The 57,671-nt window shown below is 68.5% G+C and carries 49 protein-coding genes (1 of these 49 cut by a window edge); 30 read left to right on the top strand and 19 right to left on the bottom strand.

Annotated elements, in window-relative coordinates; translation table 11 throughout:
* The 11 genes from CF68_RS15245 to CF68_RS15195 all read left to right on the top strand — a co-directional run.
* Positions 1-223 carry the 3' end of an ABC transporter ATP-binding protein gene (locus CF68_RS15245; RefSeq protein WP_035820140.1) on the top strand. It extends 791 nt beyond the left edge of the window, so 223 of the gene's 1,014 nt are visible here — the last part of the coding sequence; its start codon lies beyond the left edge, outside the window; the stop codon is at positions 221-223.
* A gap of 37 nt (positions 224-260) precedes the next feature.
* On the top strand, positions 261-1,451 hold the full coding sequence (locus tag CF68_RS15240) for an amidase (protein ID WP_035820138.1): 1,191 nt from the start codon (positions 261-263) through the stop codon (positions 1,449-1,451).
* A 156-nt stretch (positions 1,452-1,607) separates the two neighbouring features.
* Positions 1,608-4,367, top strand: a complete 2,760-nt coding sequence (locus CF68_RS15235; RefSeq protein WP_035820136.1) for a LuxR C-terminal-related transcriptional regulator — start codon at positions 1,608-1,610, stop codon at positions 4,365-4,367.
* Positions 4,368-4,478: 111 nt separating this feature from the next.
* Positions 4,479-5,618 (top strand): acyl-CoA dehydrogenase family protein, encoded by a 1,140-nt coding sequence (locus CF68_RS15230; protein WP_035820134.1) that lies wholly within the window; start codon positions 4,479-4,481, stop codon positions 5,616-5,618.
* Between the two features lie 34 nt (positions 5,619-5,652).
* Positions 5,653-6,840, top strand: coding sequence for a lipid-transfer protein (locus tag CF68_RS15225; protein ID WP_035820132.1), 1,188 nt, complete (start codon positions 5,653-5,655; stop codon positions 6,838-6,840).
* A 78-nt stretch (positions 6,841-6,918) separates the two neighbouring features.
* Positions 6,919-7,899 carry a tripartite tricarboxylate transporter substrate binding protein gene (locus tag CF68_RS15220; RefSeq protein WP_035820265.1) on the top strand — a complete coding sequence of 327 codons (981 nt, stop codon included), beginning with the start codon at positions 6,919-6,921 and terminating at the stop codon, positions 7,897-7,899.
* Between the two features lie 38 nt (positions 7,900-7,937).
* Positions 7,938-8,867: an SDR family oxidoreductase gene (locus CF68_RS15215; RefSeq protein WP_035820131.1), complete on the top strand. Its 930-nt coding sequence runs from the start codon at positions 7,938-7,940 to the stop codon at positions 8,865-8,867.
* A 22-nt stretch (positions 8,868-8,889) separates the two neighbouring features.
* Positions 8,890-10,443 (top strand): acyl-CoA synthetase, encoded by a 1,554-nt coding sequence (locus CF68_RS15210; RefSeq protein WP_035820130.1) that lies wholly within the window; start codon positions 8,890-8,892, stop codon positions 10,441-10,443.
* A 32-nt stretch (positions 10,444-10,475) separates the two neighbouring features.
* Positions 10,476-11,642, top strand: coding sequence for an acyl-CoA dehydrogenase family protein (locus CF68_RS15205; RefSeq protein ID WP_035820128.1), 1,167 nt, complete (start codon positions 10,476-10,478; stop codon positions 11,640-11,642).
* 26 nt (positions 11,643-11,668) lie between these two features.
* Positions 11,669-12,661: an acyl-CoA dehydrogenase family protein gene (locus CF68_RS15200; RefSeq protein WP_035820126.1), complete on the top strand. Its 993-nt coding sequence runs from the start codon at positions 11,669-11,671 to the stop codon at positions 12,659-12,661.
* A 14-nt stretch (positions 12,662-12,675) separates the two neighbouring features.
* Positions 12,676-13,695: a nitronate monooxygenase family protein gene (locus CF68_RS15195; protein WP_035820124.1), complete on the top strand. Its 1,020-nt coding sequence runs from the start codon at positions 12,676-12,678 to the stop codon at positions 13,693-13,695.
* A 13-nt stretch (positions 13,696-13,708) separates the two neighbouring features.
* Here the strand turns inward: CF68_RS15195 and CF68_RS15190 are convergent, their stop codons facing one another.
* Together CF68_RS15190 and CF68_RS15185 are read right to left on the bottom strand one after the other, a co-directional pair.
* Positions 13,709-16,822, bottom strand: coding sequence for an efflux RND transporter permease subunit (locus CF68_RS15190; RefSeq protein ID WP_035820122.1), 3,114 nt, complete (start codon positions 16,820-16,822; stop codon positions 13,709-13,711).
* Positions 16,823-16,826: 4 nt separating this feature from the next.
* Positions 16,827-18,041: an efflux RND transporter periplasmic adaptor subunit gene (locus CF68_RS15185; protein ID WP_035820120.1), complete on the bottom strand. Its 1,215-nt coding sequence runs from the start codon at positions 18,039-18,041 to the stop codon at positions 16,827-16,829.
* Between the two features lie 328 nt (positions 18,042-18,369).
* On the opposite strand from CF68_RS15185, the gene hpnD reads away from it, so the two are divergent.
* Complete coding sequence (gene hpnD / locus CF68_RS15180) at positions 18,370-19,206, top strand: presqualene diphosphate synthase HpnD (protein WP_035820118.1); 837 nt, start codon at positions 18,370-18,372, stop codon at positions 19,204-19,206.
* Between the two features lie 43 nt (positions 19,207-19,249).
* Positions 19,250-20,512, top strand: a complete 1,263-nt coding sequence (locus CF68_RS15175; RefSeq protein ID WP_035820117.1) for a Zn-dependent hydrolase — start codon at positions 19,250-19,252, stop codon at positions 20,510-20,512.
* Positions 20,513-20,558: 46 nt separating this feature from the next.
* Here CF68_RS15175 and CF68_RS15170 read toward each other — a convergent pair whose 3' ends face one another.
* Entirely contained in the window at positions 20,559-20,906 is a 348-nt protein-coding gene (locus CF68_RS15170) for a hypothetical protein (protein ID WP_035820116.1), read from the bottom strand.
* 315 nt (positions 20,907-21,221) lie between these two features.
* On the opposite strand from CF68_RS15170, the gene ompR reads away from it, so the two are divergent.
* The 5 genes from ompR (at position 21,222) to CF68_RS15145 (ending at position 25,571) form a co-directional block, all read left to right on the top strand.
* Positions 21,222-21,944, top strand: a complete 723-nt coding sequence (ompR, locus tag CF68_RS15165; protein WP_010810107.1) for a two-component system response regulator OmpR — start codon at positions 21,222-21,224, stop codon at positions 21,942-21,944.
* Positions 21,945-21,968: 24 nt separating this feature from the next.
* Entirely contained in the window at positions 21,969-23,318 is a 1,350-nt protein-coding gene (locus tag CF68_RS15160) for an ATP-binding protein (protein WP_035820114.1), read from the top strand.
* 317 nt (positions 23,319-23,635) lie between these two features.
* A complete protein-coding gene (locus tag CF68_RS15155; RefSeq protein WP_035820113.1) occupies positions 23,636-24,184 on the top strand; it encodes a peroxiredoxin in 549 nt (182 codons plus the stop codon).
* A 106-nt stretch (positions 24,185-24,290) separates the two neighbouring features.
* Positions 24,291-24,812: a carboxymuconolactone decarboxylase family protein gene (locus CF68_RS15150; RefSeq protein WP_035820111.1), complete on the top strand. Its 522-nt coding sequence runs from the start codon at positions 24,291-24,293 to the stop codon at positions 24,810-24,812.
* A gap of 183 nt (positions 24,813-24,995) precedes the next feature.
* Positions 24,996-25,571, top strand: coding sequence for a GNAT family N-acetyltransferase (locus CF68_RS15145; protein ID WP_035820110.1), 576 nt, complete (start codon positions 24,996-24,998; stop codon positions 25,569-25,571).
* On the opposite strand, the gene ispF is transcribed toward CF68_RS15145, so the two are convergent.
* Both ispF and ispD read right to left on the bottom strand, forming a co-directional pair.
* The gene (gene ispF, locus CF68_RS15140; protein WP_035820108.1) at positions 25,572-26,081 is read right to left on the bottom strand and encodes a 2-C-methyl-D-erythritol 2,4-cyclodiphosphate synthase; all 510 of its coding nucleotides are present in this window, start codon (positions 26,079-26,081) and stop codon (positions 25,572-25,574) included.
* A gap of 4 nt (positions 26,082-26,085) precedes the next feature.
* The gene (gene ispD, locus CF68_RS15135) at positions 26,086-26,898 is read right to left on the bottom strand and encodes a 2-C-methyl-D-erythritol 4-phosphate cytidylyltransferase (protein ID WP_152548497.1); all 813 of its coding nucleotides are present in this window, start codon (positions 26,896-26,898) and stop codon (positions 26,086-26,088) included.
* A 142-nt stretch (positions 26,899-27,040) separates the two neighbouring features.
* Here ispD and mfd point away from each other — a divergent pair, with 142 nt between their 5' ends.
* The 8 genes from mfd to CF68_RS15095 all read left to right on the top strand — a co-directional run bounded on the left by mfd (position 27,041) and on the right by CF68_RS15095 (position 37,071).
* Positions 27,041-30,490, top strand: a complete 3,450-nt coding sequence (gene mfd / locus CF68_RS15130; protein ID WP_035820106.1) for a transcription-repair coupling factor — start codon at positions 27,041-27,043, stop codon at positions 30,488-30,490.
* Between the two features lie 76 nt (positions 30,491-30,566).
* Positions 30,567-31,784: an acetylornithine deacetylase gene (gene argE / locus CF68_RS15125; RefSeq protein ID WP_035820105.1), complete on the top strand. Its 1,218-nt coding sequence runs from the start codon at positions 30,567-30,569 to the stop codon at positions 31,782-31,784.
* Between the two features lie 123 nt (positions 31,785-31,907).
* The gene (locus tag CF68_RS15120; RefSeq protein ID WP_035820103.1) at positions 31,908-33,299 is read left to right on the top strand and encodes an amidohydrolase; all 1,392 of its coding nucleotides are present in this window, start codon (positions 31,908-31,910) and stop codon (positions 33,297-33,299) included.
* A gap of 89 nt (positions 33,300-33,388) precedes the next feature.
* Positions 33,389-34,243 (top strand): phosphoserine phosphatase SerB, encoded by an 855-nt coding sequence (serB, locus tag CF68_RS15115; protein WP_035820101.1) that lies wholly within the window; start codon positions 33,389-33,391, stop codon positions 34,241-34,243.
* A gap of 211 nt (positions 34,244-34,454) precedes the next feature.
* Positions 34,455-34,742 carry a hypothetical protein gene (locus tag CF68_RS15110; RefSeq protein ID WP_035820099.1) on the top strand — a complete coding sequence of 96 codons (288 nt, stop codon included), beginning with the start codon at positions 34,455-34,457 and terminating at the stop codon, positions 34,740-34,742.
* Positions 34,739-35,050 carry a hypothetical protein gene (locus CF68_RS15105; RefSeq protein WP_035820097.1) on the top strand — a complete coding sequence of 104 codons (312 nt, stop codon included), beginning with the start codon at positions 34,739-34,741 and terminating at the stop codon, positions 35,048-35,050. The genes CF68_RS15110 and CF68_RS15105 overlap by 4 nt, the downstream gene beginning before the upstream one ends.
* Before the next feature lie 10 nt (positions 35,051-35,060).
* Positions 35,061-36,710, top strand: coding sequence for a PepSY domain-containing protein (locus CF68_RS15100; protein WP_035820095.1), 1,650 nt, complete (start codon positions 35,061-35,063; stop codon positions 36,708-36,710).
* 121 nt (positions 36,711-36,831) lie between these two features.
* The gene (locus CF68_RS15095) at positions 36,832-37,071 is read left to right on the top strand and encodes a DUF2789 domain-containing protein (RefSeq protein ID WP_010810122.1); all 240 of its coding nucleotides are present in this window, start codon (positions 36,832-36,834) and stop codon (positions 37,069-37,071) included.
* Between the two features lie 6 nt (positions 37,072-37,077).
* On the opposite strand, the gene CF68_RS15090 is transcribed toward CF68_RS15095, so the two are convergent.
* The 5 genes from CF68_RS15090 to CF68_RS15070 all read right to left on the bottom strand — a co-directional run bounded on the left by CF68_RS15090 (position 37,078) and on the right by CF68_RS15070 (position 42,873).
* Positions 37,078-38,301 (bottom strand): cystathionine beta-lyase, encoded by a 1,224-nt coding sequence (locus CF68_RS15090; protein ID WP_035820092.1) that lies wholly within the window; start codon positions 38,299-38,301, stop codon positions 37,078-37,080.
* A gap of 166 nt (positions 38,302-38,467) precedes the next feature.
* A complete protein-coding gene (locus tag CF68_RS15085; RefSeq protein WP_035820090.1) occupies positions 38,468-39,094 on the bottom strand; it encodes a hypothetical protein in 627 nt (208 codons plus the stop codon).
* A gap of 8 nt (positions 39,095-39,102) precedes the next feature.
* Positions 39,103-40,287 (bottom strand): beta-ketothiolase BktB, encoded by a 1,185-nt coding sequence (gene bktB, locus CF68_RS15080; protein WP_035820088.1) that lies wholly within the window; start codon positions 40,285-40,287, stop codon positions 39,103-39,105.
* 91 nt (positions 40,288-40,378) lie between these two features.
* The gene (gene rimO, locus CF68_RS15075) at positions 40,379-41,758 is read right to left on the bottom strand and encodes a 30S ribosomal protein S12 methylthiotransferase RimO (protein ID WP_035820084.1); all 1,380 of its coding nucleotides are present in this window, start codon (positions 41,756-41,758) and stop codon (positions 40,379-40,381) included.
* A gap of 146 nt (positions 41,759-41,904) precedes the next feature.
* Positions 41,905-42,873 carry a tRNA-dihydrouridine synthase gene (locus CF68_RS15070; RefSeq protein WP_084187245.1) on the bottom strand — a complete coding sequence of 323 codons (969 nt, stop codon included), beginning with the start codon at positions 42,871-42,873 and terminating at the stop codon, positions 41,905-41,907.
* A gap of 285 nt (positions 42,874-43,158) precedes the next feature.
* Between CF68_RS15070 and CF68_RS15065 the strand changes: the two genes are divergently transcribed.
* Positions 43,159-43,449, top strand: coding sequence for an addiction module antidote protein (locus CF68_RS15065; RefSeq protein ID WP_035820080.1), 291 nt, complete (start codon positions 43,159-43,161; stop codon positions 43,447-43,449).
* Positions 43,450-43,505: 56 nt separating this feature from the next.
* Here CF68_RS15065 and phaR read toward each other — a convergent pair whose 3' ends face one another.
* The 4 genes from phaR to phaC all read right to left on the bottom strand — a co-directional run bounded on the left by phaR (position 43,506) and on the right by phaC (position 48,345).
* Positions 43,506-44,057 carry a polyhydroxyalkanoate synthesis repressor PhaR gene (gene phaR, locus CF68_RS15060; RefSeq protein WP_010810130.1) on the bottom strand — a complete coding sequence of 184 codons (552 nt, stop codon included), beginning with the start codon at positions 44,055-44,057 and terminating at the stop codon, positions 43,506-43,508.
* A 436-nt stretch (positions 44,058-44,493) separates the two neighbouring features.
* On the bottom strand, positions 44,494-45,234 hold the full coding sequence (locus CF68_RS15055) for a 3-ketoacyl-ACP reductase (protein ID WP_013956453.1): 741 nt from the start codon (positions 45,232-45,234) through the stop codon (positions 44,494-44,496).
* Positions 45,235-45,310: 76 nt separating this feature from the next.
* Positions 45,311-46,492, bottom strand: coding sequence for an acetyl-CoA C-acetyltransferase (locus tag CF68_RS15050; RefSeq protein WP_035820078.1), 1,182 nt, complete (start codon positions 46,490-46,492; stop codon positions 45,311-45,313).
* A gap of 83 nt (positions 46,493-46,575) precedes the next feature.
* Positions 46,576-48,345, bottom strand: coding sequence for a class I poly(R)-hydroxyalkanoic acid synthase (phaC, locus tag CF68_RS15045; protein WP_035820075.1), 1,770 nt, complete (start codon positions 48,343-48,345; stop codon positions 46,576-46,578).
* Positions 48,346-48,789: 444 nt separating this feature from the next.
* On the opposite strand from phaC, the gene CF68_RS15040 reads away from it, so the two are divergent.
* Positions 48,790-48,993, top strand: a complete 204-nt coding sequence (locus CF68_RS15040; protein WP_035820073.1) for a hypothetical protein — start codon at positions 48,790-48,792, stop codon at positions 48,991-48,993.
* A gap of 13 nt (positions 48,994-49,006) precedes the next feature.
* On the opposite strand, the gene pgeF is transcribed toward CF68_RS15040, so the two are convergent.
* Positions 49,007-49,810, bottom strand: coding sequence for a peptidoglycan editing factor PgeF (gene pgeF, locus CF68_RS15035; protein ID WP_035820066.1), 804 nt, complete (start codon positions 49,808-49,810; stop codon positions 49,007-49,009).
* Positions 49,794-51,050 carry an RluA family pseudouridine synthase gene (locus CF68_RS15030; RefSeq protein ID WP_035820064.1) on the bottom strand — a complete coding sequence of 419 codons (1,257 nt, stop codon included), beginning with the start codon at positions 51,048-51,050 and terminating at the stop codon, positions 49,794-49,796. Before CF68_RS15030 ends, pgeF begins: the two co-directional genes overlap by 17 nt.
* A gap of 17 nt (positions 51,051-51,067) precedes the next feature.
* Between CF68_RS15030 and CF68_RS15025 the strand changes: the two genes are divergently transcribed.
* Positions 51,068-51,898 (top strand): outer membrane protein assembly factor BamD, encoded by an 831-nt coding sequence (locus tag CF68_RS15025; RefSeq protein WP_084187243.1) that lies wholly within the window; start codon positions 51,068-51,070, stop codon positions 51,896-51,898.
* Positions 51,899-51,978: 80 nt separating this feature from the next.
* Here the strand turns inward: CF68_RS15025 and CF68_RS15020 are convergent, their stop codons facing one another.
* From CF68_RS15020 to CF68_RS15010, 3 genes are all read right to left on the bottom strand, one after another.
* Positions 51,979-54,141, bottom strand: coding sequence for an ATP-dependent DNA helicase (locus CF68_RS15020; protein WP_035820060.1), 2,163 nt, complete (start codon positions 54,139-54,141; stop codon positions 51,979-51,981).
* A gap of 66 nt (positions 54,142-54,207) precedes the next feature.
* Complete coding sequence (locus CF68_RS15015; RefSeq protein WP_013956445.1) at positions 54,208-54,411, bottom strand: DUF465 domain-containing protein; 204 nt, start codon at positions 54,409-54,411, stop codon at positions 54,208-54,210.
* A 34-nt stretch (positions 54,412-54,445) separates the two neighbouring features.
* Complete coding sequence (locus tag CF68_RS15010; protein ID WP_035820058.1) at positions 54,446-55,237, bottom strand: hypothetical protein; 792 nt, start codon at positions 55,235-55,237, stop codon at positions 54,446-54,448.
* Positions 55,238-55,406: 169 nt separating this feature from the next.
* On the opposite strand from CF68_RS15010, the gene CF68_RS15005 reads away from it, so the two are divergent.
* Positions 55,407-57,671, top strand: a 2,265-nt coding sequence (locus CF68_RS15005; protein ID WP_035820056.1) for a Tex family protein, incomplete at its 3' end; no start/stop codon positions are given.

Raw genomic sequence — 57,671 nt, 5'->3', positions numbered from 1 at the left:
GCAGAGCCGCCAGCATGGCATGGACCGCGGCCAGCGGCTGCAGGCCATCGGCGGCGCCCCGCCCGACCTGGCCGCGCTGCCGCCGGGCTGCACCTTCGCGCCACGCTGCCCGCATGCGCGCCCGCAATGCCTGGCCGAGGTGCCGCGGGCGGTCACCGTCGGCACCGGCCACCGCGTCAGCTGCGTGCTGGCCACCGAACCCGCGGTCGCCACCGCGGCATGACCCCCATTCCAGAACCCCAACGTATTCCAGGCCCCCCATGACGCTTGCCACCCATCCTGCCCGTGCCTTCATGCCGTACCCTCAGATTGCGGTCCCACACGCCGCCAGCGGCCCGCTGCAGGGCCTGAGCTTTGCCGTGAAGGACCTGTTCGACGTTGCTGGCTATCCGACCGGCGGCGGCAATCCGCACGTGCTGGCGCGCTCGGGCATCAAGCCCGCGACCGCGCCGGCGGTGCAGCGGCTGCTGGATGCCGGCGCCGCCTTCGTCGGCAAGACCCATACCGACGAGCTGGCCTTCTCCATGAACGGCCAGAACGCCCACTACGGCCGCCCGGTCAACGGCGCGGCACCGGACCGCATCACCGGCGGCTCGTCGTCGGGCTCGGCCTCGGCGGTATCGAACAGTTTGTGCGACTTTGCGCTGGGTTCCGACACCGGTGGCTCGGTGCGCGCGCCCGCCAGCCATTGCGGCCTGTTCGGCATCCGCCCCACGCACGGGCGCATTTCGCTGGAGCGCTGCCTGCCGCTGTCGGAGAGCCTGGATACCTGTGGCTTTTTTGCGCGCGACATCGGCACCTTTGCACGCGTGGCCGAGGTGCTGTTCGGCGCGGACCCGGCGCCGCTGCCGGCCGCACCGCGGCTGCTGTCCGCGTCCGACCTGTTCGGCCAGCCGACCCCGGAAGCCCGCGACGCGCTGGCGCCGGCTGTCGCCCGGATCGAAGCCGCGCTGGGCCACGCCGCGCCAGTCACCGTAGCCGACCGGCCGCTGTCCGAGCTGTGGTGGGCGTTCCGCTACGTGCAGGGCTGGGAGGCATGGCACTGCGACGGCGAACTGATCGAGCAACACGGACTGGAGCTGGGTGCCGATGTCGCGGCACGCTTCGCCTTCTCGAAGGCCGTCACCCGCAGCCAGTTCGACGAAGCCAGCGCCGTGCGCCGCGACTTCACCGCGCACCTGGGCCGGCTGCTGGGGCAGGACGGCGTGCTGGTGCTGCCGACCATGCCCGATATCGCACCGTTGCGCGCAGAGCCGATCGAATCCCTGGAGACCTACCGCAACCTCGCCGCCCAGACGCTGTGCCTGACGCCGCTGAGCGGCTTCCCGCAGTTGAACCTGCCGCTGGCCGGCCGCGACGGCGCACCGCTCGGCATCTCGCTGCTGGGGCCGGCGGGCAGTGACCGCAGCCTGGTCGCTCTGGCGGAGCGGATCATGGCGCACCAGGCATGAACCAGTAACGCAAGGGCCACGCGGGTGGGCACACAGCGCCCCACCCGCATCAGGTGGCCCGCCACCCGAAGGCGCCGCCAGCCAGCCCGGCGCTCCTACAATGCCGTGATCGCATTGGTCCGCCGGCCCGCGCCGCACGGACAAGAGGAGCCCAGCATGTCCCCGGCCGGAGCCGCGCCAGCAGAATCCGCCCGCCAGTCCGCCACACCTGCCTTTGCGGTCACGCCGACCAAGCTGGTGCCGCCCCGCGGCGCCCGCCCGCTGATGCCGCGCGACACGCTGCTGGCGCGCCTGGCCGAGGCGCGGCGCCAGCGCTGCGTGGTGATCCAGGGACCGGCCGGCTGCGCCAAGACCAGCACGCTGGCGGCGTGGCGCCAGGCCCTGCTGACGCTGGACTTCGACGTCGCCTGGCTGTCGCTCGCCCCGGAAGACAACAGCGTCGCGGCCTTCTTCAACGGCGTGGTCGCCAGCCTGGCCACCGTGGATCCGGCCATCGTGCGCGATGCCTGGGTGCTGATGGGCCGCGACGGCCACCAGTCCGCGGTCGAGCACTGGGTGATCACGCTGGTGCGGGCCATCGGCGCACGCCGGCGCGAGCTGGTGCTGATGCTCGACGACGTCCATCACCTGGACGACCCCGGCGTGGTGCTGGCGCTGCGCTGGCTGCTCGACTACGCGCCACCGCAACTGCACGTGGTGCTGGCCTCGCGCACCGCGCCGCCGCTGTCGCTGGCGCGGCTGCGCACGCAGGGGCTGCTGTCGTCATTCGGGCTGGCCGACCTGCGCTTCTCGGCACAGGAATCCGCCCGCTTCCTGCAGGAACAACTGGGCCACGTCGACGCCCGCGATGCCGGCCGGCTGCATGAACTCACCGACGGCTGGGCCGCCGGCCTGCAGCTCTTTGCCATCGACCTGAAGGGCAAGCGCGGCGGATCGTACAACCCGGTCCAGGTGCGCGACGCACAGACCTTTGCCAGCTATTTCGAGCGCGAGGTGCTGGTGCGGCTGACGCCGGACGACCTCGGCCTGCTCACCCGCATGGCGCTGTGCCACCGCTTTTGCGGCGCGCTGTGCGCCACCCTGCTGGGCCGGCCCGAAGCCGCCGCCGAGATCACCGCGCGGCTCGCGCACCTGGCGCGCGACGACCTTTTCATCGCGCAGATCGGCAACGACAGCGATGGCGAAGCCTGGTACCGCCTGCACCCGCTGTTGCGCGAGGTGCTGCTTGGACGCCTGGGCGGGCTGCCGCACGGCACGCAGGCCGCGATGCACGCAGCGGCCTGGCAGTGGTTCAACACGCATGGCGACGTCGACGAGGCCGTGCGCCATGCGGTGCTGGCCGGCGACAGCGCGGCCGCCGCCGACATGGTGCACGGCCGCGCGCACGGCCTGCTCGCGCGCGGCGAACTCAGCCAGCTGGCCGCGCTGGTGCGGCAACTGCCGGCCGAGCAGATCCGGGCCCGCTTCGGCCTGCTGCTGGTCCAGGCTCACCTGCAGATGTATGCCGGCGATGCCGAGGGGCTTCAGGACAGCCTGCAGCGGATGCGGGCCCAGGCCGGGCGCCTGGGCCCGCGCGAGCACTATGCGCTGGCGATATTGCAAGGCAGCATGGCGCTGCTGCGCGATGACTCCGATGCCGTCGCCAACCTGCTGCCGACGCTGCAGCGCGTGCCCGCCGGCGCTGACGACTTCACCCTGACCGGGCGCGGCAACATCCTGTCGTGGATGCATATCTACCGCGGCGAATACGACCAGGCGCGGCGCGTGATCGAGGATGGCGCACCCTGCGACGGCGCGCCGCGCGGCACGCTGCTGGGCCGCTGCATGGGCGGCATGACGCACGCGGTCGAGGGCCAGGTGCTGGTGGCCGAACGCGTCCTGCATGACGTGCTGGCCGACGCCGAGCAGCGCGGCGCCGCCTGCGCCGGCGTGGCCTGCATGGCGGCCGCGCTGCTGGGCGAGACCCTGTACGAACTCAACGATGTCGAGGCTGCCGCCAGCCTGCTCGATGCCCGCATCGATGTGCTGGTGCGCATCTCGATCCCAGACACCGTGCTGCGCGCGCTGCTGGCGCTGTCCTGCAGCCGCTGGCACGCCGGCGACCACGCCGGTGCGCTGGCGTGCCTGGACCGGCTGGAGCGCTACGGGCAGCGCCACCGGGTCGACCGCCTGGTGGCCGGGGCCCTGTCGCTGCGCTCGCGCCGGCTGCTGGACGACGGCCATGTCGACGCCGCCGACGACGCCCTGCTGCGGCTGGAAACGCTGGCAGCCCGGCATGCCGGCGCGGTGCGCAGCACCGCCTGGGAAGTGCGGGTCCACGCCGACCTGGCCCGCATCGGCATGTGCCTGCACCACAACGATTTCGACGGCGCGCTGGCGCGCCGGGAGCCGCTGGCCGCGCTGTCCGAGGCCGGCGGGCGCTGGTCCCGCGTGGCCACCTTGCGCGTGCTGATGGCGCTGGCCCACCAGGGCCGCCGCGATCCCGCCGCCGCGCGCCGGCAGCTGGTCGACGCGCTGCGCATCGGCCACCGCCACGGGCTGGTGCGCAGCCTGCTCGACGCCTCGCCGCAGGTGCCGGCCATGCTGGCGGCGCTGGCCGGCGATGACAGCCTGGACCCGGTGCTGGCGTTCTACGCGCAGCGCCTGGCCGACGCCGCCGGTACGGGCGCGTCCGCCAGTCCCGCTCCCTCGCCGGCCGCCCAACTCGCGCGCCTGGCCACCCTCAGCGAGCGCGAGCAGGAGGTGCTGGGCCTGCTGGCGCAGGCCATGCCGAACAAGAAGATCGCGCGCATCCTCAACGTGTCGCTCGACACGGTCAAGTGGCACCTGCGCAATGTCTACGCCAAGCTGGAAGTCACCGGACGTGACGAAGCCGTGGCCCGGCTGCGCGACGCCGGTGCCCTGCCCACCCCCTGATCTACCCCACCTACACCACCGGTGTAGGGACTTCCCACCCGCCCCCGGCCACACTGGTTCCAACGAGGCAGCGACACCGCTGCCGTCCACCAGTCAGACCGGGAGCCATCGATGGAAATCATCCGCAACGTCTATCGCGAAGACCACGAGATGTTCAGGGAAACCGCGCGCCGCTTCTTCGAGCGCGAATGCCTGCCGCGCCAGGCCGCCTGGGACCAGGCCGGCTGCGTCGACCGCGAGACCTGGCTCAAGGCCGGCCGCGAAGGCCTGCTGTGCGTCACCGTGCCCGAGGAATACGGCGGCGGCGGCGGCGATTTCGGCCACTCCGCCGTGCTGGCCGAGGAATACCACCGTTCCGGCATCTCCGGCCCGAGCTTCTCGGTGCATTCGGACATCACCGCGCCCTACATCGTGCGCCTGGGCACCGAGGAACAGAAGCGCAAGTGGCTGCCCGCGATCTGCCGCGGCGAGAAGATCCTGGCCATCGCCATGACCGAGCCCGGCAGCGGCTCCGACCTGAAGTCGATCCGTACCAGCGCCGTGCGCGACGGCGACGAGTTCGTCATCAACGGCAGCAAGACCTTCATCTCCAACGGCCTGAACGCCGACATGATCGTGGTGGTCTGCAAGACCGATCCGGCGGCGGGCGCCAAGGGCGTGAGCCTGATCATGGTCGAGGCCGAGCGCGCGGGCTTCCGCCGCGGGCGCAAGCTGGAGAAGGTCGGCCAGCATGCCGCCGACACCGCCGAGCTGTTCTTCGACAACGTGCGCGTGCCGGTCACCAACCTGATCGGCAACGAGAACGGCGGCTTTATCCACCTGATGGAAGAACTGCCGCAGGAACGCCTGATCATCGCCGTCTACTGCGCCGCCAAGCTGGAGCGCCAGCTTGAGCTGACGCTGCAGTACGTGAAGGACCGCCGCGCCTTCAACCAGACCGTGTGGGACTTCCAGAACACCAAGTTCAAGCTGGCCGACGTCAAGGCCCAGGCCGTGGCGGTGCGCACCATGGTCGACTACTACATCGGCAAGCACATGGTGCAGAAGCTGTCGCTGCAGGAGGCGGCCATCGCCAAGCTGTACGCCACCGAGACCCTGTGGAAGTGCATCGACGACATGGTGCAGCTGCACGGCGGCTACGGCTACATGCTCGAGTACCCGATCGCGCGCGCCTTTGTCGACATGCGCGTGACCCGCATCTTCGGCGGCACCAGCGAAGTGCTGCGCGACCTGATCGCGCGCAAGCTCTGAGCCCCTTTTTCGAAACCTCCTTCAGGAATCCATCATGAGCGAGAAAGTCCTGGTTGCCGGCGTCGGCATGATCCCCTTCGCCAAGCCCGGCGCAAGCCTGAGCTACACCGAAATGGGCGCCGAGGCCACGCGCCGCGCACTGGCGGACGCCGGCATCGGCTACGAGCAGGTGCAGCAGGCCTTTGCCGGCTATGTCTACGGCGACTCCACCTGCGGCCAGACCGCGCTGTATGAAGTCGGCATGACCGGCATCCCCATCATCAACGTCAACAACAACTGCTCGACCGGCTCGACCGCGCTCTACCTGGCGCGCAAGGCGATCGAGAGCGGCGATGCCGACTGCGTGCTGGCGCTGGGCTTCGAGCAGATGCAGGCCGGCGCGCTGAAGTCGCACTGGGATGACCGCCCCGTCACCCGCGCCCGCTTCCAGCCGATCATGCACGGGCTGACCGCCGACATGGCGCACCTGCCGCAGGCCCTGCGCACCTTCGGCGGCGCCGGCCGCGAGCATATGCAGCGCTACGGCACCCGCATGGAAACCTTTGCCGCGGTGCGCGCCAAGGCCAGCCGCCATGCCGCCAACAACCCGCTGGCGCTGTTCCGCAAGGTCGTCACCACCGAAGACGTGATGAACGACGTGGAACTGCTGCCGGGCGTGATGACGCGCCTGATGGCCTGCCCCCCGACCTGCGGCGGCGCAGCGGCGATCCTGGTGTCCGAGCGCTTTGCCCGCCAGCACGGCCTGCGCACCGGCGTGCAGATCGTGGCGCAGGCGCTCACCACCGATCCGCCCGCCTCGTTCGACCCGCCGTCCATGCTGAACTACGTCGGCACCCACATGACGCGCGCGGCGGCCAACAAGGTCTACGAGCACGCCGGCATCGGCCCCGAGGACGTCGACGTGTGCGAGCTGCACGACTGCTTCGCGCACAACGAGGTGATCTCGTACGAAGCCCTGGGCTTCTGCCCCGAAGGCGGCGCCGAGAAGTTCGTCATGGACGGCGACAACACCTACGGCGGCAAGGTGGTGGTCAACCCGTCGGGCGGCCTGCTGTCCAAGGGGCACCCGCTGGGCGCCACCGGCCTGGCCCAGTGCTACGAACTGACGCACCAGCTGCGTGGCACCGCCGAGCATCGGCAGGTGGCAGGCGCAAAGCTGGCACTGCAGCACAACCTCGGCCTCGGCGGCGCCTGCGTGGTGACGCTGTATGGCAAGTACTGAGCCCCGGACCGCACCAAAGCAATGACGTGGCGCGCCGGCAGCATCGTGCTGCCGGCAGTGCCCCGCAAGGAGACCGCCATGAAACGTTCCACGCTTTCCCGCCTGCTGGGCCTTGGCCTGGCCTGCGCGATGCTGCTGCCGGCACTGCCGGCAAGCGCCGCCGACAGCTTCCCCTCGCGTCCGCTGCGCTTTATCGTGCCCCTGACGCAGGGCAGCGGCTCGGACACCGTCACCCGCTTCGTCGCCGATCTGGTGGGCAAGGACCTGGGCCAGCCGGCCGTGGTCGAGAACCGCCCCGGCGCCGACACCATCATCGCAGTGCAGAGCCTGCTCAACGCCCCGGCCGACGGCTACAGCATCCTGATGATCTCGCCCAGCGCCATGGTCATCAACCCGCTGGTCAACGACAAGCTGCCCTACGACCCGCGCGACATCCGCCCGCTGGCTGCCGCGATCCGCGCTTCGGCGGTGCTGGTCACGGGCGCCAATTCGCCCTACAAGAGCTTTGCCGACGTCCTCGCCGCCGCGCGCAGGAAGCCGCATACGGTCAGCCTGGCCAACTACAGCTACCACTATCGCCTGGGCGGGCTGCAGCTGCAGCAGATGGCGGGCATCGACCTGAACCACATTCCCTACAAGGGCGCGGCGCAGGTGCAGACCGACCTGATGGGCGGCGCGGTGGACCTGGCCCTGCTGGATGTCGGCGGCGCCCTGCCGCTGCTGCGCGCCGGCAAGCTGCGCCCGCTGGCCGTGACCACCCGCGCGCGCCATCCCGAACTGCCCGACGTGCCGACCGTGCGTGAAAGCGGCGTGGCCAACTATGAGCTGTCGGTGTGGATCGGCTTTGGCGTCAGCAGCAAGACGCCCGAGCCGATCGCGCAGAAGCTCGAGGCGTCGCTGCTGAAGGCGCTGGGCACGCCGGAGTTCCGCAATTTCGCCGCGCGCACGGCCTATGCCGAAGTGCTGGCCGAGCCGGGCAGGCAGATGCGCGCCATGATCGCCTCGGAGCGGGTGCGCTACGGGGAACTGGTCAAGAAGTACGACGTCAGCGCGCGCTGAAGGCGCCGCCCTGCACAACCCAGAGAACAGGATTCACCATGTCACAGCTTTGCAAGGATCGCGTGGTCGTCATCACCGGCGCCGGCCGCGGCATCGGGCGCGAATATGCGCTGGAGTTCGCCCGCCAGGGCGCGAAAGTGGTCGTCAACGATCTCGGCGGGCGCGGCGAAGGCGGCGGCGCCGCCAGCGGCCCGGCCCAGGAAGTGGTGGCCGAGATCCGCGCCGCCGGCGGCGAGGCCATCGCCAGCTTCGACGACGTGGCCGACTGGGCCGGCGCCGAGCGCATGATTCGCGCCGCCATCGACACCTTCGGCGGCCTCGACGTACTGGTCAACAATGCCGGCATCCTGCGCGACCGCACCCTGGTCAACATGACCGAGGAAGACTGGGATTCAGTGATCCGCGTGCATATGCGCGGCACCTTTGCGCCGTCGCGGCACGCAGCCGCCTACTGGCGCGAGGAATCGAAGGCGGGGCGCCAGCGCGCCGCGCGCCTGATCAACACCAGCTCGTCGTCTGGCCTGTACTGCAACGCCGGCCAGTCCAACTACGGCGCGGCCAAGGCCGGCATCGCCGCGATGTCGGTGATCGCCGCGCGCGAGCTCGATCGCTACGGCGTCACCGTCAACGCGATCTACCCGACCGCGATGAGCCGGCTGACCGAAGACATCTTCGCCAGGCGCCGCGCCGAGTTCACCGCCGGCGCCGCGCCGGGCTTCGATCCGCTCGATGCCGGCAACGTGGCGCCGCTGGTGGCGTGGCTGGGCAGCGTCGAGTCCGGCGACGTCACCGGGCGCGTGTTCGGCGTGCGCGGCGGGCGCATCACGGTGGCCGAAGGCTGGCACGCCGGCCCGCGCATCGAGAAGTCAGGCCGCTGGGACGCCGCCGAGCTTGGCCAGCTGATTCCCGCGCTGGTCCGCCAGGCCGCGGCCAATGCCGACACCTCGGGCGAGATCCCCGCCGCCTGATCACCGCACTGAGCACCGCACCATGAACCCGACCCCCAAGTACCTGGGCGATCACGCCGCCCTGAACCCCGAGAAGCCTGCCGCCATCAACGGCACCACCGGCGAGGTCCTGAGCTACGGCGAGCTGGACCAGCGCTCGAACCGCTTTGCCCAGTACCTGTACGCGCTTGGCCTGCGCCGCGGCGACCATATCGCGATGGTGCTCGAAAACAATATGCGCTGCTTCGAGCTGTGCTGGGCAGCGCTGCGTTCCGGGCTGCTGATCACCCCCGTCAACCGCTTCCTGACCGCGCCCGAGGCCGGCTACCTGATCGAGGACAGCCAGGCGCAGGTGGTGGTGACCTCCTACGCGATGCGCGAGCTGGCCGCCCAGCTGACTGACCTGATGCCGACCTGCCGCAGCCGGCTGATGGTGGACGGCACCATTCCCGGCTGGGACAGCTACGAAGCCGCCATCGCCGCGCACCCGGCCGGGCGCCTGGCCGAAGAATGGATGGGCGCGACCATGATCTACAGCTCCGGCACCACCGGCCGGCCCAAGGGCATCGTGCGCGCGCAGCCGCAGGGCCATGTGACCGAAGGCTCGGGCTCGCCGCGCCGGGCCCAGTTCGTTCGCTATGGCTTCGATGCCGATACCATCTACCTGTCGCCCGCGCCGCTGTACCACACCGCACCGCTCGGCTACGGGCTGGAGACCCAGTTCGGCGGCGGCACCGTGGTCTTCATGGAGAAGTTCGACGCGGTCGAGGCGCTGCGCATGCTCGAGCGCTACCGCGTCACCCACAGCCAGTGGGTGCCGACCATGTTCATCCGCATGCTCAAGCTGGAGCCGGCGCAGCGCGAGGCCTTCGACCTGTCCAGCCACCGCGTGGCGATCCACGCGGCCGCGCCCTGCCCGCAGGAAATCAAGCGCGAGATGATCGCCTGGTGGGGACCGATCGTGCACGAGTACTACGCCGCCACCGAAGGCAACGGCGTGGCCACGCTGAACACGGCGGAATGGCTGGCGCACCCGGGCTCGGTCGGCAAGGCGCTGGTGGGCGTGTTGCATATCTGCGACGAGGACGGCAACGAACTGCCCTGCGGCGAAAGCGGGCTGGTGTACTTCGAGCGCGAAGTCCTGCCGTTCCACTACCACAACGATCCGGAGAAGACCCGCGCCGCGCAGCACCCGCGCCACCCCACCTGGACCTCGGTGGGCGACATCGGCCGGATGGATGAAGACGGCTACCTGTACCTGACCGACCGCAAGGCGTTCATGATCATCTCCGGCGGCGTCAACATCTACCCGCAGGCGATCGAGGACGCGCTGGTGGTCCATCCCAGCGTCGGCGACGCCGCCGTGATCGGCGTGCCCAACGCGGAGATGGGCGAAGAGGTCAAGGCCATCGTCGAACCGGCCGCGGGCATCGCGCCGTCCCCCGAGCTGGCCGAGGCCCTGCTCGAATACCTGCGCGGCAAGGTGGCGCGCTACATGGTGCCGCGCTCGATCGACTTCACCGACGCCATGCCGCGGCTGCCCACCGGCAAGCTGTACAAGCAGGCCCTGCGCGACCGTTACTGGAAAGCCCAATGACCGTGGCGGCTGCCGCCACCTAGGAGTACGACGTGAGCCAATTGCTGGACGCCTTCCGCCTGACCGCGCTGCCGCCCGCGGCGGAAGCCTTGCGCGCCGAAGTCAGGCGCTTCCTGGCCGAGCACCTGCCAGCCGCCAGCGCCGATATCCGCGCGCGCTCGTGGATGGGTTTCGATGCCGGTTTCAGCCGCCGGCTGGCGCAACGCGGCTGGGTTGGCGTGACGCTGCCGGCCAGCTATGGCGGCGCCGGCATGGATGCGTTCCACCGCTTCGTGCTGGTGGAAGAGCTGCTGGCCGTTGGCGCCCCGGTGGCCGCGCACTGGGTCGCCGACCGCCAGAGCGGCCCGCTGATCCTGAAGTACGGCACGCCGGCGCAGAAGGACTTCTACCTGCCGCGCATCTGCAATGGCAGCGCCTTCTTCTGCATCGGCATGAGCGAGCCCGACTCCGGCTCGGACCTGGCCAGCGTGCGCACCCGCGCCACGCGTTGCGATGGCGGCTGGCGCCTGAGCGGGCGCAAGATCTGGACCACCAACGCGCACCATTGCCACTACATGATTGCGCTGGTGCGCTCGTCGGGGGTGCCGGAAGACCGCCAGAAGGGGCTGTCGCAGTTCATCATCGACCTGGCCGCGCCCGGCGTCACGGTGCGCCCGATCGTCGACCTGACCGGCGACGCGCATTTCTCCGAGGTCACCTTCGACGACGTGTTCCTGCCCGGTGACGCGCTGGTCGGCGCGGAAGGCGGCGGCTGGGAGCAGGTCACGGCGGAACTGGCGTTCGAGCGCAGCGGCCCGGAGCGGCTCTATTCCAGCATCGTGCTGGTGGACCGCTGGGTGCAGGCGCTGCGCGCCGGCGAGCCCTCGGACGCCGATGCCGCCAATGCCGCACTGCTCGGCAGCTTCGTGACCCAGCTGGCCACGCTGCGCAGCCTGTCGGTGGCCGTGACCGCGCGGCTGGCGCGCGGCGAAAGCCCGGTGGTGGAAGCGGCGCTGGTCAAGGACCTGGGCACGGAATTCGAGCAGTCCATCCCCGCCCTGCTCGAAGCCGTGACCAGCGCCGACCCCGGCGCCGCGCCGGACCCGGAGCTGTACCGCACGGTGGCTTTCCTGAGCCAGATCTCACCCACCTTCTCGCTGCGCGGCGGCACCCGCGAAGTGCTGCGCGGCATGATCGCCCGCGGCCTCGGCCTGCGCTGAGCCAACCAGACTTCCAGAGGGACGACATGTTTACCGAAGCCATCGAAGACATCCTGCGCGACCAAGCCACCCACGCCGCGCTGCGCGCCATCGAGGGCGGTGCGACACCCGCGCCGCTGTGGGCGGCTCTGGCCGATGCCGGCTTCCTGGAGCTGATGGCGCCGGAATCCGCGGGCGGCGCGGCCCTGCCGCTGCAGGCGGTCGGACCGGTCTTCACCCTCTTCGGCAGCCACGCGCTGCCGCTGCCGGCGGCGCAGGCCATCGCTGCCCGCGCGCTGCTGGCGCCCACGGGCAAGGCGGCGCCGGCAGGCATGATCACGCTGGCCGGCCAGTGCGCGCGTGGCGCCGACGGCACCATCACCGCACCGCTGCTGCCCTATGGCGCGATCGCGGACTGGGTGCTGGCCAACGTGGAAGGCGGCATGCTGCTGCTCGATGCGTCGCAGGCATCGCGCCAGCCGTCCGGCGTGCACGGCAGCCTGGCGGCCACGCTGACATGGGCCGCGCGGGACCTGCCGGGGCCGGTCGGCGACCATGGCGAGCGCGTGCGCGACTTCAGCGCCTCCATCCACGCGGCCGCGATGGCGGGCGCGATGGGACGCGTCTTCGACATGACGCTGCAGTACTGCAACGACCGCTCCCAGTTCGGCAAGTCGATCGGCAAGTTCCAGGCCGTGCAGCACCAGCTCAGCGTGATGGCGCAGCATGTGGCGGCGGCGGGGATCGCTGCGGAGCTCGCCTTTGCCGGCGACGGCCCCTTTCCCGCCCGCATGCCGGTGGCAATCGCCAAGGCCCGCACCAGCATGGCGGTGCCACTGGTCGCCGCCAGCGCGCACGCCCTGCACGGCGCCATCGGCGTGACCGAGGAATACGACCTGCAGCTCTACACCCGGCGCCTGCACGAGTGGCGCATGGCGGATGGCTCCGAGGCGTACTGGAACCGCCTCGCCGGCCAGGCCCTGCTGGCGCAGCCGCAGGCAACCATTACCGACTTCGTGCGCGAGACGCTCGCGGCCTGACCCCCTGCCTCCCCATGCAAGCCACGTTCCGTACCCGCATCACCGAGCTGCTGTCGATCCGCCACCCGATCCTGCTGGGCGGCATGCATCACCTGGGGGAATCGCGCATGGTCGCGGCCATGGTCAATGCCGGCGCGATGGGGTTCATCACCGCGCGCTCGTTCGACTCGCTGGCCGCGCTGCGCGACGACCTGCGCCGCTGCCGCGACCTGGCCGGCGGCCAGCCATTCGGGGTCAACCTGACGCTGGCGCGCCGGCCGGAGCAGAACCGCAACGTCCAGGCGTGGATCGATGTGGCGCTCACCGAAGGCGTGCGCTGCTTCGAGACCGCCGGCGGCCCGCCCGAGGGCCTGGTCGATCCGATCCACCAGGGCGGCGGCATCGTGATCCACAAATGTCCCAGCGTGCGCCACGCGCTGAGCGCCGAACGCATGGGCGTGGATGCGGTGACGCTGGTCGGCATGGAAGAAGGCGGGCATCCGGGCGCGAACCAGCTGCCCACCTTCGTCAACGGCGCCTTTGCGCTGCCGCAGCTAAGCGTGCCGCTGCTGCTGGGCGGCGGCATCGGCAATGGCCGCCAGATCGCGGCCGCGCTGGCCATGGGGGCAGACGGCGTGGTGATGGGCAGCCGCTTCATGGTCGCGGCCGAGATCCGCGCGCATGCGGCGCTCAAGCAGCGCATCGTCGACTCCGACCAGCACTGCTCCACCGCCATCCTCGGCTCGCTGGGCGACACCTGGCGGGTGCTGGCCAACGAAACCGCGCGCGAAGTGCAGCGCCTGGAGGCTGCCGGGGCGCGCAGCCATACGGAGTTCGGCGACCTGATCCTGTCGTCGCGCACGCGCCAGCGTGTCTATGCCGATGGCGAGGTCGATGCCGGCATCGTCTCGCTGGGACCGGCCGGCGGCTTCTGCGACGCCATCGAGCCGGCCGCGCAGATCGTGGCCGGGCTGATGGCGGAGGCGTCGCGGGCAGCCTCCGCCTTTACACAAACCTTTGAGCGAGCCCTCTCCGCAAACAGCCGCGCAGCGTGAACCGCGCGGCGCTTCAGCTTGCCAGCGCCGACACCCCGCCCTCCGGCCGCTTGACGCGGAACCACGCCGCGTACAGCGCCGGCAGGAACAGCAGCGTCAGCACGGTAGCAATGATCAGCCCGCCCATGATCGCCACCGCCATCGGCCCCCAGAACATCGAGCGCGACAGCGGGATCATCGCCAGCACCGCCGCGGCGGCGGTCAGGATGATCGGCCGGAAGCGGCGCACCGCGGCTTCGACGATGGCGGTCCACTGCGGCACACCGGCGCTGACGTCCTGCTCGATCTGGTCGACCAGGATCACCGAGTTGCGGATGATCATGCCCAGCAGCGCGGTGATGCCCAGCTGCGCCACAAACCCCATCGGCGCGCGCAGCAGCAACAGCGTGGCGGCGGCGCCGATCAGGCCCAGCGGGCCGGTCAGGAACACCATGGTCGCGCGCGAGAAGCTGTGCAGCTGCAGCATCAGCAGCGTGAAGATGATGAAGATGCACAGCGGCAGCTGCGCCGCGATGGAGGCGCCGGCCTTGCCGCTCTCTTCTTCCGCGCCGGCCACGGTGATGCGGTAGCCCGGCGGCAGCTGCGCGCGCAGCTTGTCGAGTTTCGGGTTGATCTGCGCGGTCACCGTCGGGCCCTGGATGCCGTCGACCACATCGGACTGCACGGTCACGCCGAAGTCGCGGTTCTCGCGCCACACCACGCCCGGCTCAGAGCGCAGCGTCACGCGCGCCACCTGCGTCAGCGGCACCATGCGCCCGGTGTTGGTCGGCACCAGCATGTTGTTCAGGTCCGAGATCGCATCGCGCTCATTGCGCGGGGTGCGCATCAGGATGTCGATCAGCTTGTCGCCGTCGCGGTACTGGCCCACCGGCACGCCGCTCAGCACGGTCTGCGTGACGCGGGCAATGGCATTGGTGGTCACGCCCAGTGCGCGCGCCTTGTCCTGGTCGATCTCCAGGCGCAGCATCTTGACGTTCTCATTCCAGTTGTCGTTGACCCCGACGGTGTTGGGGTTGGCGCGCATCTCGGCCTTGATCTGGTCAGCCAGCTGGCGCACCCCGGCGGCGTCCGGCCCGATCACGCGGAACTGCACCGGATAGGCCACCGGCGGCCCGTTGGGCAGCAGCTTGACGCGGCCCCGCAGGTACGGGAACTCGGCATCCATCAGCTTGATGATGCGGCGGCGCAGCGCGTCGCGCACCTCGGTGCTGACCGGCATCACGATCACCTGCGCCACATTGGTCTGCGGGAAGATCTGGTCCAGCGGCAGGTAGAAGCGCGGCGCGCCGGTGCCGACGAAGGTGGTCAGGCTCTCAACTTCCTTGTCCTTGCCGACCAGCTGCTCAAAGCGCTTGGCCTCGGTTTCCATCTGGGCAAAGCTGGTGCCCTCGGGCATCCACAGCTCCACCATCAGCTCTGGACGGCTGGAATCCGGGAAGAACTGCTTCTCGACAAACTTGAAGGCGTAGATGCCCAGCGCAAAGGCCACCAGCGTGATCGCGATCACCACCTTGCGCCAGCTCACGCACCAGTCCACCAGCCGGCGGAAGCGCGCATAGAACGGCGTGTCGAAGACCTCGTGGGCCTCGCCCGCACCCGGGCCGCGGGTCTTGAGCAGCAGGTAGCCCAGGTAGGGCGTGAAATAGACCGCCGCCAGCCACGACAGCACCAGTGCCAGCGCCGTCACCGCAAAGATCGCGAAGGTATATTCGCCCACCGTCGAGCGCGCCAGGCCCACCGGCAGGAAGCCGGCCGCGGTGATCAGCGTGCCGGTCAGCATCGGCATCGCGGTGGAGGTATAGGCGAAGGTGGCCGCCTCCATCTTGGAGAAGCCCTCTTCCAGCTTGCGCACCATCATCTCGACCGCAATGATGGCGTCATCCACCAGCAGCCCCAGCGCCACGATCAGCGCCCCCAGCGAGATCTTGTGCAGGCCAATGCCGAAGATATGCATGAACAGGAAGGTCACGGCCAGCACCAGCGGGATCGTCAGCGCCACCACCAGCCCGGGACGCACATCCAGCCGCAACGGCCGCGTATGCAGACCCAGCGCGATGAAGCTGACCGCCAGCACGATCACCACCGCCTCGATCAGCACGCGCACGAACTCGCCGACCGAGCGCTTGACGGCTTGCGGCTGGTCCTGCACCTGGTCCATCTCGATGCCCACCGGCAGCTGGCCGCGCAACTGGTCAAAGGCCGTGCGCAGGTTCTTGCCCAGCTCGATGATGTCGCCGCCCTTCTGCATCGAAATGCCCAGCCCGATCACGTCCTTGCCGTTGAAGCGCATGCGCGTCTGGGTCGGGTCGACATAGCCGCGGTAGACGTGCGCGATGTCGCCCAGGCGGATGTTGGCGATGCCGTTGGGCCCGCGCAGCACCAGGTTCTCCAGGTCTTCCACGCTGGCGAACTGGCCCGACAGGCGCACCTGCAGGTTGTCGGACGGGGTGACCAGCACGCCGCTGCCGGTCAGGTTGTTCTGCTGCGAGATCTGGTCGGCGATGGCATTGATATCCAGCCCCAGCTGGGCAAAGCGCGCCTGGTTGAACTCGATGAAGACCTTCTCGTCCTGCAGGCCGATCAGCGACACCTTGGCCACCGACGGCACGCGCAGCAGTTCCTGGCGCACCAGGTCGGCGTACTCGCGCAGCTCCTTGTAGTTGAAGCCGTCGGCCGAGAGCGCGTAGATGGTGCCGTACACGTCGCCAAACTCATCATTGAAGAACGGCCCGCGCACGCCCGCGGGCAGCGTCTGCTGGATATCGCCGATCTTCTTGCGCACGGTGTACCAGACCTGCGCGGTCTCCTTCGCCGGCGATGTGTCCTTGAGCTGGAAGATCACCGTGGTCTCGCCCGGCTTGGAGAAGCTGCGGATCTTGTCCGCATAGGGCACTTCCTGCAGCTGGCGCTCGATCTTGTCCGTCACCTGGACGGCGATCTGCTCGGCGGTGGCGCCGGGCCAGAAGGCCTGCACCACCATCACGCGGAAGGTGAAGGGCGGATCCTCGTCCTGGCCCAGCTGGAAGAACGCCAGCATGCCGCCAAGCAGCAGCACCACCAGCAGGTAGCGGGTCAGCGGCTGGTGCTCGAGCGCCCAGCGCGACAGGTTGAAGCGGGAATGATCCATCCGCTCACCCCTGCTTCGGGGTGGCGGCCGGTGCCGATGCCGGGGCCGATGCAGGCCCTGCCGCAGGCGCGACCGTCTGCAGCGGGCGCACCTTCTGGTCCGCGCGCAGCAGGTGCACCCCGGCGGTGACGATGGTCTGGCCCGGGGCCAGGCCCTGGCGCACCTCGACCTCGTTGCCGATGGCCTCGCCTAGCGTCACCGGCACCGGCTTGACCGTGCCGGCGGCGGCGTCATAGATCCAGACCTGGTTGCGGCCCCCCTCCTGCAGCAGCGCGGTCAGCGGCACCCGGATCGCCGGGGTGGCGCCAGTGCGCATGAAGGTCACCACTGCGGTCATGCCAAGCTTGAGGTCGGCGGGCGGGTTCGGCACCGTCACGCGGGTGGCATAGGTGCGGGTGACCGGGTCGGCCGCCGCGGCAATCTCGCGCACGCGGCCAGGCAGCGTGCGCTGCGGCTCGGCCCAGGTATGGATGGTCACGTCGGTAATGCCGCGCAGCAGGTCGACCTGGTCTTCGGGCAGGCCGATGGCGACTTCCTTCTCTGCCGTCTGCGCCACGCGCACCACCGGCTGGCCGGGCGTCACCACCTGGCCCACCTCGGCATCGATCGCCGTGACCACGCCGTCGGCGTCGGCATGCAGGACCGAGTAGCCGGTCTGGTTGGACTGGCTGCGCAGCCCGGCCTGGGCCTGGCGCAGCCGCGATTCGGCGGCGTCGTAGTTGGCCTGGCGCCGGTGCTGCTCGGCAGCGCTGATAAAGCCCTTGGCGAACAGGTCGTTGTAGCGCTTCAGGTCGGCGGCGGCCAGGTCGCGGTCGGTCTTCGCGGCCTCGAACTGGGCGCGCGAGCCGGCCTCGGCCAGCGACAGGTCGGTGGGATCGAGGCGCGCCAGCGGCTGGCCCTTGCTGACCACCGCGCCCACATCCACCAGCCTGGCGGCGATCTTGCCCCCCACGCGGAAGCCCAGCCGCGACTCCACGCGCGGGCGCACGTCGCCGGAGAACTCGAAGGCGGTCTTGCCGTTGTGCGGGCTCAGCTGCATCAGGCGCACCGGACGGACCTCCGGCGCCGGCTCGGCCTTCTTGCCGCAGCCGGCCAGGGCCAGCAGGCTGGCCGTCAAAAGTGCGGCCACGGTCACGCCTCGACCGAGGCGGTGCGGCGGCATCGTAACGACAGGGGTTTCTGCAGCCGCAACTTCCGGCACTTGGCAAAGCACTGGCATCGGTAGGCAACGAGTCGGATGGGAACAACTGACAAGACTGGCCGGTGACCGCAATCCCCTGCGCCCGGGATGTCGTCGGGGCGGGCGGAATCGCCGCGGGCAGCCGGCATTGGCAATAAATAACTTGCCGGTCAGTAATATAGCGACGACCCCCGGGTGCGTCAAACGGCAGGCGACGAAACCGCTGGAATGAAGACTCAGCTGCCGTTCCGGGCCGGTGAACTGCGTTGACAGGCTGCGGCATGCGCGACCATACCCTGCTCGGCGCGATGCTACAATCCGCCGCGCCGCTGGCGCTTCCCCCCCACATCTTCGACCCGAGACCGGCGTGACGCCCGATCAGTATTGCCAAGAGAAAGTCGCCCAGAGCGGCTCGAGCTTCTATTACAGCTTCCTGTTCCTGCCGGCCGAGCGCCGCCGCGCCATCACCGCGCTATACGCCTGGTGCCGCGAAGTCGACGACGTGGTCGACGACAGCCATGACGCGGGCCTGGCCCACCAGCAGCTGGACTGGTGGCGCGCCGAGCTGCGCCGCCTGTTCGAGGGCAAGCCGACCCATCCGACCACCAAGGCCCTGCAGCCGCATGTGCGCAGCGCCGGCCTGCCCCAGGGCGAGATGTCCGAAGTGCTGGAAGGCATGGAAATGGACCTGACCCAGACCCGCTACCTGGACGAGCCCGGCCTGGCCCGCTACTGCCATTGCGTGGCCGGCGTGGTCGGCACGCTCAGCGCGCGGCTGTTCGGCTATACCGACCCGCAGACGCTGGTATTTGCCGAGAAGCTTGGCCAGTCGCTGCAACTGGTCAATATCCTGCGCGACGTCGGCGAGGACGCGCGGCGCGGTCGCATCTACCTGCCGGTCAATACCCTGCAGCAGTTCCAGGTGCCCGCTTCCGAGATCCTGAAGGGCCAGCATTCCGAGCGCTTTGTCGCGCTGATGCAGTACCACGCCGGCCGGGCCCGCGCGCTGTACCATGAGGCACTGGCGCTGCTGCCGAAGCAGGACCGCCGCGCCCAGCGTGCCGGCCTGCTGATGGGCGCGATCTACCACGCGCTGCTCGACGAACTGGAAGCCAGCCAGTTCCAGGTGCTGAACCAGCGCATCGCGCTGACCCCGCTGCGCAAGCTGTGGATTGCCTGGAAGACCTGGGTGCGCAACAGCTAGCGTCCTGCTCTCTTTCCTATCCGACCCGCCAAGCCGTACCGCCATGACGCAGACATCCGCCTCCCTCGGCGACACCATCCTTGCCCACGCCGACCAGCTCGCCAGTTTCTCCGACATGGAAGGCGGCCTCACCTGCGCCTACCTGACCCCGGCCCACCGCGCCGCGCAGGCCCGGCTTGCGCAGTGGATGGAGGCGGCCGGCATGCAGGTGCGGATCGACGCCATCGGCAACGTCATCGGCCGTTATGCGGCCGACCCGGCCGTGCCCGACGCGCGCGTGCTGATGACCGGCTCGCACTTCGACACCGTGCGCAATGGCGGGCGCTATGACGGCCGGCTAGGCATCCTGCTGCCGATCGCCGTGGTCGGCGCGCTCAACCAGGCCGGCATCCGCCTGCCCTATCACTTCGAGGTGGTGGGGTTCGCCGAAGAGGAAGGCCTGCGCTTCAAGACCAGCTTCCTGGCCAGCAGCGTGCTGGCGGGCCGCTTCGATCCCGCCCTGCTGGAGCGCCAGGACGCGGACGGCATCACGCTGCGCGAGGCGCTGGCGGCATCGGACCTGCCCGGCGCGGGCGATCTGCAGGCCCTGCGCGCCGCCGCGGTCGATCCGGCGTCGCTGCTGGGTTTTGTCGAGGTGCATATCGAGCAGGGCCCGGTGCTGCTGCACCACGGCCTGCCGCTGGGCGTGGTCACGCAGATCGCGGGCAGCAGCCGCTTTGCGGTGCGGGTCGAAGGCCTGGCCAGCCACGCCGGCACCACGCCGATGGGCATGCGCCGCGACGCCGCCGCGGGCGCCGCCGAGATGATCCTGCTGGTGGAGCAGCGCTGCGCGGCGGCGCCGACGCTGGTCGGTACGGTGGGTCAGCTGCAGGTGCCCAACGGGTCGAGCAATGTCATCCCGGCGGCCTGCACCTTCTCGATGGATATTCGCGCCGGCGAAGATGGCATCCGCGAGGCCGCCATCGCCGACATCGTGGCCGGCATCGGCCAGATTGCGGAACGGCGCGGGCTGGCCGCCCAGGTGGAGCGCGTGCCGCCGGTCAACAACGCGCCGTGCGCGCGCTGGCTGATGGACCAGTTCGGGGCGGTGCTGAAGAAGCGCGGACTGCGGGCCTTCGAGCTGCCCTCCGGCGCCGGCCATGACGCCATGATGATGCAGCGCATCACCGACGTCGCCATGCTGTTCGTGCGTTGCGGCAACGGCGGCATTAGCCACAACCCGCTGGAAACCATCACGGCGGAGGACGCCCAGCTGGCGGCGGAGGTCTTCGTGGATTTCCTGCGGCACTTCCAGCCGCGCGGCTAGGCGCCACAGTGGCGTACCATGGGGGGCGCGGCACGATAAGAACGGATCAGCCGCCCTGGTAGATATCGCGCCCGAAGTCGTAGAGGTTCTTGCGCAGCTTGCGGCGCTCGTCCGGCGACAGGCGCGAGCTGCCGCGTTCGTCCCCGCGCCGGCGCTCGGCGTCGCGCTGCTCGGCGCGATGGCGCTCGGCACGGGCCCGCGCCTCGCGCTGGCTGTTGCCGGGATCGCTGGCCTGGGTCGACTGATGGGGCTTGAGCAGGTTGGCCATGCCGGCCGATTGCGCCTGCACCGTCCCGGCCGGAATGCACAGCGCCAGCACGGCCAGCGCCAGCGCTAGGCAGGCGCCGGCGATACCATGCTGCGGATGCCCGTGCCGGGTTCGGTTCACTTTCATTGATAATGGCGATCTTGGCTTCGGGAAATAGCAGTCTTTGGACCGACTGGTTGGACTGCCCTGAAGCCGGGAATTCCGGTACCCCGTCCGGCGCCGCACCCTCTGCAAGCATCGCGCCAGCGCGGGCAAGACAGGCTGGGCGAGGCAGTGGTTCGTCTGGTGCAAATGCGTGGAAACCTGCCGCGCATGGCGCCCAAAAAGACGGATTGCGCAGTGTAATCGCACGATTGGTGCACACTGCCATACCACGGGGTAAAGTATGTAACGTTTTGTTAAGCCATTTTGAGCGAAAGCGATAGTCGCTAAGATACCGCCATGGAAAATACCAGCCACAAGATTCTTGTCGTCGACGATGACCCGCGTCTGCGCGATTTGCTGCGCCGCTATCTGGGCGAACAGGGTTTCACCGTGCTGGTGGCGGAAAACGCCACCGCGATGAACAAGCTCTGGCTGCGCGAGCGTTTCGACCTGCTGGTGCTGGACCTGATGATGCCGGGCGAAGACGGCCTGTCAATCTGCCGCCGGCTGCGCGGGGCCAATGACCAGACCCCGATCATCATGCTTACCGCCAAGGGCGAGGACGTGGACCGCATCGTCGGCCTGGAGATGGGCGCCGACGACTACCTGCCCAAGCCGTTCAACCCGCGCGAGCTGATTGCCCGCATCCACGCGGTGCTGCGCCGCAAGGGCCCGGCCGAAGTGCCCGGCGCCCCGTCGGAAACGCCCGAGACCTTCGCCTTCGGCGACTTCGTGCTGAACCTGGCCACGCGCACGCTGACCAAGAACGACGAGGAAATCACGCTGACCACCGGCGAGTTCTCCGTGCTCAAGGTATTCGCCCGCCATCCGCGCCAGCCGCTGTCGCGCGAGAAGCTGATGGAAATGGCGCGCGGCCGTGAATATGAAGTCTTCGACCGCAGCCTGGACGTGCAGATCTCGCGCCTGCGCAAGCTGATCGAGCCGGACCCCAGCAACCCCCGTTTTATCCAGACGGTGTGGGGCCTGGGCTACGTCTTCATCCCCGATGGCGTGAAATAACCGATCGCGGCCGCTGTTCCCATCGTGGCGACCGTTATCGGCAGAACCGCAACGCGGTTCTTTGGTTCGCTGTTCTGGCGAACCTTCATGCTTATCGCCCTGCTGCTGGCGATTTCGCTGGGCATCTGGTTCCAGAGCTACCGGCTGTTCGAGCGCGCCCCGCGCGCGCAGCAGATCGCCATGCAGGTGGTCAGCGTGGTCAAGCTCACGCGCGCCGCGCTGCTCTACTCCGACCCCGCGCGGCGGCGCTTCCTGCTGCTCGACCTGGTGCAGAACGAAGGCATCAAGGTCTATCCGCGCGAGAAGGACGATGACTTCGCCGCGCCCACCGCCAACCCGTTCCTGACCACCCTGGTGCAGCAGGAGATCCGCAGCCGCCTGGGCGAGGACACGGTGCTGGCCACCACCGTCAACGACATTCCCGGCGTGTGGGTCAGCTTCGAGATCGAGGGCGACGACTACTGGGTGGCGATCAGCCCCGAGCGCTTCGAGCGCGTGCCCGGCATCCAGTGGCTGTGGTGGAGTATTGCCGCGCTGCTGCTGTCGATCATCGGCGCGGCCTTTATCACCGCGCGCGTCAACTACCCGCTCAAGCGGCTGGCCAACGCCGCCCGCGCCATCGGCGCCGGCGGCGACCCGCCGCCGCTGCCCGAGCACGGCGCCAGCGAAGTGGCGCTGGCCAACCACAGCTTCAACCAGATGGTGCGCGACCTGCGCCAGCTCGACGACGACCGCGTGGTGATGCTGGCCGGCATCTCGCACGACCTGCGCACGCCGCTGACGCGGCTGCGGCTGGAAACCGAGATGTCGCCGATGGACACCCCCACGCGCGACGCAATGATCGCCGACATCGAGCAGATGGACGCCATCATCGGCCAGTTCCTCAACTACGCGCGCCCGCCGCTGGAAACCGTCGAGCCGGTCGACCTGTCGGCGCTGGTGCACGATGCCGTGGGCGTCTACGCCGCGCATGACGATGTGCGCGTGCACGTGCGCGCCAATGAGCCGGTGATGGCCGTGGCCAACCGCATGGAAGTGCAGCGCATCCTGGACAACCTGATCGAGAACGCGCGCCGTTATGCCAAGGACGAGCAAAGCGGCATGGCCGTGGTCGAGATCTCCACGCGCGTGGACGACAAGGAAGCCGTGCTGACCGTGGCCGACCACGGCAACGGCGTGCCCGACGGCCAGCTGTCGCTGCTGACCCGGCCCTTCTACCGGCTCGACGCCGCGCGCAGCGAGGCCAAGGGCGCCGGGCTGGGCATGTCCATCGTCAACCGCATCATGCAGCGCAACGGCGGCCGGCTGCTGCTGGCCAACCGCGCCGCCCCGGCCACCGGCCTGGTGGTCAGCGCCTGCTTCCGGCGCGCCTGAGCCTGTCATGCATCCGGCCTGGACATGGCGGGTTGAACTCGCCGCAATCGTCACCAACTTGCCATAAGCGGGCCCATCGCGCATGGCATACTTGCCCTTCCGCATCGAAGCCGCCTGGCTGATGCCGCGGCTGCCCATGCCGGGATTCGCTCCAGGCGTCACATGCCTTGCCTATCGGGCTCTTTGAGAATATCAATTAGCCCGGCACCTGGTGATGACGCATAATCACGTTTTGTCGCGGTAAGCCACGTAGCCGGCCCACGCCAGCCACGCGGCCGCAGCACCGCTCTCATTGCAACCGTATCAGGAGATAGTCTATGAAGACCGTTGGTGACAAGCTCGAAGCCTTCCACGTCGTCGGTGTCAAGCCGGGTTTCAACAATCACGAAGAGAACGGCCAGTCGGCTTTCGAAGACATCACCGAAAAGTCGTTCGAAGGCAAGTGGAAGATCATCTACTTCTACCCGAAGGACTTCACCTTCGTCTGCCCGACCGAAATCGTTGCCTTCGCCAAGCTGAACGGCGACTTCGCCGATCGCGACGCGATCGTGCTGGGCGGCTCGACCGACAATGAATTCGTCAAGCTGGCATGGCGCCGCGAACACAAGGACCTGAACAAGCTGAACCAGTGGCAATTCGCCGACGTGACCGGTTCGCTGATCGACCAGCTGGGCGTGCGTGACCGCGCTGCCGGCGTTGCCCTGCGCGCGACCTTCATCGTCGACCCGGACAACGTGATCCAGCACGTGTCGGTGAACAACCTGAACGTGGGCCGCAACCCGGAAGAAGTCCTGCGCATCCTGGACGGTCTGCAAACGGACGAGCTGTGCCCGTGCAACCGTGCCGTTGGTGGCGCCACGCTGTAATTTGCTGTCAGTCGCCAGACACCGTGGCGATTCGCGGAGGGCCCTGCCCTCCGCATCAAAACCCGCTTGCGCGGGTTTTTTGAGCCCCGATCGATAGGAGAAATAAATGGAATTCCTCAGCACGATTAAGAATCTCATCCCCGATTACGCCAAGGACATCCGCCTGAACGTGGACGGCACCATCGCGCGCTCCTCGCTGGAAGGCAACGATGCGGTGGGCGTGGCGCTGGCGGCGGCATTCGCGGCGCAGAGCAAGGTGCTGGTGGATGCCATCCGCAATGCCGGCGTGCTGTCGCCCGAGGAAACCAACGCCGCGCTGACCGCGGCCGCGCTGATGGGCATGAACAACACCTGGTACCCGTACGTCGAGATGGCCGACGATCCGGACCTGGCCAGCCAGCCGGCCGGCCTGCGCATGAACGCCTATGCCACCCATGGCGGCGTGGACAAGCGCCGTTTCGAGATGTACGCGCTGGCCGCCTCGATCGTGGGCAAGTGCCACTTCTGCGTGAAGTCGCACTACCAGCTGCTGAAGAATGAACAGGGCATGACCGCGCAGCAACTGCGCGATGTCGGCCGCATCGCCGCCGTGATCGTGGCCGCCGCCAACGTGATCGCCGCGCAGTAAGCCCGGACACAGCGCGCCCCCGCGCCCTTTGCGGCACCCTGCCACGGGCGCCGTAGCACAGCAGCCGGCAGCTTCCCATCAGGAATTGCCGGCTGTTCCCATCCTGCAACCGCGCCGCGCCAGGGCTGCACACGTGCGGCGATCGGCCTACAATCCAGGCAGGACACGCACTTTCAGGCTGCCATGACCCTGCCTTCGCCGAATTCCCCCCGCTTCCACTACCGCCTCGCGGCGGTGCATGACTGGGGCGACATCGCCGCCGTCACGCAACAAGCCTACGGGCAATATGAGCTGGCCATCATGGAAGACTGCCGCGCCTCGTTCCAGCGCGGCATGCAGGCGGTGCTGGCGACCAGCCATCCGGATATGGAATGGTGGGTGGCGGAGACCGATCACGGCATCATGGGCGCCGTGCTGTTCTGCCATCCGGGCGCCACGCTGCCGGCACTGGACGGCAGCACCATCACCCTGACCCAGCCGGAAGCGCGGCTGCTGTCGGTCAGCCCGCAGGCGCGCGGCCTGGGCCTGGGCCGCACGCTGATGCAGATCTGCATCCAGCGCGCGCGCGATATCGGCGCGCCCACGCTGGTGGTGCGCACCATGCCGGAAATGGCATCGGCCATCCGGCTGTGCCAGCAGATGGGCTTCACCAAGCGCACCGAAGCCGGTGCGCGCACCGGTGCAATGGCCCGCCTGATCGACTACACCTACGCCATCCCGCCGGAAAACGCCGCGGCACCTGACGCCGCGCGGCCCTGATCAGTCCTGCGCGTCGCCCACCGAGGCGCGCCAGAGCAGCACCGCGGCCTGCGCCACGATGCCTTCCTGGCGCCCTTCGAAGCCCAGCTTCTCGTTGGTCTTGGCCTTGACGTTGCAACGCCCGCGCGCAATCCCCAGGTCTTCCGCCAGGTTCGCCACCATCGCCCCGATATGCGGCGCCAGCTTGGGCGCCTGCGCGATCACGGTGGCATCCACATTGCCGATTTCATAGCCCGCCGCGCGCACGCGGCGCGCGGCCTCGCGCAGCAGCGCGCGGCTGTCGGCGCCGGCGAACTGCGCGTCGGTGTCGGGGAAATGGCGGCCGATATCGCCCAGCGCGGCCGCGCCGAAGAGCGCATCGGTGACCGCGTGCAGCAGTGCATCCGCATCGGAATGGCCCAGCAGGCCGCGGTCGTGCGGAATCTCGACCCCGCCCAGGATCAGCTTGCGGCCGGGCACCAGCGCGTGGACGTCATAGCCCTGTCCCACCCGGATATCGAAAGGCATCATGCGGTCAGGCTCCTTTGCCGTCGTTGCCCAGCAGCACTTCGGCCAGTGCGAAGTCCTCCGGGTAGGTCACCTTGAAATTGCGCAGCGAGCCGTTGACCAGCCGCGGATGCAGCCCCAGGCGCTCGATCGCGCTGGCCTCGTCGGTTACCACCGCGCCGGCCGCCATGGTGTCCTGCAGCGCCTGGCGCAGCACGCCCAGGCGGAACATCTGCGGCGTCTGCGCCTGCCACAGCCCCTCGCGCGGCACCGTGGCGCCGATGCGGGCGTCGTCCTGGGCGCGCTTGAGCGTGTCGGGCACCGGCACCGCCAGGATGCCGCCGATGGCGGCGTCAGGGTCGTCGTCGCCATCGCTTTCCACCGCGCGCACCAGCGCATGGATCATCGCCGGAGTCAGGCCCGGGCGCGCGGCATCGTGCACCAGCACCCAGTCGCTGTCGGTCGCGCCCAGCTGCGCCAGGTGGTGCAGCCCGGCCAGCACCGAGGCATGGCGGCTATCGCCGCCGACAAAGGCGGTGTCGAAGCGCAACCCGGCAAAGGCGGCCGCGCCGAAGCGCGATTCCAGCGGCATGTCGTCGGGCGCCAGCACCAACGCGGTGGCGTTGATGGCATCGCACGCCGAGAACGCCGCCAGCGCGTACCAGATCATCGGCCGGCCGGCCACGGTCTGGTATTGCTTGGGAACGGCGCCGCCGGCGCGGCTGCCGGTACCGGCACAGGGAATCAGGGCAAAGCGGCGAGCGGACACAGGATCGGCGTGGAGTGAAAGAGGCGCGGGCGCCTGCTGGCCAGCATGGCCAGCGGGACAACCGGTGCGCATTCTATAATACGGCCCTTGCCCGTCGCCATGCCGCGCCATTCCGCATTGACGCGTGCCCGGCACGGGCCGTTGAGGTCCCCTGCTCCGACCCCCGCCCGCAATGCCGGCGGGGTGTCGTCGTTTTGAACGCCCCGCTGCCGACATGCCTGACGCCAAGCCCGCCTTCCCCTTTGTCAACCTGCCGCTGGTCAAGCCGGGGCTGCGCCACAGCGTGGCCGGCCTGCGCGGCTCGGCCGATGCGCTGGCTGTGGCCGCGTACGCTCGGCAGCACCGCGAGCGCGCGCCGATGCTGGCCGTGGTCTGCTCCCACGCGGTCGATGCCCAGCGCCTGGCCGAGGAAATCCCCTGGTTCGCGCCCGAGCTGCGCGTGCGCCTGCTGCCCGACTGGGAAACCCTGCCCTACGACAGCTTCTCGCCGCACCAGGACCTGGTGTCGGAGCGCCTGGCCACGCTGCACGATATCCAGACCGGGCAATGCGACGTGATGCTGGTGCCGGCCACCACCGCGCTGTACCGGCTGGCGCCGCCCGCGTTCCTGGCCGCCTACACCTTCTTCTTCAAGCAGGGCGAGCGCCTGGACGAGAACGCGCTCAAGGCCCAGTTCACGCTGGCCGGCTACGAGCACGTCAGCGCGGTGATGCGCCCCGGCGAATACAGCGTGCGCGGCGGCCTGATCGACCTGTACCCGATGGGCTCGGCGCTGCCGTACCGGATCGACCTGTTCGGCGACGAGATCGAGACCATCCGCGCCTTCGACCCCGACACCCAGCGCAGCCTGTACCCGGTCAAGGAAGTGCGGCTGCTGCCCGGGCGCGAGTTCCCGCTCGACGAAGCCGCGCGCACCGCCTTCCGCGGCCGCTGGCGCGAGGTGTTCGAGGGCGACCCGACCAAGTCGCCGATCTACAAGGACATCGGCAACGGCGTGCCGTCGGCCGGCATCGAGTACTACCTGCCGCTGTTCTTCGAGCACAGCGCAACCGTGTTCGACTACCTGCCTGCCGATACCCAGCTGGCCTTCGCCGGCAATGTCGACGAGGCCATCCGCCGCTTCTGGGCCGATACCACGCAGCGCTACAACTTCATGCGCCACGACCGCGAGCGCCCGCTGCTGCCGCCCGCGGACCTGTTCCTGTCCGAGGAGCAGTTCTTCGTTGCCGCCAAGCCGATGGCGCGCCTGGTGCTGCAGGCCGAAGCCAATGCGGACCAGGCCGCGTTCTCGGCCATCCTGCCCGACGTCGCGGTGAACCGCCGCGCCGATGATCCGCTGGTCAACCTGGAAGCGCTGCTGCTCGACAAGCAGACCCGCGTGCTGATGTGCGCCGACTCGGCCGGGCGGCGCGAGACCCTGCTGCAGCTCTTTGCCGAAAGCGGCCTGCGCCCGCAGCCGGTCGACGACTTTGCCGCGTTCCTGGCCGGCGAAGCGCATTTCTCGATCGCGGTGGCGCCGCTCCAGAGCGGCTTTGCGCTGCCGCAGGGGCAGATCGCCTTTGTCACCGAGGCCGAGCTCTACGCCGGCACCGCGCGCCGCACCGGCCGCCGCAAGCAGGAGCAGGCCTCCGCCGTCGACTCGATGGTGCGCGACCTGGCCGAGCTGAAGATCGGCGACCCGGTGGTGCACAGCGAGCACGGCATCGGCCGCTACCAGGGCCTGGTCACGCTGGACATGGGCCAGGGCGACGAGGAATTCCTGCATCTGGACTACGACAAGGCCAGCAAGCTGTACGTGCCGGTGCACCAGCTGCATGTGATCTCGCGCTATTCCGGCGCCGATCCCGATACCGCGCCGCTGCACCACCTGGGCTCGGGCCAGTGGGACAAGGCCAAGCGCAAGGCCGCGCAGCAGATCCGCGACACCGCCGCCGAGCTGCTCAACCTGTACGCGCGCCGCGCCGCGCGCGAGGGCTTTGCCTTCCCGCTCTCGCCCAAGGACTACGAGACCTTTGCCGAGAGCTTCGGCTTCGAGGAAACGCCGGACCAGGCCGCCGCGATTGCCGCGGTGATCGCCGACATGACCTCGGGCAAGCCGATGGACCGGCTGGTCTGCGGCGACGTGGGCTTCGGCAAGACCGAGGTGGCGCTGCGCGCGGCCTTTGTCGCGGTGCTGGGCGGCAAGCAGGTGGCGATGCTGGCGCCGACCACGCTGCTGGCCGAGCAGCACTTCCAGACGCTGTCCGACCGCTTTGCCGAATGGCCGGTGCGCATCGTCGAGCTGTCGCGCTTCAAGACCAAGAAAGAGATCGACGCGGCCATCAAGCAGATCAACGAAGGCACCGTCGACATCGTCATCGGAACGCACAAGATCCTGTCCGACCAGGTCAGGTTCGAGCGCCTGGGCCTGGTCATCATCGACGAGGAACACCGCTTCGGCGTGCGCCAGAAGGAGGCGCTGAAGACGCTGCGCGCCGAGGTCGACGTGCTGACCCTGACCGCCACGCCGATCCCGCGCACGCTGGGCATGGCGCTGGAAGGCCTGCGCGATTTCTCGGTGATCGCGACCGCGCCGCAGAAGCGGCTGGCGATCAAGACCTTCGTGCGGCGCGAGGAAGACGGCGTGATCCGCGAGGCCATCCTGCGCGAGCTCAAGCGCGGCGGCCAGGTCTACTTCCTGCACAACGAGGTCGAGACCATCGAGAACAAGCGCGCGCGGCTGGCCGAGCTGGTGCCCGAAGCGCGCATTGCCGTCGCCCACGGCCAGATGCACGAGCGCGAGCTGGAACGCGTGATGCGCGACTTCGTCGCGCGCCGCGACAACATCCTGCTGTGCACCACCATCATCGAGACCGGCATCGACGTGCCGACCGCCAACACCATCCTGATCCACCGCTCCGACAAGTTCGGCCTGGCGCAGCTGCACCAGCTGCGCGGCCGGGTCGGGCGCTCGCACCACCAGGCCTATGCCTACCTGCTGGTGCATGACGTCGAGGGCCTGACCAAGCAGGCGGGGCGCCGGCTGGAGGCCATCCAGCAGATGGAAGAACTGGGCTCCGGCTTCTACCTGGCCATGCACGACCTGGAAATCCGCGGCGCGGGCGAGGTGCTGGGCGACAAGCAGTCGGGCGAGATCCACGAGATCGGCTTCCAGCTCTACACCGACATGCTCAACGCCGCGGTCAAGGCGCTCAAGGCTGGCAAGGAGCCCGACCTGATGGCGCCGCTGGCCGCCACCACCGAGATCAACCTGGGCACGCCGGCGCTGCTGCCCAATGACTACTGCGCCGACGTGCACGAGCGCCTGTCGCTGTACAAGCGGCTCGCCAACTGCGAGACCGCCGAACGCGTGGACGATATTCAGGAAGAGCTGATCGACCGCTTCGGCCGGCTGCCGGCGCAAGCGCAGGCGCTGGTCGAGACCCACCGGCTGCGCATCGCCGCGGCGCCGCTGGGCGTGCGCAAGATCGACGCGGGCGAGGCCACCATCAGCGTGCAGTTCGTGCCCAACCCGCCGATCGACGCGATGCGCATCATCGACCTGGTGCAGAAGAACCGCCATATCAAGCTGGCCGGGCAGGACAAGCTGCGCATCGAGGCCAAGATGCCGGACGTGGCGATCCGCGCGCAGACCATCAAGCATACGTTGCGGCAACTGGCGTAGGGCGGGCATCCTGCATGGACGCGGCGCGCGGCCGGGTGTAGCATCAATTCCTTAACAAGTTAGCGATAACGCCCCCATGCCCGCTCAAGCCGCTTCCCCCCGCCAGCCCGTCACCGAAACCGCCGCGCGCGGCAGCGCGCTTGAATGGACCCAGCGGCTGGGCGCGGACGACACCACCAGCCGCCATTCCAACCTGGGCCTGATCGAGTCGGTGCGCGACCATTTCCTGGCCAAGGGGCTGACGCCGCATCTGAGCTACAACCCGCAGCAGGACAAGGCCAACCTGTTCGTCACCGTGCCCGCCGCCGACGGCAACACCAACGGCGGCATCGTGCTCTCCGGCCATACCGACGTGGTGCCGGTGGACGGCCAGGACTGGACCACCGACCCGTTCAAGCCGGTGGTGCGCGACGGCAAGCTCTACGGCCGCGGCACCTGCGACATGAAAGGCTTTATCGGCACCAGCCTGTCGCTGCTGCCGGCCATCCTGCAGGCCAGGCTGCGCGAGCCGGTGCACTACGCGCTGTCCTTCGACGAAGAGATCGGCTGCATGGGCGCGCCCTACCTGCTGGCCGAACTGCGCGACCGCGGCGTGACGCCCGGCGGCTGCATCGTCGGTGAACCCACCAGCATGCGCGTGATCGTCGCGCACAAGGGCATCAACGCCTACCGCTGCTGCGTCAGGGGCCAGGCCGCGCACTCGTCGCTGACGCCGCGCGGCGTCAATGCGATCGAATACGCCGCGCGCCTGATCTGCTTCATCCGCGACATCGCCGATGAGTTCAAGGCCAACGGCCCCTACGACCAGGCCTTCGACGTGCCCTACACCACCGCGCAGACCGGCACCATCCAGGGCGGCATCGCGCTGAACACCATCCCGGCGCTGTGCGAGTTCGTATTCGAATTCCGCAACCTGCCCGGCGTGGACCCCGAAGCCATCTACGCGCGCATCCAGGCCTACGCCAACGACGTGCTGCTGCCGAAGATGCGCGCCGAGCATGCCGACGCCGGCCTGACGCTGAGCAAGATCGCCGCCGCGCCGTCGCTGGACGTGGCCGAGCAGGAAGCCATCACGCAGCTGGTGCGCGCGCTGACGGCCGACCGCGACACCAACAAGGTGGCCTACGGCACCGAAGCCGGCCTGTTCCAGCGCGCCGGCATTCCGGCCGTGGTGTGCGGGCCTGGCGATATCCAGCAGGCGCACAAGCCGGATGAGTTTGTTTCGCTGGAGCAGCTGGCTGCTTGCGAGGCCTTCCTGCACAAGGTGGTCGACAGCCTGCGCGTGGCGGGCTGACATCCCCCTCTGCCGCGTTGTGTGCCCGGCAAGGACACACGGCGCGGCACCCTTCTGGCCGCCCCATCCGGAGCGGCCGCAGCACTGCCTGCATCACACCAACAACAACGAAGGAGACCTTGCATGGCTGTCCGTGATTCCGCATCCCGTTCCACCACGCGCTTCGCGCTCGCCGGCCTGGCCCTCGCCGCCGGCCTGCTCTGCCATACCGCGCAAGCGCAGGCACCGGCCGCCGCAGCTCCCACGCTTGCCGGCGCCGACGCACTGCACGCGCAGATCGAGACCCGTGCCAAGGCGGTCGAGAAGCAGCTGATCGCATGGCGCCGCGACATCCACCAGCATCCGGAACTGGGCAACTACGAGACCCGCACCGCCAAGCTCGTGGCCGACCACCTGCGCAAGCTCGGCATGGAAGTGAAGACGGGCGTGGCCAAGACCGGCGTGGTCGGCGTGCTCAAGGGCGGCAAGCCCGGCCCGGTGGTGGCGCTGCGCGCCGACATGGACGCACTGCCGGTCAAGGAGCGCGTCGACGTGCCGTTCGCGTCGAAGGCCAAGGGCCAGTACCTGGGCAAGGAAGTGGACGTGATGCACGCCTGCGGCCACGACACCCACGTGGCGATTTTGATGGCCACCGCCGAAGTGCTGGCCGGCATGAAGGACCAGCTGCCCGGCACGGTCAAGTTCATCTTCCAGCCCGCCGAGGAAAGCCCGGCCGACTTCGAACCCAATGGCTCCAACACCTGGGGCGCCAAGCAGATGGTGTCCGAAGGCGTGCTGGACAATCCCAAGGTCGACGCGATCTTCGGCCTGCACGTGAGCAGCGGCATCGAATCGGGCAAGCTGGGCTGGCGCAGCGGCCCCTCGATGGCGGCGGCCGACCAGTTCTGGATCGACGTCAAGGGCCGCCAGACGCACGGCGCTCGGCCGTGGGGCGGGATCGACCCGATCGTGGTGGCGTCGCAGATCGTGATGGGCCTGCAGACCATCCAGAGCCGCCAGGTCAACGCCATGCTGGAGCCGTCGGTGATCACCGTGGGCACCATCCACGGCGGCAACCGCATGAACATCGTGCCAGAGAAGGTCGAGATGATGGGCACCGTGCGCACCTATGACGAAGGCATGAAGAAGGACATCCATGCCCGCATGAAGCGCACCACCGAGGCCATCGCCACCAGCGCCGGCGCCGAGGCCAACTTCCGCGTGGTCGAGCTGTACAACGCCACCATCAACCAGCCGGCCCTGACCGAGAAGATGGCGCCCACGCTGCAGCGCGTGGCCGGCGAAGGCAACTGGATGATCACGCCCAAGGCGACCGCGTCGGAGGACTTCTCGTTCTACCAGGAGAAAGTGCCGGGCCTGTTCTTCAACCTCGGCGTGACCCCCAAGGGCCAGGATGTGACCAAGGCGCCTTCCAACCACTCGCCAGAGTTCTATGTGGACGAGCCGGCGCTGATCAACGGCGTGCGCGCCCTGTCCAGCCTGACCGTGGACTACATGGTGATGGCGCAGCGCTGAGCGGCTCGCCCGGGGTGCTGCGTGGGAGCTACAATAGCAGTTTTGCCGCGTTGCAGCCCCGCGCGGCAAGCGCCCGATCTTCATCCGCCATGCCCCTGATCCTCCAGAGCACCGCCCCGCTTTCCCCTGCCGACCTCGACACCGCCCGCACCCTGGCCCGCGCCTCTGAACTGGTGCTGCGCAGCGACACCGTCGCCGCCGCCGAGGAATGCGCGCCGCTGACGCCGGCGCTGCGCGATGCGCTGGACGATTTCTGCGGCCCGCGCGCGATCGACTGGGCAGTGGTGCCCGCCGGGCGCAAGCTGTCCGACTTCCGCCTGGTGGCGATGGACATGGACTCGACCCTGATCACGATCGAGTGCATCGACGAGATCGCAGACTTCTGCGGCCTCAAGGCCGAGGTCTCGGCCATCACCGAAGCCGCCATGCGCGGCGAGATCACCGATTTCAACGAAAGCCTGCGCCGCCGCGTGGCCCTGCTCAAGGGGCTGGACGCCAGCGTGCTGGACCGCGTCTATGAAGAGCGCCTGCGGCTGTCGCCGGGCGCCGAGCGCATGCTGCAGACCGTGCAGGCGCTGGGCCTGCGCACGCTGCTGGTGTCGGGCGGCTTCGTACATTTCACCGAGAAGCTCAAGACACGGCTCCAGCTCGACGTGACCCGCGCCAATACGCTGGAAATCATCGACGGCAAGCTGACCGGCAATGTCGTTGGCGAGATCGTCAACGCCGACGTCAAGGCCCGCACTGTGCAGGAAGTCTGCGCCCAGATCGGCGCCACGCCGGACCAGGCCATCGTCATGGGCGATGGCTCCAACGACCTGAAGATGATGGCCGTGGCCGGCCTGTCGGTGGCCTTCCGGGCCAAGCCGGTAGTGCGCGCGCAGGCCAGCGTCGCGTTCAATCACGTCGGGCTGGACGGCCTTCTGGCGCTGTTCCCGCACTGATCCCGGGCCGCGGCATACGCGGCATCGCGCGCCGGGCGGCAATCGCCCGGCTGGCCCCACCCGCCGGGGCCGCCAGCGACAATTCGCGCTACAGCCAGCGCAAGTCCCTCCCCAAGTGCAGATAGATCCCTGAGGCGCAGCGTCTACTTAGCGCTTGCTTCTTCAAATGCGAATCATTACCATTAATGTTTCGTTTATCTGACATTGCCCCATGCAAGTTCTGGCCGTCCTTCTCGGCCTGGCTGCGGCCGTGTGCCTGTACCTGGCCGCGCCCAACCAGGTCCTGCTGCCGCCCGGCAGGGTCGCGCAGCCGCGTGTGCTGGGCTGGCTGGGTCTCGCCCTGGTCATCGTCAGCACCTGGCTATGGAGCACCACCGACGGCTGGCCCGTGGCCATTGCGGCCAGCCTGGTGACAGTGCCCTGCGCGCTGTCGGTATGGCCCTTTATCGGCACCTATGCCGCGCGCAAGCGCCGGGCAGCACGGGAGCAACGGGCATGAGCGCAGACCAATCCGGGATGGGCACCAAATGGCTGGCCGGCGCGCTGCTCGGGCTGCCGCTGGCGGTGGCGCTGTGCACGCTGCTGATCCTGTGGCTGCCGGGCGGCTGGGAAACCGGCATCGTCGCGGCCGTGGTGGCCTGCCTGCCGGTGTGGGTGGCCATCATCAGCGCCAGCCTGCTGTTCCGTTCCAGCCGCACCGCCTGGATCTGGCTGGGCGGCGCCAACCTGCTCTGCTTCGGCGCGCTGTGGGTGCTGCGCCTGGCCGGCCTGGCGCCGGCTGCACTGGCCGCCCTGCCCGCCTCCTGAGAATGCCATCATGAAAACCGCAACCCTGCGCCTGTACCAGACGCTGCACACCTGGGTCGGCCTGATGGCCGGCTGGGCCCTGTTTATCGCCTTCTTTGCCGGGGCGGTCACCGTGTTCCACCATGAGCTGCACGTATGGCAGTCGCCGTCGCGGCTGAAAGGCAATGCGCCGGTCGAGGCCAAGGCCGACCCGGCCGCGGTCGACCGCTTCATGCAAAAGCTGGTCGCGATTCACCCCGAGGCCGCGGCCAGTTCCTACGTGATCATGCCCTCGGAGGGCGAGCCCAATATCTCGGCCTACTGGCAAGACAAGGCCGGCGAGTGGCAGATGACCACCGACGCCCGCCTGGCCGGCGACGCCGCGATGCAGCGCGACACCTCGCGCGACCACGTGATCGGCGAACTGTCGGCGTTCCTGAACAGCCTGCACTACTCGCTGGGGATCCCGGTAGGCGGCATCTACTTCATGGGCGCGATCTCGGTGCTGTACGGGCTGGCGCTGGTGTCGGGCGTGCTGCTGCACCTGCCGCGGCTGAAGAAGGACCTGTTCGCGGTGCGCCCCGGGCGCAACCTGAAGCGCTTCTGGATGGACACCCACAATGTGCTGGGCCTGTTCAGCCTGCCCTTCCACCTGGTCTTTGCCATCACCGGCGCGCTGTTCTGCCTGTCGCTGGTGCTGATGATGGTGTTCAACACACTGACCTTCGACGGGCGCCTGTTCGAAGCGGTGCCCCGCGCCACCACCGCCGTGCCGGAAGTGGCCGCGGCCAACCGGGCGGTGCCGACCATGCCCACGGCAACGCTGATGCAGATCGCGCGCGAGCACGGCGGCGAGCGCTTCACGCCCGAGTCGTTCCGCTTCCAGCGCTATGGCGACGCCAACGCCGTGGTGGAGGTGCGCGGCACCAGCACGCAGGCACTCGGCAACCTGGGCTCGGTCGGCATCCATGCCGCCAGCGGCGAGCCCAACGCGGGCCAGCTGACCGCCAACCAGACCGCCGGCACGCGCGACAGCAACCACGGACTCTACAGCGCGCTGTACACGCTGCATTTCGGCACCTTCGGCGAGCTGCCGGTGCGGCTGGTCTACCTGCTGGCCGGGCTGGCCGGCGCCTTCCTGTTCTATTCGGGCAACCTGCTGTGGATCGAGTCGCGGCGCAAGCTGCGCCAGGCGGAGCAGCCGCGCGTGCACCGGCTGCTGGCGCAGGGCACGGTCGGCGTGTGCATCGGCTGCTGCATCGGCGTGGCGCTGTGCTTCCCGGCGGCGCTGCTGTGGCCTGAGCGCGCGGTGAGCTACACGTATTTCACGGTGTTTGGCCTGGCCTGTGCCTGGGCGCTGCTGCGCCCGCCGGTGCGCGCCGCGGTGGAACTGCTCTACGCTGCCGCGCTGGCGTCGCTGACGGTGCCGCTGGCGAACGCGATCCTGACCGGCGACCACCTGCTGCACAGCATCCCAAGCGGGCACTGGATCATCGCCGGCTTCGATATCGGCGCGATCGCGCTGGCCGCGGGCTTTGCCGCCCTGGCCCGCGCCACGCAGCGCCGCGCGCGCAGCGGGCCGGCGGAGTCGGTCTGGGCGATGCCGCGGGCAGCCCAAGCCGCCCAGGCCGCCAGGCCCACCGCAAGCGCCAAGACGATGCCCAGCACGGATACACCCTGAACGCACCGCGCACGCACGCACGCAAAAACGGACGCAGCAGCGTCCGTTTTTGTTTCCTTGACCGCGCCAGCCCGGCCGCTGCCCTACACTATCTCAGGCCAACAACATCGAGCCGACCGCCATGGAATCAACCTTCCACCAGTTTTCCGAACTGTTTGCCCAACTCGGCCTGGCCTCCGACGAAGCCAGCATCCGCAGCTTTATCGGCACGCACGCCCCGCTGCCCGACGATGTCGAACTGGCCGAGGCACCGTTCTGGACGCCCGCCCAGGCCACGCTGCTGCGCGACGAGCTGCTGGACGACGCCGACTGGGCCGAGGTCGTCGACCAGCTCAATCTCGCCCTGAGGCAGCCGGCTTGAGGCCGCTTACGCGGCCAGCGTAGCCTCCAGCGCCTGGCGCAGGTCGGCGATCAGGTCGCGCGTGTCTTCCAGGCCGATATAAAGCCGCACCAGTTCGCCGGTATCCTGCCAGCCGGCCGGCGGCCAGGTGCCCGCCGGGCGCATGCCCTGCACGTGATACGGCACGGCCAGGCTGTGGGCGCCGCCCCAGGACCAGCCGATCGCAAACAGCTGCAGCGCCTCGACCAAGGCATCCACCTGCTGGCGCGTATAGCTTGCCCGCAGGATGATGGCAAAGAGCCCGCTGGCACCGGTGAAATCGCGCCGCCAGTTGGCGTGGCCGGGGCAGTCCGGCAGCGCCGGATGCAGCACGCGCGCAACCTCGGGCCGCTGGCGCAGCCACTCCGCCACTTCGCGGGCAGCACGGTCATGCGCGGCCAGGCGCACCGGCAGGCTCGGCAGCCCGCGCAGCACCAGGTGGCAGTCATCGGCGGAAACCCCCCAGCCCATCAGCATGCGGGTGCGCTTGAGGCGGTCATGCAGCGCATCGTCGCAGGTCAGCACGGCGCCCATCAGCACGTCGCTGCCGCCGGACTGGTACTTGGTCAGCGCCTGCACCGAGATGTCGATGCCCTTGTCGAACGGGCGGAAGTAGATGCCGGCCGACCAGGTATTGTCGATCGCGGTCAGCACGCCGCGCGCCCTGGCCGCGGCGACGATGGCGTCGCTGTCGGGCACTTCCATGGTCACCGAACCGGGTGACTCCATCCAGATCAGGCGCGTATTCGGCCGGATCATCGCCGCCATCGCAGCGGCGTCCATCGGGTCGTAGTAGCGCACGGTCACGCCGAATTCGCGTGCCAGCCACTCGCCGTGGTCGCGGTTGGGGCCGTAGACGTTGTGCGGAACCAGCACGTCGTCGCCGCTCTTGAGCAGCGCGAAGTAGACCAGAGAGATCGCCGCCAGCCCCGACGGCTGCAGCAGCGTGTGGCGCGCACCCTCGAGCAGCGCCAGGTGCTGGCACAGCGCCTCGCTGGTCGGCGTGGCGTGCAGGCCATAGCGCCAGTAGGTGGTGGCACCGTCGCCATGGGCGCGCAGTTCGGCCAGGTTGCGGAACACCACGGTAGAGCCGCGGTGCGTGGCGGGGGAGAACGAGGCAAAGCCGGGCGCGATCTCCAGCTCGGGCTGGACCGCAACGGTTTGCAGGTAATGGGCGGGCGACGCGGGCTTGTCGGATGGCGAATCGGACACGGCGGTTTCCTTGCTGGCTGCTGGCCGGCCACGGCGCGCTGCCCTGGCGGTATCGCCCGGGCAGAAGCACGGCACGGTCAGGAATGAGACTCGATGAGCCTTCGAGCTTACCAGCAAATGCCGGCCGCGCCACCGGCGATGGCAACGGCGGGCACCAGGAAGCGGCTTACCAGCCGGAAATCGAGGACTTCGGCGGCGGCGGCGCGTAGGTGACGCCGCTGTTGGGCCTCATGTCGAACGGGGGAATCACCAGCACGCCCAGCGGGCGGATAAAGAACGGCAGCACGATGGCCGGGTTGAACGCATCGGTCCAGGTGCCGCGCACGGCGCCGCTGGCGTCGATGCTGCCTTCCCAGTTGCCCGACACGCGGGTGCCGTCGCCGGACTCCTCCATCAGGAAGGCGCCGTCCTCCCACTCGCCCGCCAGCAGGCGCACACCGGCGCCACGGCCGGCGTATTCGCCGCGCACGCTGTCGCGCTCGTCAGGCTTGGGGCCCAGGCGCAGCCGCACCGGCTGGTCGCCGACCTTGCCGACGTAGACCGGCAGCGACGCATATTCCGGCCGCGGCGCCAGAGGTATTGGCGCGCCTGTGGAAAGCGAGGTGCCGCCGCGCCGGGTTTCGCCGTCGCGAATGGCCTGGTTGATGCCCAGGCCTTCCCCGCCGGCTGGCCCGGCGTTCAGCGGGCCAGTCGACAGCTCGGTCGACGGCGCTGCCTGCGCCGTGCCCGCCAGGGCGAGCACGGCGGCCAGGCCGAGCGTGCAGAGGCTCTTCGTCAGCAAAGCCAGGCGCAAGGCAAACCTCAGATACGCTCGAAGATGGCGGCAATACCCTGCCCGCCGCCGATACACATCGTCACCAGCGCGTAGCGGCCCTGCACGCGGTTCAGCTCATGCAGCGCCTTCACCGTGATCAGGGCACCGGTGGCACCGATCGGGTGGCCCAGCGAGATGCCCGAGCCGTTCGGGTTGACCTTGGCCGGGTCCAGGCCGAGGGCCTTGGTCACCGCGCACGCCTGCGCGGCAAAGGCTTCGTTGGCTTCGATCACGTCCAGGTCCGACACCTGCAGGCCGGCACGCTCCAGCGCAATCTTCGTCGCGGGCACCGGGCCGATGCCCATGGTCTTCGGGTCCACGCCGGCATGGCCGTAGGACACCAGGCGGGCCAGCGGCTTCAGGCCGCGGCGCTCGGCTTCGGCGCGCTCCATCAGCACCACCGCGGCGGCGGCGTCGTTCAGGCCCGAGGCATTGCCGGCCGTGACCGTGCCGTTTTCCTTGACGAAGACTGGCCTGAGCTTGGTCATGTCGTCGATGGTGGCGTCATGGCGCACGTGCTCGTCGGTGTCGAAGGTGACGTCGCCCTTGCGGCCCTTGCTCACCACCGGGACGATCTGGCCCTTGAAGTAGCCGGCCTTGATCGCGGCCGAAGCGCGGCGGTGCGATTCCAGCGCGGCCTCGTCCTGCTGCGTGCGCGAGATGTCGTATTCCTTGGCGACGTTCTCGGCGGTCACGCCCATGTGGATGCGGTGGAAGGGATCGTGCAGCGCACCCAGCATCATGTCGACCAGGCCGGCATCGCCCATGCGTGCGCCCCAGCGCGCTGCCGGGGCCAGGTACGGGGCGCGGCTCATGCTTTCCGCGCCGCCGCCGATGGCGACGTCGGTATCGCCCAGCAGGATGGTCTGCGCGGCGCTGACGATGGCCTGCAGGCCCGAGCCGCACAGGCGGTTGACGGTCAGCGCGGGGGCGTTGACCGTCACCCCGCCGTTAACGGCCGCGACGCGGCCCAGATACATGTCGCGCGGCTCGGTCTGGATCACGTTGCCGAACACCACATGGCCGACATCGTCGCCCGATACCTGCGCGCGCGCCAGCGCCTCGCGCACCACCAGTGCACCCAGCTCCGCCGGCGCCACATCCTTCAGGCTGCCGCCAAAGGTCCCGATCGCGGTACGGACACCGCTTACCACTACCACTTCACGCGTCATGACTTTGTCTCCATGAGGTTATGTTGCACCGCACAGTATAGCGGGACGCGGACGAAATCGAACGAGCGTACTTTTACCTAATCAACCCGTTTCAGACCTCGCCCCACAGGTCGTGGCCGTCGGCGCCGGTGATCTTCACGTCGACGAACTCGCCGGCGCGGTAGCGCTGGGAGTGGCGTTCCGGCGGCGCGATATAGACCAGGCCGTCGATTTCCGGCGCATCCGCGGACGAACGGCCGATGCCACCGTCCTGGTTGACCTCGTCCACCAGCACCCGCAGGGTCTGGCCAACCTTGCGCTGCAGGCGGCGTGCCGAGACCTCTTCAGCCACTTCCATGAAGCGGGCGCGGCGTTCCTCGCGCACCTCGTCGGGCAGCGCGCCCGGCAGGTCGTTGGCGGTGGCGCCCTCAACCGGCGAATAGGCGAAGCAACCGACGCGGTCCAGTTCGGCCTCTGCGATAAAGTCGAGCAGGGTCTGGAATTCCGCCTCGGTCTCGCCCGGGAAGCCGGCGATAAAGGTGCTGCGGATGGTCAGCTCAGGGCAGATCTCGCGCCAGGCGCGGATGCGGTCCATGGTCTTTTCGGCATTGGCCGGGCGCTTCATGCGCTTGAGCACGTCCGGGTGCGCGTGCTGCAGCGGCACATCGAGGTATGGCAGCACATGGCCCTGCGACATCAGCGGGATGATCTCGTCCACGTGCGGGTACGGGTAGACATAGTGCAGGCGCACCCAGGCACCGTACTGCGCGGCCAGCTCACCCAGCGCCGCCACCAGTTCGGTCATGCGGGTCTTGAGCGGGCGGCCGTTCCAGAAGCCGGTGCGGTACTTGACGTCGACGCCGTAGGCACTGGTGTCCTGTGAGATCACAAGCAGTTCCTTGACGCCGGCCTTGAACAGGTTCTCGGCCTCCAGCATGACCTCGGCCACCGGGCGCGACACCAGGTCGCCGCGCATCGACGGGATGATGCAGAACGAGCAGCGGTGGTTGCAGCCCTCGGAAATCTTCAGGTAGGCGTAATGCTTGGGCGTCAGCTTGATGCCGGCGGCCGGCACCAGGTCGGTGAACGGGTCATGCGGCTTGGGCAGGTGCGTGTGCACCGCCTGCATCACCTCGCCCAGCGCATGCGGGCCGGTCACGGCCAGCACCTTGGGGTGCACCGACGACACGATGTCATGGCCCGCCGCATCCTTCTTCGCGCCCAGGCAGCCGGTGACGATGACCTTGCCGTTCTCGGTCAGGGCCTCGCCGATGGCGTCCAGGCTCTCCTGCACGGCCTCGTCGATAAAGCCGCAGGTATTGACCACGACCAGGTCGGCGCCGTCATAGGTGCCGCTGATGGCATAGCCCTCGGCGCGCAGCTGGGTGATGATCTGCTCGGAGTCGACCAGCGCCTTGGGGCAGCCAAGGGAAACAAATCCCACACGCGGACTATGGTCTTTCTGGGTCGTTGATTCTGAAGGGTTTTTCACGGTGCAATCCGAATGTGGGGGCAGGCGCGGCGGAGTATGCGGGGACAAGGCCGGCGGCCGGTGAGCCAATCGCGCATTTTAACCGTTTGCCATGAATTCTCGGCGCCTGACTCCACACATGTGGCCCAGGCTGCGGCAATGCCGCGTCATTCCGGCGCGGTAGCGGCGCCCGGCAGGCCTTCCAGGACCCGCTCTATCTCCAGCGAGTCCTGCATGCGCCGGATGGCCGCATGCAGTTCGGCGGCCTGTGGCCAGGTCCGCTTGAGATAGCTGAGCCAGAGTTTCACGCGCCCATGCTCATGGCACGAGGCGATACGGGCATGCAGCTTTCTCAGGTAAGTGGCGATCTGGCGGAGGACCAGCGGCCACTCCTCGTCCGACGGCGAACTGTCCATCAGCCCGCGAATGCGCAAAGCCAGGAAAGGGTCGGACACGGCGCCGCGCCCGATCATCACGTCGGCGCAACCGCTGACGGCCCGGCAACGCTCCCAGTCGGCGACCGTCCAGACGTCTCCGTTTGCAATCACGGGCACGTCCACCGCCGCCGCAATGCGCGCGATCCAGTCCCAGTGGGCCGGCGGCCGGTAGCCATGGTCCCGCGTCCGGGCATGCACGACGAGCGTAGCCGCGCCGCCTTCGGCGAGCGCCGTGGCGCAATCAATGGCCAGCGAGGTATCGGAGACGCCCAGCCGCATTTTTGCCGTCACGGCGATATGGGCCGGCACCGCCGCGCGCACGGACGCAACGATCCGGTTCAACAACTCAGGATTCGTCAGCAGCATGGCGCCGCCGCCATGCCGGTTGACGACCTTGGCGGGACAGCCGAAGTTCAGGTCGATGCCATGCGGCGACAAGGTCGCGGCATAGGCCGCATTGCGCGCCAGCCATTCCGGATCGCTGCCGAGCAACTGGATCACCATCGGCGTGCCGCTGCGGGTATAGCCGCCGGCGAGGATTTCGGGCGTATCGCGCTCGTAGACGCGGGCTGGAAGCAACGAACCCGTCACTCGGACGAACTCCGACACACAGCCGTCGTAGCCGCCGGTATCGGTCAGCACGTCGCGCAAGACGTAGTCGGCAAGCCCTTCCATGGGGGCCAGCAATAGCCGGCTCATGGCGAGGACTTCACCGAAGCAGAGGGCCAGGCCTTAAAGGCCGGCGCAGGAGGAGCACATTGGATAACGGAGGGCATGGGGTTTCGCGCACAAAAGGCGAGTCCACACTGAGCCGCCGCTGGAAAGAGTTGCGTGATTGCGTGCGCCTGGGTGCGCAGACCGCGCATTCTACCTGCTTTGCGTCGGCACGGTTTTCAGGGATCGGCGATTCCGATACCGTAGCCCACAGGCTACAGTACGATATGCCCAGCCCCAGACATTCGAGCACTGATTTCGGAGTGAGCCATGAAAGAACCAACCCGCCCCTGGGACTCCACTGAGCAGCTGAGGAACGAGCAGGAGATCGCCGCCTACCTGGATGCCTGCCTCGCCGAGGCCGGCGACGACGATCGATTCATTGCCTACGCACTCGGGGTGGTGGCGCGTGCGCGCGGCATGACGCGACTGGCGCGCGAAACGGGCCTTTCGCGCGAAAGCCTCTACCGCTCGCTGTCAGGCGAAGGCAATCCGGAGTTCGGGACGATCTGGAAGGTGATGCGGGCGCTGGGAATCCGCCTGCATGCGAGCGCTGGCTGAGTGCCAGCCAGCGTGCGGGATATGCGGCGGGTGTAGCGCCCGCCGCTGCCAGTGTCTTACTTCTTGTCCGGCTGGTTGAACGGGAACGTCCCGAACATATTCTTGGCCTGGCTTTGCATCTGCTCCTGCATCTGCACGAACAGGTTCTTGCTCTGCTCGATGTAGTTGCTCATCATGCCCTGCATCATCGGGCCCTGCATGTTCATGAACTGCGACCACATGTCGGGGCTGAAGGTTTCGCCGGAATACAGGCCCTTGGAGTTCTCGGCCAGCTTGTTCTGGATGTCGATGAAGGCCTGGATGTTCTTTTCCAGATAGGTGCCCATCATGCCCTGCATGGCATGGCCGTAGAAGCGGATGATCTGCGACAGCATCGCGCTGGAGAACATCGGCACGCCGCCCGTTTCTTCTTCCAGGATGATCTGCAGCAAGATGCTGCGGGTCAGTTCGTCACCAGACTTGGCGTCGACGACCTTGAATTCTTCTGAATCCATGACCAGCTGCTTGACGTCGGCCAGAGTGATGTAGGTGCTGGTCTGGGTGTCGTAGAGCCTGCGGTTCGGATACTTTTTGATCAGTCGCTCTGCGCCTTTTTTGGTCGTGGCCATCGGTGCTCTGTCCTTGTGTCATCGCTGTTTGCGCGCTGCTGCACCGCATGGGGTGCAGTGCGCAAATCGGTATCGCCCGCGCCATCTGCTTGTTGTCGTGCCGGCCGTCTGGTGGCCTGTTCGCGCATGGCTGCGCGTGGCGGCCTGCAACCTCGCCCCCGCGAGGGCCGCGCTGCACGAACTTGGTGCTGGCTGCGCCGCTGCCCTGATTCTATGCCCAACAAGGCACTAAGAAAAGCGACCGAGCTTAAGGAAAACCCGGTGAATTGGCGCAAAAAGGGAGGAATGGCGTGCTGGCAGAAACGATTCGCGGGCCATGACGGCCCGCGAAACAGGTGGCGCAACGTAGTGTCCGCCGCCTTGTGCGCCGCGCTGGCTGCACCGCAATACGCGGGCGCCAGCGCCGGCTGCCGACTGGTTGAACCAGGCCGGCAGGTCAGCCCATATGCAGGCCGCCGTTGAGCGAGAAGTCGGCGCCGGTCGAGAAACCGGACTCGTCCGACGACAGCCAGGCGCAGATCGAAGCGATCTCTTCCGGCTCGCCCAGGCGCTTGACCGGGATCGTCCCGACGATCTTGTCGAGCACGTCCTGGCGGATCGCCTTGACCATGTCGGTGGCGATATAGCCCGGCGAAACGGTGTTGACCGTCACGCCCTTGGTCGCCACTTCCTGCGCCAACGCCATGGTGAAGCCGTGCAGGCCAGCCTTGGCGGTGGAGTAGTTGGTCTGGCCGAACTGGCCCTTCTGCCCGTTCACCGACGAGATGTTGACGATGCGGCCCCAGCCGCGGTCGGCCATGCCGTCGATCACCTGCTTGGTGACGTTGAACAGCGAGGTCAGGTTGGTGTCGATCACCGCGTCCCAGTCGGCACGGGTCATCTTGCGGAACACCACGTCGCGGGTGATGCCGGCATTATTGATCAGCACATCGACCTCGCCGACCTCGGCCTTGACCTTGTCGAACGCGGTCTTGGTCGAGTCCCAGTCGGCCACGTTGCCCTCAGAGGCAACGAAGTCAAAGCCGAGTGCCTTCTGCTGCTCGAGCCACCTTTCGCGGCGCGGCGAGTTGGGGCCGCAGCCGGCCACCACACGAAAGCCATCCTTGGCCAGTCGCTGGCAGATGGCGGTTCCGATACCACCCATGCCGCCGGTCACATACGCAATGCGCTGAGTCATGTCCACTCCTTGATTGGCTCTTCGTTATCGTCGCCGGGTCCGCGCCAACCGCGCGCTGCCCCGGAAAACCCCTTCCTTATTTGCGCTCGACTGCCAGCGCCACGCCCATGCCGCCGCCGATGCACAGCGAGGCCAGGCCCTTCTTGGCGTCGCGGCGCTTCATCTCGTGCAGCAGCGTCACCAGGATACGGCAGCCCGACGCGCCGATCGGGTGGCCGATGGCGATGGCGCCGCCGTTCACGTTGACCTTGGAGGTGTCCCAGCCCATCTGCTGGTGCACCGCCAGCGCCTGCGCGGCGAAGGCCTCGTTGATCTCCATCAGGTCCAGGTCCTGCGGGGTCCACTCGGCGCGCGACAGCGCGCGCTTGGAGGCCGGCACCGGGCCCATGCCCATCACCTTGGGATCGACACCGGCGTTGGCGTAGCTCTTGATCGTGGCCAGCGGGGTCAGGCCCAGTTCCTTGGCCTTGGCCGCCGACATCACCACCACCGCGGCAGCGCCGTCGTTCAGGCCCGAGGCGTTGGCCGCGGTCACCGTGCCGGCCTTGTCGAAGGCGGGCTTGAGGCCGGACATGCTGTCCAGGGTGGCGCCCTGGCGCACGAACTCGTCGGTCTTGAAGGCCACCGGGTCGCCCTTGCGCTGCGGGATCAGCACCGGGACGATCTCTTCGTCAAACTTGCCGGCCTTCTGCGCGGCTTCGGCCTTGTTCTGCGAGCCGACGGCGAACTCATCCTGCGCCTCGCGCGTGATGCCGTATTCCTTGGCCACGTTCTCGGCGGTGATGCCCATGTGGTACTGGTTGTACACGTCCCACAGGCCGTCGACGATCATGGTGTCGACCAGCTTGGTGTCGCCCATGCGGAAACCGTCGCGCGAGCCCGGCAGCACGTGCGGGGCGGCGCTCATGTTTTCCTGGCCGCCGGCTACCACGATCTCGGCGTCGCCCGCCATGATCGCGTTGGCGGCCAGCATCACGGCCTTCAGGCCCGAGCCGCACACCTTGTTGATGGTCATGGCCGGCACCATCGCCGGCAGGCCGGCCTTGATCGCGGCCTGGCGTGCGGGGTTCTGGCCCGAACCGGCGGTCAGCACCTGGCCCATGATGACTTCGCTCACCTGCTCCGGCTTGACGCCGGCGCGCTCCAGCGCAGCCTTGATGACCAGGGCACCCAGTTCCGGCGCCGGGATCTTGGCCAGCGAGCCGCCAAACTTGCCTACCGCGGTGCGGGCGGCGGATACGATGACAACGTCAGTCATTGTGTAGTCCTTTCAATGGAAACGGGAGGGAACCTGCAGGCCTGCCGGCGCCGTGCATGATGCACGCCGGCAGGCATGCAGCGTCATGCCTTGGCTTTGACATATCGCCCAGGCGCGGGTTCGATCGCGGGATAGCGCGCATTGCCGTAGTTGGCGGGCGCGGCGCGTTTCGCGCCGGCCTGGCCAGCCAGCCATGCGGTCCAGTCCGGCCACCAGCTGCCGTGATGCTCGGTGGCGCCGGCCAGCCATTGCTGCGGCGACTCCGGCAGCGCATCGTTGGTCCAGTGGCTGCGCTTGTTCTTGGCCGGCGGGTTGATCACACCGGCGATATGGCCCGACGCACCCAGCACGAAGCGCAGCTTGTTCGCCAGCAGCGCGGTCGAGGCATAGGCCGCAGTCCACGGCACGATATGGTCTTCGCGCGAGCCGTAGATGTAGGTCGGCACGTCGATGCTGGCCAGGTCCACCGGCACGCCGCACACGATCAGCTTGCCGGGCACCTTGAGCTCGTCCTGCAGGTAGGTGTGGCGCAGGTACCAGCAGTACCACGGCCCCGGCAGGTTGGTGGCGTCGCCGTTCCAGAACAGCAGGTCGAACGGCACCGGCGTGTTGCCCTTCAGGTAGTTGTCGACCACGTAGTTCCATACCAGGTCGTTCGGGCGCAGGAACGAGAAGGTATTGGCCAGCTCAAGGCCGCGCAGCAGCGCGCACGGCGCGCCGGCACCGCCGCCCAGCGTGGCCTCGCGCAGCTGCACATGGCCCTCGTCGACAAAGACGTCGAGGATGCCGGTGTCCGCAAAGTCCAGCAGCGTAGTCAGCAGCGTGACGCTGGCCGCCGGGTGCTCGCCGCGCCCGGCCAGCACCGCCAGCGCGGTCGAGACAATGGTGCCGCCCACGCAGAAGCCCAGCACGTTGATCTTGTCCTGGCCGCTGATGTCGCGCGCGACTTCGATGGCGCGGATGGCTGCGTGCTCGATGTAGTCGTCCCAGGTGCTGCCGGCCATGCTGGCGTCCGGATTGCGCCACGACACCAGGAACACCGTATGTCCCTGCTCCACCACATGGCGTACCAGCGAGCTCTCCGGCTGCAGGTCCAGGATGTAGTACTTGTTGATGCACGGCGGCACCATCAGCAGCGGGCGCGCGTGCACCTTGTCGGTCAGCGGCTTGTACTGCAACAGCTGGAAGTATTCGTTCTCGAAGACCACGGCGCCTTCGCTCACCGCGACATTGCGGCCGACCTCAAACGCGCTCTCGTCGGTCTGCGAGATCTTGCCGCGCGTCAGGTCTTCCATCATGTTGCGCACGCCGGCACGCAGCGATTCGCCGCCCGATTCGATCAGCAGGCGCTGCGCCTCGGGATTGGTGGCAAGGAAGTTGGCGGGCGACATCGCATCGACCCATTGCGAGATCGCAAAGCGGATGCGCTGGCGCGTCTTGGCATCGGCCTCGACGGCATCGGCCAGCTCGGTCAAGGCGCGCGCATTGAGCAGGTAGAACGCGGCAGCGAAGCGGTATGGCAGGTTGGTGCGCCATGCGTCGCCGGCGAAGCGCCGGTCGTGCAGCGGCCCGGTGGCCTCGGCCTTGCCCTCGGCCATGGCTTGCCAAAGGGCTGAGAAGTCCTTCATGTAACGCTGCTGGATATCACCCAGCTGCGCCGGAGCGATCTTAACGCCTGCCAGCGCATCCAGGCCCGGAATGCCGGACGCGGCCGCGTGGCCGTTGCCTTCAGTGCCCTGCCACTGGCGGGACCATTCCAGCCATCTGGCTGGATCGAATGGCCCCGGCGTGAACTTGAATGGTTGTGACTTGCCTTCCTGAGTGGAAGCTGCCGCACCTTTGCCGGTCGCCATGATTTGATTGTCTCTCTGCCGTCACTATTCGAACCGGCTCCGGGCATTGCCCTGGCCGGCACTCTGCATGGGGAGATGCTATCCGAATGGACCCGGCTTGCGCCTCCCCCAAAGCGGGAGGGTCTGCCGGCACATCTGCCCTGGAACTGGCTGGAAGCCTCGACCGCACCTGTGCGGCCCTGGCTTGCGTCCATTCCGATAGCGGCTCCCCTTTTATCCTGCAAGCGCGACATCCTGGCATGGCAATGCCATGCGCTATGCTTGCCGGAGAAACCTGGGAATCGTCAGCGATTCCGAGACATTTGAGCCCATTGTTGCCTTGCAACGCACGCGCTGTCAATGCGGGAATCGACCCGGCGCTGCGCGCTCCCCGACCTACCGGACGGTATGCAGCGCTTGCATTTTCCGAGGCCACTGAGCATAGGCGAGAAGGATGAAAATTTGATGTACATCGTGGCGATTGGCTGGCTCTACGTGGCGCTGATGATGGCGATCACCGAGCACAACGTGGTGGCAGGGGTTGCCACCTTCCTGATGTATGGCGTGGCGCCGGTGGCGCTGGTGCTCTACATCATGGGCACGCCCGGCCGCCGCCGGCGCAAGGCCGAAGCCGAGCGCGCGCAGGCGGCCAGGGGCAAGGAAGAGTGAGGCAGCGGCCGGCTCAGTCCGCCAGCCAGACCAGGCTGGCCATGCGGCCGGTCACGCCGTCGCGCCGATAGGAGTAGAAGCGGCCGGCATCGGCCACGGTGCAGGCGTCGCCGCCGTAGACCTCGGTGCAGCCGGCACGTGCCAGGCGCGTGCGCGCCAACGCATAGATGTCGGCAAGGTACTTGCCCGGGGCCCCAGGGCGGAAGGCTGCGGCAACCGCGGCCTGTTCATCGGCGCGTGCCTGGGCCAGGAAGGCATCGCGCACTTCGGCACCCACCTCGAACGCGTCGGGACCGATGGCGGGGCCCAGCCACGCCAGCCAGCGCGGGGCGCCAGCACCGGCAGCGGCCTGCATCCGTGACAGGGTGGCTTCGATCACGCCGTTGCACAGGCCGCGCCAGCCCGCATGCGCGGCGCCCACCACGGTCCCCTGCGCATCGCACAGCAGCACCGGCAGGCAATCCGCCGTCATCACGGCGCAGACGTGGCCGGGCGCCACCGCCAGGCTCGCGTCGGCCTGGGGCACGGGGGCGCCCGGGGCCGCCATATGGTCGACCGTGGCCACCGCGCAGCCATGCACCTGCTCCAGCCATTGCGGCATCGACGGCAGGCAGGCGGCCAGCCGCGCGCGGTTGCGCGCCACGTCGGCGGGGTCGTCGCCAACGTGGGTGCCCAGGTTCAGGCCGCCCGGGGCTGCGCCGGCAAGCCCGTACGGGCCCTTGCTGACACCGCCCTGGCGCGTCGTGGACAGCGCGCGCACACGTGCCGGCGCGGGCCAGTCGGGGACCAGCCAGGCGGGATCAGGCGCTGCGCTCATCGTCACCGTCTTCGTCATCGCCGGCGTATTCCCAGTGGGCCTCGCCGCCTTCCCAGACTTCGTCCCAGGCTTCGTCTTCCTCGTCGGCCTGCGCGCTTTCAAAGTCCAGCGCATCGATCAACGCCTGCAGGTCTTGCGGCGGCTGCGCGGTCCACGACATGTGCCTGCCGGTGGCCGGATGCACCAGGCCGAGCTTGTACGCATGCAGCGCCTGGCGCTCATACGGCACCGGCAGCGTCACGCGGATCGCCGGGCGCTGCCCGCGCTGCGTGGCGCGGAAGTAGACCGGGTCGCCCACCAGCGGGTGGCCGATCGACTCGAAATGCACGCGGATCTGGTGCGTGCGGCCGGTCTCCAGCTTGCACATCACCATCGACACGAAGCCCCGCCCCAGCGGCACCGTGGCCAGCGTGCGGAAATGCGTGCGCGACGGCTTGCCGCTGGCGGTATGCACGACCGCCATGCGCGTGCGCTCGCGCGGGTCGCGGCCGATGGGCGCGTCGATGGTGCCCTCGTCATAGGTGCGGCCCCACACCAGCGCGATATAGGTGCGCTTGACCGTGCGCGCCTGCAGCTGGCGCACCAGGTCGGTCTGCGCGGTGAGCGAGCGCGCCACCACCATCAGCCCGGAGGTTTCCTTGTCGAGCCGGTGCACGATGCCCGCGCGCGGCAGCGACGCGGCGGCGGGGTCGCGGTGCAGCAACCCGTTGAGCACGGTGCCGCTCCAGTTGCCGGCAGCCGGGTGCACCACCAGGCCGGCGGGCTTGTTGATCACCAGCAGGGTGTCGTCTTCATAGACCACGTCCAGCGGCACGTCCTCGGGCGAGAAAGCGGACGATTCCGGCGCAGCCTGCGGCTGGATCTCGATGCGGTTGCCCATCTGCACCGCGTCGCGCGGACGGCGTACCTGGCCGTCGACTCGCACCGCGCCGCTTTCGATCCACTGCTGCAGGCGGCTGCGTGAAAATTCGCTGAAGTGACGCGCGAGCAATTTATCGAGCCGCTCGCCATGCGAGGCGCTGTCCACCTCCAGCGTCAGGCTCACGGCCGCCTCGGCAGCAGGCGCACCGCTGCCGGACGGCGTCTCGGCAAGGTCCTCAAATTCCTCGGGATGGGCCTCGAAATCGGCCACGGACGCGGCTGCGCGCACCCGTTCTGGTGGAAGTCCTCCCACGCCATCTCCTGCTTCGGGGTTGGGCTGGGGGCTTGGGCTATAATGCTTGACGCTATTTTTCTTCATCCGGGATACGATTGCCCATGCAATTGCAGAGCATGAAACGCGCGCGCTGGCGCACGACAATTGGAGCGGTTCTGCTCGCAGGCGGCTGCGTCATGCTGTCTGCATGCGGCCTGCTGGCGGACCAACCCGACGAGACCGCAGGCTGGTCGGCCAACAAATTATATTCGGAAGCCAAGGATGCGCTGGATGGCGGCGACTACACGCGTGCCGTCAAGCTGTATGAAAAGCTCGAAGGCCGCTATCCGTTTGGGCGCTATGCGCAGCAGGCCCAGATCGATACCGCCTACGCCAACTACAAGGATGGTGAAACGGCAGCAGCCCTGGCCGCGGTGGACCGCTTCATCCAGCTGCACCCGAACCATCCCAATATCGATTACGCCTACTACCTCAAGGGCCTGATCAACTTCAATGACAACCTGGGCTGGCTGGGCCGCTTCTCGGGCCAGGACCTGAGCGAGCGCGACCCCAAGGCCGCGCGCGCCGCCTATGACGCGTTCAATACGCTGATCACGCGCCACCCGGAAAGCAAGTACACCCCCGATGCCACGATGCGCATGCAGTACATCGTCAATTCGCTGGCCCAGCATGAAGTGCATGCCGCGCGCTACTACTATCGGCGCGGCGCGTACCTGGCAGCCGTCAACCGCGCCCAGCAGGCGCTGAAGGACTACGACGGCGCCCCGGCCAACGAAGAAGCGCTGTACATCATGGTCCGCTCATATGACGCGATGGGCATGAAGGACCTGCGCGACGACACCGCACGCGTGATGGAGCGCAATTTCCCGGACAGCGATTTCATCAAGTACGGCGCACGCCGCAAGGACAAGGCCTGGTGGGAAGTGTTCTGACGCCGGCTGGCCAGCGGCCATAGAAAACGGGACGTATCCTCCGATACGTCCCGTTTTTCTTTTTCCGGCACCGGCGTCGGTCAGTCCGCTGCCGCGTCCCCGGCTCCGGCGGGCTCCGCCTCAGGCCCCTTGCCCGGACCGCGCAGCGACTCCAGGAACCGCACCACCGTCGCTGCCTCTCGCGTGCGCGTGAACGGCGGCAGGCTTTGCCAGATCTGCCGGCCATAGGGTTTCTCGACCAGCCGCGTATCGAAGATCGCCAGCACCCCGCGATCCGATTCCGAGCGGATCAGCCGCCCCGCCCCCTGCTTGAGCGTGATCACCGCATGCGGCAGCTGGTGCACGGCAAACGGGCTCAGGCCCTTCTTCTGCAGCACTTCCATGCGCGCGGCCAGCACCGGGTCGTCGGGCGGCGCGAACGGCAGCTTGTCGATGATCACCAGCGACAGCGCCTCGCCGCGCACATCCACGCCCTCCCAGAAGCTCTGGCTGCCGACCAGCACCGCATTGCCCAGCTCGCGGAAGCGGTCCAGCAATTCGGTGCGGCTGGCCTGGCCCTGCACCAGCAGCGGCAGGTTCAGGCCGCGCTCGGCAAACGCGTCATAGAGCAGGTCCGAGGCACGCTGCACGGCGCGCAGCGTGGTGCACAGCAGGAAGGTGCGCCCGCCGGCGGCCTCGATCAGCGGCAATGCCGCCTGCACGACCGCGTCGGTGAACTGCGGCGACTGCGGCGCCGGCATGTCGCGCGGCACGTAAAGCAGCGCCTGCTTCGCGTAATCGAACGGGCTGGGCAGCGTCAGCGAGCGGTCCTTGTCGAGCCCCAGCTGCGCGGCGTAGTGGGTGAAGTTGCCCTTCACCGACAGCGTCGCCGAGGTAAAAACCCAGGCGCGCGGCTGGCCGTCGCGCTGGCGCGTGAAGATCGGCGCGATCGACAGCGGCGTGCGGTGCAGCTGCACGGTATGCGAGAACACCTCGACCCAGCGCACGGTTTCAGGCCCGGCGGGCACCGCCGGGGCTGCTTCGCCCTCGCCCTCCGCCTGCTGCGGTGCCGGCGCGGGCGCGGCATCGGCGCGCCACGCGGCCAGCTTGTTGGCCAGCTCCAGCGCGCGGCGGTGGCATTGCTGCAGCGATTCGGCACGCTCGGCCTGGCTTTCGAGCATTTCGACGAAGCCTGACAGCGCCTCGTCCAGCGCACAGAGCGTCTCGTTGAAAGGCTCGGCGATACGGCGGTCGGCCTCGATCTGGCCCAGCGCCAGCCGCGCATTGTCCTTGCTGAAGGCCAGGCGCAGGTCGCGCGCGGCGCGCTCCAGCGGCGCGGCCAGCGCGACCCAGTCCACCGCATCGCGCGCATGCGACAGGCCTTCGGCCACGGTATCGCGGGCGATTTCCAGCAGCTGGCTGGTCGACAGTGTCTCGCCGAAGAACAGCGTGGCGGTCTCTGGCAGCTGGTGGGCTTCGTCGAAGATCACGGTGTTGGCCGCCGGCAGCAGTTCCGCCATGCCGGTGTCGCGCAGCACCACGTCGGCAAAGAACAGGTGATGGTTGACCACCACCACGTCGGCCTGCTGCGCTTCCTTGCGCGCGCGCATCACAAAGCATTCCTTGTAATGCGGGCATTCCGATCCCAGGCAGTTGTCGCGAGTGGAGGTCACCATCTGCCATACCGGCGCGTTCTCGGGCACGGACGCCAGCTCGGCCTTGTCGCCGGTGGAGGTTTCCTTGATGAAGCGGCCGATGTCGCGCAGCCACGCCGCATCCTGGCGCGACGCCAGGCGGCCGTTGGCCTGTGCGCGTTCCAGGTGGTAATGGCAGACGTAGTTGGCGCGGCCCTTGAGCAGCGCTACCGAGACCGGCACGTTCAGCGCATGGCGCACCGTGGGAATGTCGCGCAGGAACAGCTGGTCCTGCAGGTTCTTGGTGCCGGTCGACAGGATCACCTTGCCGCCCCACAGCATCGCCGGCACCAGGTAGGCGTAGGTCTTGCCGGTGCCGGTGCCCGCCTCGACGATGACGGAATCGTTCTGCACGATCGCGTCGGCGACGGCCTCGGCCATCTTGTGCTGCGAGGCGCGCGGCCGGTAGCCGGGAATGGCCTGGGCCAGCGTGCCGGTATCGGCAAAGATGGTGGCCAGTTCAGCGCCGCGGCTGGCGCCGTCGTCGGCGGGCGCGGCAGGCGCGGGCGACCCGGCGTCGGTCAGGCTGACGGCTTCGGACGGCTCGGGGGAATCTGGAAGGTCGGACAAGGCAGGGGGGGAATGTTGTATGGGCCGCCGGACGGCACCGGCGGCAATCGGCAAGCCTGGATGCGCTCAGGCCGGCACGTCGGGTTCGAGCTGCAGCTGCAGCAGCGTGATGGCGTCCTTCAGCTTGAGGCGGCGCTTCTTCAGCCGGCGCAGCTGCAGTTCGTCATGGACGGCATCGCTGGCAAGCCGGTCGATCAGGAAATCCAGGTCGCGGTGCTCGATCTGCAACTCCATGATGCGCCGCTCCAGGGTATTCAGGTTGCTGTCCATCTATGCCTCCGCTGCGCAGTCACGGTGCCGGACTTCAGAAGCCGAACGGGCGCGGCGCCGACGCCTGGCCCTGCTGCTCCTTCGCCTTGGCGCGGCGCTCTTCCAGTTCCTTCTGGCGCTGTTCGAGGTCGCGCTGCTTGGCCTCGTATGCCTTGGCATTCTCCTGCCGCTGGCGGGCCTGCTCGGCGCCCTTCTGCTGGGCCTCCTGCATGCGGGCATCGAAGTCGGACTGCTTCTTCTCGTACGCCTGCGCATTGGCGGCGCGCTGCGGCGCCTCACCCTGGCGCTGCGCCTCGCGCAGCTGCTGTTCCTGCTGCTTCTTCTGGAAGGCCTCGCGGCTGGACTGCTCACTGGCCGAGCGCTTCGGCTGGCTGGCCTCGAACTCGGCGTTGCGCAGCGCCTGTTCGCGGTCGCGCTCGGCGGCGCGGTGGGCGCGTTCGGCCTCGCCTACCTCCAGTTCGCGCTTGCGCAGCACCTGCAGCTCCTCGCGCTGGACTTCCTTGGCATTGTTGATGCAGTGGTTGACAAAGAACTTGCCGTAGCACTCGCGTTCGGCGGCGGCGAAGCGGTAGTTGGTCCAGGCGCGCGAATCCTCGACGGCCTTGCGTTCGGCGGCAAAGTCGCGCTGGCCGTTGGCGGCGGGCGGCGCGGCGGGCGCGGAAGCCTGGGCGCGCGCCTCGCGCAGCGGCATCAGCACGGCGCATGCAGCCATGGCCAGAGCAGCCAGGCGGCCGAAGCGGAACAGGGAAGTTTCAGGCACGTTGGCGAAGGTTGGCATGGCCAGGATGGTGGCCTTGGCGGCGGCCGGGCGGGACTTGACGATCATGACCGGATTCTAGCATCCGGGCCGGGCACCGGCCTGCCCTGCCGGGACGTTGCGGACGTGCGCGGGACGCCGCCCGCCCCGCACCTGCTGCGCGCCCTGGCGGATACCTCGCGCGCTTGTGGCAAAATGCCCCGCTTTCGACTGACTGCGTTTTTCGCCGCGCTCTCCGATGTCAAACCTGCCCGCATCCGTCTCGCAAAAGATTGTCTCGCTCATCGCGGCTGAACTGTCCGTGCAGCCCCGCCAGGTGGCCGCGGCCGTGGCGCTGCTCGACGAAGGCGCCACCGTGCCCTTCATCGCCCGCTACCGCAAGGAAGTGACCGGCAACCTGGATGACACGCAGCTGCGCAACCTGGAAGAGCGCCTGCTATACCTGCGCGACATGGAAGACCGCCGCGCGGCCATCCTCGCGTCGATCCAGGAGCAAGGCAAGCTGACGCCCGAGCTCCAGGCCGCCATCGAGGCCGCCGAAACCAAGCAAACGCTGGAAGACCTCTACCTGCCCTACAAGCCCAAGCGCCGCACCCGCGCCCAGATCGCGCGCGAATGCGGGCTGGAGCCGCTGGCGCAGGCGCTGCTGGCCGATCCCACGCTGGATCCGCAGGCCGAGGCCGCCAAGTACGTCAACGGCAACCCCACCGCCGACGGCGGTGTGCCTGATGTCAAGGCCGCGCTGGACGGCGCGCGCGACATCCTGTCAGAGCAGTTCGGCGAGACCGCGGAACTGCTGGGCAAGCTGCGCGAGCACCTGTGGACCAACGGCGTGGTGGCCTCCACCGTGATGGAAGGCAAGGAAACCGCCGAGGAAGAGAAGTTCCGCGACTACTACGCCTACAGCGAGACCATCCGCACCGTGCCGTCGCACCGCGCGCTGGCGCTGTTCCGCGGCCGCAACGCGGGCGTGCTGATGGTCAAGCTGGGCCTGGGCGAGGAACAGGACGCGATGGTGCCGCACCCGTGCGAAGGCATGATCGCGCGCCATGTCGGCGTCCAGAACCTGGGCCGCCCGGCCGACAAGTGGCTGGGCGACGTATGCCGCTGGTGCTGGCGCGTCAAGGTGCAGCCCCACCTGGAAACCGAACTGCTGACGCAGCTGCGCGAAACCGCGGAGAACGAAGCCATCAAGGTGTTCGGCCGCAACCTGCATGAGCTGCTGCTGGCCGCGCCGGCCGGGCCCAAGTCCGTCATGGGCGTCGACCCCGGCATCCGCACCGGCTGCAAGATCGCCGTGGTGGACAGCACCGGCAAGCTGCTGGACACCGCCACCATCTACCCGCACGAGCCGCGCCGCGACTGGAACGGCTCGCTCGCCACGCTGGCACGCCTGGCAAAACAGCACAATGTGGCACTGGTGTCGATCGGCAACGGCACCGCCAGCCGCGAAACCGACAAGCTGGTGCAGGACCTGATGAAGCAGATGCCCGAGCTGAAGCTGACCAAGATCGTGGTCAGCGAGGCCGGCGCTTCGGTGTATTCGGCGTCGGAGCTGGCAGCCAAGGAATTCCCGGACCTGGATGTGTCGCTGCGCGGCGCGGTGTCGATTGCCCGGCGGCTGCAGGATCCGCTGGCCGAACTGGTCAAGATCGATCCCAAATCGATCGGCGTGGGCCAGTACCAGCATGACGTCAACCAGCGCGAGCTGGCGCGGGCGCTGGACGCCGTGGTCGAAGACTGCGTCAACGCCGTGGGCGTGGACGTCAACACCGCCTCGGCACCGCTGCTGGCGCGCGTGTCGGGCCTGAACACGGTGCTGGCGCGCAATATCGTCGAGTTCCGCGACGCCAATGGCGCCTTCCCCAACCGCAACGCGCTGAAGCAGGTGCCGCGCCTGGGCGACAAGACCTTCGAGCAGGCGGCCGGCTTCCTGCGCATCAACGACGGCGACAATCCGCTGGACCGCTCCTCGGTGCACCCGGAAGCGTATCCGGTGGTGCAGCGCATCCTGGAGCACGTCAAGAAGGGCCTGCGCGATGTCATGGGCAACCGCGACGCGCTGCGCGGCCTGTCGCCGACGCAGTTCACCGACGACTCCTTCGGCCTGCCGACCGTGCGCGACATCCTGTCCGAGCTGGAAAAGCCGGGCCGCGACCCGCGCCCCGAGTTCAAGACCGCAACCTTCCAGGAAGGCGTGGAAGACGTGAAGGACCTGCAGCCCGGCATGGTGCTGGAAGGCGTGGTCACCAACGTGGCAGCCTTCGGCGCGTTTGTCGATATCGGCGTGCACCAGGACGGCCTGGTCCACATCTCGGCGCTGTCCAGCAAGTTCGTCAAGGACGCGCATGAGGTGGTCAAGGCCGGCCAGATCGTCAAGGTCAAGGTGATGGAGGTCGACGTCAAGCGCAACCGCATCGGCTTGTCGATGCGCCTGGACGACGAGCCCGGCCAGGCCGCGGCACGCGCCGGCGGCGACCGTGGTGACCGCGGCGGCCAACGC

It is taken from the genome of Cupriavidus sp. SK-4 (assembly GCF_000611125.1).
GTDB lineage: Bacteria > Pseudomonadota > Gammaproteobacteria > Burkholderiales > Burkholderiaceae > Cupriavidus > Cupriavidus necator.
Note: the sequence above shows the minus strand (reverse complement) of the source record. Positions and strands in the feature narration are given on the sequence as shown.

What these genes read in the sequence shown, in the direction of transcription:
- CF68_RS15010 (WP_035820058.1), bottom strand. Translation starts at nt 55,237, where the DNA reads ATGATCGTCAAGTCCCGCCCGGCCGCCGCCAAGGCCACCATCCTGGCC.
- ispD (WP_152548497.1), bottom strand. Translation starts at nt 26,898, where the DNA reads ATGCGCACCGGTTGTCCCGCTGGCCATGCTGGCCAGCAGGCGCCCGCG.
- CF68_RS15145 (WP_035820110.1), top strand. Translation starts at nt 24,996, where the DNA reads ATGACCCTGCCTTCGCCGAATTCCCCCCGCTTCCACTACCGCCTCGCG.
- CF68_RS15070 (WP_084187245.1), bottom strand. Translation starts at nt 42,873, where the DNA reads ATGAGCCGGCTATTGCTGGCCCCCATGGAAGGGCTTGCCGACTACGTC.
- CF68_RS15120 (WP_035820103.1), top strand. Translation starts at nt 31,908, where the DNA reads ATGGCTGTCCGTGATTCCGCATCCCGTTCCACCACGCGCTTCGCGCTC.
- mfd (WP_035820106.1), top strand. Translation starts at nt 27,041, where the DNA reads ATGCCTGACGCCAAGCCCGCCTTCCCCTTTGTCAACCTGCCGCTGGTC.
- CF68_RS15210 (WP_035820130.1), top strand. Translation starts at nt 8,890, where the DNA reads ATGAACCCGACCCCCAAGTACCTGGGCGATCACGCCGCCCTGAACCCC.
- pgeF (WP_035820066.1), bottom strand. Translation starts at nt 49,810, where the DNA reads ATGAGCGCAGCGCCTGATCCCGCCTGGCTGGTCCCCGACTGGCCCGCG.
- CF68_RS15050 (WP_035820078.1), bottom strand. Translation starts at nt 46,492, where the DNA reads ATGACTGACGTTGTCATCGTATCCGCCGCCCGCACCGCGGTAGGCAAG.
- CF68_RS15155 (WP_035820113.1), top strand. Translation starts at nt 23,636, where the DNA reads ATGAAGACCGTTGGTGACAAGCTCGAAGCCTTCCACGTCGTCGGTGTC.
- CF68_RS15220 (WP_035820265.1), top strand. Translation starts at nt 6,919, where the DNA reads ATGAAACGTTCCACGCTTTCCCGCCTGCTGGGCCTTGGCCTGGCCTGC.
- CF68_RS15225 (WP_035820132.1), top strand. Translation starts at nt 5,653, where the DNA reads ATGAGCGAGAAAGTCCTGGTTGCCGGCGTCGGCATGATCCCCTTCGCC.
- argE (WP_035820105.1), top strand. Translation starts at nt 30,567, where the DNA reads ATGCCCGCTCAAGCCGCTTCCCCCCGCCAGCCCGTCACCGAAACCGCC.
- CF68_RS15235 (WP_035820136.1), top strand. Translation starts at nt 1,608, where the DNA reads ATGTCCCCGGCCGGAGCCGCGCCAGCAGAATCCGCCCGCCAGTCCGCC.
- CF68_RS15040 (WP_035820073.1), top strand. Translation starts at nt 48,790, where the DNA reads ATGTACATCGTGGCGATTGGCTGGCTCTACGTGGCGCTGATGATGGCG.
- CF68_RS15230 (WP_035820134.1), top strand. Translation starts at nt 4,479, where the DNA reads ATGGAAATCATCCGCAACGTCTATCGCGAAGACCACGAGATGTTCAGG.
- CF68_RS15105 (WP_035820097.1), top strand. Translation starts at nt 34,739, where the DNA reads ATGAGCGCAGACCAATCCGGGATGGGCACCAAATGGCTGGCCGGCGCG.
- CF68_RS15195 (WP_035820124.1), top strand. Translation starts at nt 12,676, where the DNA reads ATGCAAGCCACGTTCCGTACCCGCATCACCGAGCTGCTGTCGATCCGC.
- CF68_RS15065 (WP_035820080.1), top strand. Translation starts at nt 43,159, where the DNA reads ATGAAAGAACCAACCCGCCCCTGGGACTCCACTGAGCAGCTGAGGAAC.
- CF68_RS15240 (WP_035820138.1), top strand. Translation starts at nt 261, where the DNA reads ATGACGCTTGCCACCCATCCTGCCCGTGCCTTCATGCCGTACCCTCAG.
- CF68_RS15015 (WP_013956445.1), bottom strand. Translation starts at nt 54,411, where the DNA reads ATGGACAGCAACCTGAATACCCTGGAGCGGCGCATCATGGAGTTGCAG.
- ompR (WP_010810107.1), top strand. Translation starts at nt 21,222, where the DNA reads ATGGAAAATACCAGCCACAAGATTCTTGTCGTCGACGATGACCCGCGT.
- serB (WP_035820101.1), top strand. Translation starts at nt 33,389, where the DNA reads ATGCCCCTGATCCTCCAGAGCACCGCCCCGCTTTCCCCTGCCGACCTC.
- phaC (WP_035820075.1), bottom strand. Translation starts at nt 48,345, where the DNA reads ATGGCGACCGGCAAAGGTGCGGCAGCTTCCACTCAGGAAGGCAAGTCA.
- CF68_RS15110 (WP_035820099.1), top strand. Translation starts at nt 34,455, where the DNA reads ATGCAAGTTCTGGCCGTCCTTCTCGGCCTGGCTGCGGCCGTGTGCCTG.
- CF68_RS15185 (WP_035820120.1), bottom strand. Translation starts at nt 18,041, where the DNA reads ATGCCAGTGCTTTGCCAAGTGCCGGAAGTTGCGGCTGCAGAAACCCCT.
- bktB (WP_035820088.1), bottom strand. Translation starts at nt 40,287, where the DNA reads ATGACGCGTGAAGTGGTAGTGGTAAGCGGTGTCCGTACCGCGATCGGG.
- CF68_RS15025 (WP_084187243.1), top strand. Translation starts at nt 51,068, where the DNA reads ATGCAATTGCAGAGCATGAAACGCGCGCGCTGGCGCACGACAATTGGA.
- CF68_RS15150 (WP_035820111.1), top strand. Translation starts at nt 24,291, where the DNA reads ATGGAATTCCTCAGCACGATTAAGAATCTCATCCCCGATTACGCCAAG.
- ispF (WP_035820108.1), bottom strand. Translation starts at nt 26,081, where the DNA reads ATGATGCCTTTCGATATCCGGGTGGGACAGGGCTATGACGTCCACGCG.
- CF68_RS15095 (WP_010810122.1), top strand. Translation starts at nt 36,832, where the DNA reads ATGGAATCAACCTTCCACCAGTTTTCCGAACTGTTTGCCCAACTCGGC.
- CF68_RS15170 (WP_035820116.1), bottom strand. Translation starts at nt 20,906, where the DNA reads ATGAAAGTGAACCGAACCCGGCACGGGCATCCGCAGCATGGTATCGCC.
- CF68_RS15215 (WP_035820131.1), top strand. Translation starts at nt 7,938, where the DNA reads ATGTCACAGCTTTGCAAGGATCGCGTGGTCGTCATCACCGGCGCCGGC.
- CF68_RS15175 (WP_035820117.1), top strand. Translation starts at nt 19,250, where the DNA reads ATGACGCAGACATCCGCCTCCCTCGGCGACACCATCCTTGCCCACGCC.
- CF68_RS15100 (WP_035820095.1), top strand. Translation starts at nt 35,061, where the DNA reads ATGAAAACCGCAACCCTGCGCCTGTACCAGACGCTGCACACCTGGGTC.
- CF68_RS15030 (WP_035820064.1), bottom strand. Translation starts at nt 51,050, where the DNA reads ATGAAGAAAAATAGCGTCAAGCATTATAGCCCAAGCCCCCAGCCCAAC.
- CF68_RS15190 (WP_035820122.1), bottom strand. Translation starts at nt 16,822, where the DNA reads ATGGATCATTCCCGCTTCAACCTGTCGCGCTGGGCGCTCGAGCACCAG.
- phaR (WP_010810130.1), bottom strand. Translation starts at nt 44,057, where the DNA reads ATGGCCACGACCAAAAAAGGCGCAGAGCGACTGATCAAAAAGTATCCG.
- CF68_RS15055 (WP_013956453.1), bottom strand. Translation starts at nt 45,234, where the DNA reads ATGACTCAGCGCATTGCGTATGTGACCGGCGGCATGGGTGGTATCGGA.
- CF68_RS15200 (WP_035820126.1), top strand. Translation starts at nt 11,669, where the DNA reads ATGTTTACCGAAGCCATCGAAGACATCCTGCGCGACCAAGCCACCCAC.